Origin of the sequence: Kushneria aurantia DSM 21353, from assembly GCF_000382245.1 — a bacterium.
GTDB classification, from domain to species: Bacteria; Pseudomonadota; Gammaproteobacteria; order Pseudomonadales; family Halomonadaceae; genus Kushneria; species Kushneria aurantia.
The window spans coordinates 55,615-97,424 of sequence record NZ_KB907863.1; the positions used below are offsets into that span (position 1 = coordinate 55,615).

The 41,810-nt window shown below is 61.7% G+C and carries 52 protein-coding genes (1 of these 52 running past the window's edge); 41 read left to right on the forward strand and 11 right to left on the reverse strand.

The features are described 5' to 3' along the window. Window positions 1–369, reverse strand: partial view of a LexA family protein gene (locus H146_RS20130; RefSeq protein ID WP_169433450.1) — the 5' portion only. The gene continues 312 nt to the left of window position 1, outside the view; only the first 369 of its 681 coding nucleotides appear in the window; its start codon is at window positions 367–369; the stop codon falls past the left edge of the window. Between the two features lie 123 nt (window positions 370–492). On the opposite strand from H146_RS20130, the gene H146_RS0101915 reads away from it, so the two are divergent. The 10 genes from H146_RS0101915 (at window position 493) to H146_RS22395 (ending at window position 5,349) form a co-directional block, all read left to right on the forward strand. Beyond that, the gene (locus tag H146_RS0101915; protein WP_019950157.1) at window positions 493–705 is read left to right on the forward strand and encodes a helix-turn-helix domain-containing protein; all 213 of its coding nucleotides are present in this window, start codon (window positions 493–495) and stop codon (window positions 703–705) included. Window positions 706–764: 59 nt separating this feature from the next. Next, a complete protein-coding gene (locus H146_RS0101920) occupies window positions 765–1,103 on the forward strand; it encodes a hypothetical protein (RefSeq protein ID WP_019950158.1) in 339 nt (112 codons plus the stop codon). A gap of 19 nt (window positions 1,104–1,122) precedes the next feature. Continuing rightward, complete coding sequence (locus H146_RS0101925; RefSeq protein WP_019950159.1) at window positions 1,123–1,326, forward strand: hypothetical protein; 204 nt, start codon at window positions 1,123–1,125, stop codon at window positions 1,324–1,326. Window positions 1,327–1,552: 226 nt separating this feature from the next. Continuing rightward, window positions 1,553–2,452 carry a replication protein gene (locus H146_RS0101930; protein ID WP_019950160.1) on the forward strand — a complete coding sequence of 300 codons (900 nt, stop codon included), beginning with the start codon at window positions 1,553–1,555 and terminating at the stop codon, window positions 2,450–2,452. After that, window positions 2,452–3,132: a DUF6475 domain-containing protein gene (locus H146_RS18165; protein ID WP_019950161.1), complete on the forward strand. Its 681-nt coding sequence runs from the start codon at window positions 2,452–2,454 to the stop codon at window positions 3,130–3,132. The genes H146_RS0101930 and H146_RS18165 overlap by 1 nt, the downstream gene beginning before the upstream one ends. Then, a complete protein-coding gene (locus tag H146_RS0101940; RefSeq protein ID WP_019950162.1) occupies window positions 3,129–3,368 on the forward strand; it encodes a hypothetical protein in 240 nt (79 codons plus the stop codon). Before H146_RS18165 ends, H146_RS0101940 begins: the two co-directional genes overlap by 4 nt. After that, the gene (locus H146_RS0101945) at window positions 3,365–3,880 is read left to right on the forward strand and encodes a hypothetical protein (RefSeq protein WP_019950163.1); all 516 of its coding nucleotides are present in this window, start codon (window positions 3,365–3,367) and stop codon (window positions 3,878–3,880) included. The genes H146_RS0101940 and H146_RS0101945 overlap by 4 nt, the downstream gene beginning before the upstream one ends. Beyond that, on the forward strand, window positions 3,877–4,503 hold the full coding sequence (locus tag H146_RS0101950) for a hypothetical protein (RefSeq protein ID WP_019950164.1): 627 nt from the start codon (window positions 3,877–3,879) through the stop codon (window positions 4,501–4,503). The genes H146_RS0101945 and H146_RS0101950 overlap by 4 nt, the downstream gene beginning before the upstream one ends. Continuing rightward, window positions 4,503–4,799 carry a hypothetical protein gene (locus H146_RS0101955; protein ID WP_019950165.1) on the forward strand — a complete coding sequence of 99 codons (297 nt, stop codon included), beginning with the start codon at window positions 4,503–4,505 and terminating at the stop codon, window positions 4,797–4,799. Before H146_RS0101950 ends, H146_RS0101955 begins: the two co-directional genes overlap by 1 nt. A gap of 289 nt (window positions 4,800–5,088) precedes the next feature. Beyond that, window positions 5,089–5,349, forward strand: coding sequence for a DUF3892 domain-containing protein (locus tag H146_RS22395; protein ID WP_019950167.1), 261 nt, complete (start codon window positions 5,089–5,091; stop codon window positions 5,347–5,349). A gap of 47 nt (window positions 5,350–5,396) precedes the next feature. On the opposite strand, the gene H146_RS22400 is transcribed toward H146_RS22395, so the two are convergent. Continuing rightward, window positions 5,397–5,579 (reverse strand): YjzC family protein, encoded by a 183-nt coding sequence (locus H146_RS22400; RefSeq protein ID WP_083920758.1) that lies wholly within the window; start codon window positions 5,577–5,579, stop codon window positions 5,397–5,399. Window positions 5,580–5,911: 332 nt separating this feature from the next. Between H146_RS22400 and H146_RS0101975 the strand changes: the two genes are divergently transcribed. Beyond that, a complete protein-coding gene (locus H146_RS0101975; RefSeq protein ID WP_019950169.1) occupies window positions 5,912–6,643 on the forward strand; it encodes a hypothetical protein in 732 nt (243 codons plus the stop codon). 327 nt (window positions 6,644–6,970) lie between these two features. Further along, window positions 6,971–7,522 (forward strand): hypothetical protein, encoded by a 552-nt coding sequence (locus H146_RS0101980; protein ID WP_245558680.1) that lies wholly within the window; start codon window positions 6,971–6,973, stop codon window positions 7,520–7,522. A gap of 42 nt (window positions 7,523–7,564) precedes the next feature. On the opposite strand, the gene H146_RS0101985 is transcribed toward H146_RS0101980, so the two are convergent. Together H146_RS0101985 and H146_RS0101990 are read right to left on the reverse strand one after the other, a co-directional pair. Next, window positions 7,565–7,843, reverse strand: a complete 279-nt coding sequence (locus H146_RS0101985; protein ID WP_019950171.1) for a helix-turn-helix domain-containing protein — start codon at window positions 7,841–7,843, stop codon at window positions 7,565–7,567. Then, window positions 7,833–8,150 (reverse strand): hypothetical protein, encoded by a 318-nt coding sequence (locus H146_RS0101990; protein ID WP_019950172.1) that lies wholly within the window; start codon window positions 8,148–8,150, stop codon window positions 7,833–7,835. The genes H146_RS0101985 and H146_RS0101990 overlap by 11 nt, the downstream gene beginning before the upstream one ends. Before the next feature lie 227 nt (window positions 8,151–8,377). On the opposite strand from H146_RS0101990, the gene H146_RS0101995 reads away from it, so the two are divergent. From H146_RS0101995 to H146_RS0102115, 25 genes are all read left to right on the forward strand, one after another. Beyond that, window positions 8,378–8,683: a hypothetical protein gene (locus H146_RS0101995; protein WP_019950173.1), complete on the forward strand. Its 306-nt coding sequence runs from the start codon at window positions 8,378–8,380 to the stop codon at window positions 8,681–8,683. Next, window positions 8,670–9,203, forward strand: coding sequence for a lysozyme (locus H146_RS0102000; protein WP_019950174.1), 534 nt, complete (start codon window positions 8,670–8,672; stop codon window positions 9,201–9,203). The genes H146_RS0101995 and H146_RS0102000 overlap by 14 nt, the downstream gene beginning before the upstream one ends. After that, window positions 9,200–9,682, forward strand: a complete 483-nt coding sequence (locus H146_RS0102005) for a hypothetical protein (RefSeq protein ID WP_019950175.1) — start codon at window positions 9,200–9,202, stop codon at window positions 9,680–9,682. Before H146_RS0102000 ends, H146_RS0102005 begins: the two co-directional genes overlap by 4 nt. Then, window positions 9,621–9,785, forward strand: a complete 165-nt coding sequence (locus tag H146_RS22405; protein WP_425411311.1) for a hypothetical protein — start codon at window positions 9,621–9,623, stop codon at window positions 9,783–9,785. The genes H146_RS0102005 and H146_RS22405 overlap by 62 nt, the downstream gene beginning before the upstream one ends. Before the next feature lie 135 nt (window positions 9,786–9,920). After that, window positions 9,921–10,520: a hypothetical protein gene (locus H146_RS21175; protein WP_156826657.1), complete on the forward strand. Its 600-nt coding sequence runs from the start codon at window positions 9,921–9,923 to the stop codon at window positions 10,518–10,520. Then, complete coding sequence (locus H146_RS0102020) at window positions 10,510–11,226, forward strand: terminase large subunit domain-containing protein (RefSeq protein ID WP_169433451.1); 717 nt, start codon at window positions 10,510–10,512, stop codon at window positions 11,224–11,226. The genes H146_RS21175 and H146_RS0102020 overlap by 11 nt, the downstream gene beginning before the upstream one ends. Further along, window positions 11,223–11,945 (forward strand): phage terminase large subunit family protein, encoded by a 723-nt coding sequence (locus H146_RS0102025; protein ID WP_026351688.1) that lies wholly within the window; start codon window positions 11,223–11,225, stop codon window positions 11,943–11,945. Before H146_RS0102020 ends, H146_RS0102025 begins: the two co-directional genes overlap by 4 nt. A gap of 1 nt (window position 11,946) precedes the next feature. Then, on the forward strand, window positions 11,947–14,085 hold the full coding sequence (locus tag H146_RS0102030; protein WP_019950177.1) for a portal protein: 2,139 nt from the start codon (window positions 11,947–11,949) through the stop codon (window positions 14,083–14,085). Beyond that, complete coding sequence (locus tag H146_RS0102035; RefSeq protein WP_156826658.1) at window positions 14,069–14,281, forward strand: hypothetical protein; 213 nt, start codon at window positions 14,069–14,071, stop codon at window positions 14,279–14,281. Before H146_RS0102030 ends, H146_RS0102035 begins: the two co-directional genes overlap by 17 nt. Before the next feature lie 50 nt (window positions 14,282–14,331). After that, window positions 14,332–15,315 (forward strand): hypothetical protein, encoded by a 984-nt coding sequence (locus tag H146_RS0102040; RefSeq protein ID WP_019950179.1) that lies wholly within the window; start codon window positions 14,332–14,334, stop codon window positions 15,313–15,315. A 14-nt stretch (window positions 15,316–15,329) separates the two neighbouring features. Then, window positions 15,330–15,749, forward strand: a complete 420-nt coding sequence (locus tag H146_RS18170) for a N4-gp56 family major capsid protein (RefSeq protein ID WP_051090949.1) — start codon at window positions 15,330–15,332, stop codon at window positions 15,747–15,749. A gap of 93 nt (window positions 15,750–15,842) precedes the next feature. Then, window positions 15,843–16,340: an LAGLIDADG family homing endonuclease gene (locus tag H146_RS0102050; RefSeq protein ID WP_019950180.1), complete on the forward strand. Its 498-nt coding sequence runs from the start codon at window positions 15,843–15,845 to the stop codon at window positions 16,338–16,340. A 121-nt stretch (window positions 16,341–16,461) separates the two neighbouring features. Next, window positions 16,462–17,076 (forward strand): N4-gp56 family major capsid protein, encoded by a 615-nt coding sequence (locus H146_RS18175; protein ID WP_083920759.1) that lies wholly within the window; start codon window positions 16,462–16,464, stop codon window positions 17,074–17,076. 85 nt (window positions 17,077–17,161) lie between these two features. After that, window positions 17,162–17,563 carry a hypothetical protein gene (locus H146_RS0102060; RefSeq protein ID WP_019950181.1) on the forward strand — a complete coding sequence of 134 codons (402 nt, stop codon included), beginning with the start codon at window positions 17,162–17,164 and terminating at the stop codon, window positions 17,561–17,563. A gap of 3 nt (window positions 17,564–17,566) precedes the next feature. Next, complete coding sequence (locus tag H146_RS0102065) at window positions 17,567–18,196, forward strand: phage adaptor protein (RefSeq protein WP_019950182.1); 630 nt, start codon at window positions 17,567–17,569, stop codon at window positions 18,194–18,196. Beyond that, window positions 18,193–19,671, forward strand: a complete 1,479-nt coding sequence (locus tag H146_RS0102070; protein WP_019950183.1) for a hypothetical protein — start codon at window positions 18,193–18,195, stop codon at window positions 19,669–19,671. Before H146_RS0102065 ends, H146_RS0102070 begins: the two co-directional genes overlap by 4 nt. Further along, window positions 19,664–20,980, forward strand: coding sequence for a hypothetical protein (locus tag H146_RS0102075; protein WP_019950184.1), 1,317 nt, complete (start codon window positions 19,664–19,666; stop codon window positions 20,978–20,980). Before H146_RS0102070 ends, H146_RS0102075 begins: the two co-directional genes overlap by 8 nt. Then, complete coding sequence (locus H146_RS21180; RefSeq protein ID WP_156826659.1) at window positions 20,977–21,951, forward strand: hypothetical protein; 975 nt, start codon at window positions 20,977–20,979, stop codon at window positions 21,949–21,951. Before H146_RS0102075 ends, H146_RS21180 begins: the two co-directional genes overlap by 4 nt. Window positions 21,952–22,079: 128 nt before the next feature. Next, on the forward strand, window positions 22,080–22,589 hold the full coding sequence (locus tag H146_RS0102085) for a hypothetical protein (protein ID WP_019950186.1): 510 nt from the start codon (window positions 22,080–22,082) through the stop codon (window positions 22,587–22,589). Between the two features lie 37 nt (window positions 22,590–22,626). After that, complete coding sequence (locus H146_RS0102090) at window positions 22,627–23,925, forward strand: hypothetical protein (protein ID WP_019950187.1); 1,299 nt, start codon at window positions 22,627–22,629, stop codon at window positions 23,923–23,925. A 12-nt stretch (window positions 23,926–23,937) separates the two neighbouring features. Then, window positions 23,938–24,258: a hypothetical protein gene (locus H146_RS0102095; RefSeq protein ID WP_019950188.1), complete on the forward strand. Its 321-nt coding sequence runs from the start codon at window positions 23,938–23,940 to the stop codon at window positions 24,256–24,258. Beyond that, a complete protein-coding gene (locus H146_RS0102100) occupies window positions 24,255–25,352 on the forward strand; it encodes a hypothetical protein (RefSeq protein ID WP_156826660.1) in 1,098 nt (365 codons plus the stop codon). Before H146_RS0102095 ends, H146_RS0102100 begins: the two co-directional genes overlap by 4 nt. A 22-nt stretch (window positions 25,353–25,374) precedes the next feature. Further along, the gene (locus H146_RS0102105; protein ID WP_019950190.1) at window positions 25,375–26,034 is read left to right on the forward strand and encodes a hypothetical protein; all 660 of its coding nucleotides are present in this window, start codon (window positions 25,375–25,377) and stop codon (window positions 26,032–26,034) included. 1 nt (window position 26,035) lies between these two features. Continuing rightward, window positions 26,036–27,085: a hypothetical protein gene (locus H146_RS0102110; RefSeq protein WP_019950191.1), complete on the forward strand. Its 1,050-nt coding sequence runs from the start codon at window positions 26,036–26,038 to the stop codon at window positions 27,083–27,085. A 46-nt stretch (window positions 27,086–27,131) separates the two neighbouring features. After that, window positions 27,132–34,610, forward strand: a complete 7,479-nt coding sequence (locus H146_RS0102115; RefSeq protein WP_026351689.1) for an LPD38 domain-containing protein — start codon at window positions 27,132–27,134, stop codon at window positions 34,608–34,610. A gap of 84 nt (window positions 34,611–34,694) precedes the next feature. Here H146_RS0102115 and H146_RS21185 read toward each other — a convergent pair whose 3' ends face one another. The 7 genes from H146_RS21185 to H146_RS0102150 all read right to left on the reverse strand — a co-directional run bounded on the left by H146_RS21185 (window position 34,695) and on the right by H146_RS0102150 (window position 39,134). Continuing rightward, on the reverse strand, window positions 34,695–34,835 hold the full coding sequence (locus H146_RS21185) for a hypothetical protein (RefSeq protein WP_019950192.1): 141 nt from the start codon (window positions 34,833–34,835) through the stop codon (window positions 34,695–34,697). Between the two features lie 38 nt (window positions 34,836–34,873). After that, on the reverse strand, window positions 34,874–35,365 hold the full coding sequence (locus H146_RS0102125; RefSeq protein WP_019950193.1) for a hypothetical protein: 492 nt from the start codon (window positions 35,363–35,365) through the stop codon (window positions 34,874–34,876). Between the two features lie 93 nt (window positions 35,366–35,458). Next, window positions 35,459–35,797 carry a hypothetical protein gene (locus H146_RS0102130; protein ID WP_019950194.1) on the reverse strand — a complete coding sequence of 113 codons (339 nt, stop codon included), beginning with the start codon at window positions 35,795–35,797 and terminating at the stop codon, window positions 35,459–35,461. Window positions 35,798–35,799: 2 nt separating this feature from the next. Beyond that, window positions 35,800–36,537 carry a hypothetical protein gene (locus H146_RS0102135; RefSeq protein ID WP_019950195.1) on the reverse strand — a complete coding sequence of 246 codons (738 nt, stop codon included), beginning with the start codon at window positions 36,535–36,537 and terminating at the stop codon, window positions 35,800–35,802. Window positions 36,538–36,722: 185 nt separating this feature from the next. Beyond that, window positions 36,723–36,935 (reverse strand): hypothetical protein, encoded by a 213-nt coding sequence (locus tag H146_RS0102140; protein ID WP_019950196.1) that lies wholly within the window; start codon window positions 36,933–36,935, stop codon window positions 36,723–36,725. A gap of 397 nt (window positions 36,936–37,332) precedes the next feature. Continuing rightward, the gene (locus H146_RS0102145; protein WP_019950197.1) at window positions 37,333–38,685 is read right to left on the reverse strand and encodes a Y-family DNA polymerase; all 1,353 of its coding nucleotides are present in this window, start codon (window positions 38,683–38,685) and stop codon (window positions 37,333–37,335) included. Next, complete coding sequence (locus H146_RS0102150; RefSeq protein WP_019950198.1) at window positions 38,682–39,134, reverse strand: LexA family protein; 453 nt, start codon at window positions 39,132–39,134, stop codon at window positions 38,682–38,684. Before H146_RS0102150 ends, H146_RS0102145 begins: the two co-directional genes overlap by 4 nt. 197 nt (window positions 39,135–39,331) lie before the next feature. On the opposite strand from H146_RS0102150, the gene H146_RS21190 reads away from it, so the two are divergent. From H146_RS21190 to H146_RS18180, 4 genes are all read left to right on the forward strand, one after another. After that, a complete protein-coding gene (locus H146_RS21190; RefSeq protein WP_019950199.1) occupies window positions 39,332–39,469 on the forward strand; it encodes a hypothetical protein in 138 nt (45 codons plus the stop codon). A 132-nt stretch (window positions 39,470–39,601) separates the two neighbouring features. Next, window positions 39,602–39,970: a hypothetical protein gene (locus tag H146_RS0102160; protein WP_156826661.1), complete on the forward strand. Its 369-nt coding sequence runs from the start codon at window positions 39,602–39,604 to the stop codon at window positions 39,968–39,970. A gap of 505 nt (window positions 39,971–40,475) precedes the next feature. Continuing rightward, entirely contained in the window at window positions 40,476–41,315 is an 840-nt protein-coding gene (locus H146_RS0102165; RefSeq protein WP_019950201.1) for an alpha/beta fold hydrolase, read from the forward strand. Window positions 41,316–41,401: 86 nt separating this feature from the next. Next, window positions 41,402–41,810 (forward strand): nitrilase-related carbon-nitrogen hydrolase (locus tag H146_RS18180; protein ID WP_019950202.1); only part of this gene is annotated, 409 nt, incomplete at its 3' end.

A 41,810-nucleotide genomic window follows, 5' to 3' on the forward strand; every position in this document is an offset into this window, starting at 1 on the left:
CCAGTTGGTGCTTTCAGGATCGAGATCCACGAAGCAGACTTCGGTGAAGCCGCCCGCCTGCACCCACGAAATTTCTGGAATCTGGGTGACCATGGCGGGGCCAGGCTGCAACTCCTCGCCATAAGACGCCAGCGCGTGGGGCGCATGTCCAGTACCCATCTGGCCCTGCCCAGTCCAAACCCAAGCCACATTGAGATCTAGAGCCCTAGCGATCTTTTCCAGGTCAGTGCGCTTGGCTTCGCGCAGTCCGCGCTCGTAATTGGAAATCCGACCCTGAGATTCCCATCCGCACATCCTGGCAAGCTCGGGCTGAGTAACCCCTCTGAGAAGTCTCGCTTTCTTGATCCGCTGGCCAACTGTCTCGCTCATCTTCCTGACTCTTAAGTGATTGACCATAGAGTAACCACGCATCGTGGTAAGTCATTCGACGAATCGTGTTTCTATAAACCACATAACGTGATATGCTTGCCTCGTAAACCACGGGGATTACCCATGAACCTCAAAGTGCTACGTAAGCGGGCCGCGATGACTCAGCGAGAGCTGGGCGAAGCAACCAACCTCGGCCAGACCGCTATCGCCAACTACGAAACGGGTTATCGCACCCCGGATCTCGACAAGGTAAGAGCGATCGTTTCTGCCCTGCGTCGGCGCGGAGTGGAGGTGACCCTTGATGACGTAGTCGGCGAGCCCACAGCGGCCGCCTAACCCCCGTACGCCGTCCGTGAGGCCCGCGTGCCACCGCAACCGACAGAAGGACCCCGTCAATGCATTCACGCTTCATCGAAGACCGGCGCTGCAAGGCCGACGGCGAGCACCTCGACAACCCGGTGAAGACCCGTCTCACCGATGAGGAGTTCGACCGCCTCGAACGCCATGCCGAGAAACGCCACGGCGGCGTGCTGTCGCACACGCTCCGCGAATACCTGCTGATGTCCATGGATATGGTGGAGCGGCGCGAGCAGGCGCTTATCGAGGCGCTGGATTCGGGCCAGAACCGGGATGAGCTACAGCGCGAGATCACGCAGGCGCTGATGGCTCAGATCGTTGACCAGCGCATGACCGAGCGGCTCGCCGCCAGGGTAGCGCAACAGCAAACGGCCTGAGAGGGCCGGGGAGTCGCCCATGACGCTCGCAGACATTCGCGGGGCACTGGACATGATGAGCCCGGAAGGGCGCAGAGCGCTCGAGCGCGAGGCCCTGGATCTTGGCGTCAGCGCGGAGCACCACTTCATCGATAGCTTTCTGAGCCAGACCGGGAGGCTCCAGCAGCAGCTGTATTCGTTGCGATCGGTGCCGACCAGGGCCCGGCTGAGGGCGGTGAAGTAGAGGAAGGACGGGGCGCTGATACAGCGCCTTGTGCCGACGACACAAGGCCCTGTCAGGCCAAATTCAGATGGGCAAACATGAAAAAGCCCCGGCGGGCTGTGGGGGCCATGTGCCGGGGCTTCGAGAGGACTTCAGTATGACAAACATTGCCGAGCTTGACCAGTACCGTGAGCGCCGAGACGGCGCCCAATCGTCGGGCCCTGACGGTCCGTCAAGGAGCCCGCAAGTGGAAGACGGCTACACGCGGATCGCCAACGAGCTATTCGAACTGGTCATGGCAGCCCCGTTCACGCTGCGCGAGATGCGTGTCGTGCTGGCCGTGATCCGTTTCACCTACGGCTGGAACCGCAAACAGGCGCGCGTCACCGGCGGCATTCTGGCCGAGCTGACGGGTATGCCGGCAACTAATGCCAGTCGCACTCTTTCAACTCTGGTGAGCAAAAAGGTCATCGTTCGTCATGGCGGAAGTCGCTCTCCAGTATCCCTGAACAAACACTCTGACGAGTGGAAAATTGGACGTTTAGAACGGTCATTTCCAGAGCCCAAAAATGCCGAGTGTGACCAATTTGTAGGGGGTGATTCAAAACGGTCACAGTCAGACCGTTTTGGTCACACTGAATGTGACCAAAATAGTCACGCTTCTAAAGACATGAAAGACAAACCCCCTCTCCCTTCGGTCGAGGGGGAAGGGCGTAAGCCTGAGAAACCTGCCAGGAAATCTAGCCCCAAGTCCAAATCAACCGAGCTCGATCTGAGCCAGCTGCCCGCCGAGGTATCGGCGGAGGCGGTCCAGGGATTCATTGACCATCGGCAAGCGCTCAAGAAACCGCTGACCCAGCGCGCTCTCGATCTGAACGTCAAGCAGGCCCTCCAGGCTGCTGCACAGATCCCGGGGCTGACGCCTGACATGGCGCTGGACGAGACCGTACTCGCTGGCTGGCAGGGCGTAAAAGCCGATTGGCTGGCACGGCGCCTGAGCCACCAGCAGCGACAGGGCGGCGGCATGAACTATGCCGAAAGGCTCCATGCGAAAAACCAGCAGGCGATCCGGGAAGCCGTCGAACGACGCAACACCGCCCCATCCCCGTCTGACGATCTGCTCAATACCGAAGGGGGACATTGGTGATGATCGACAGCGACTTTGAAGCCTTTGCCACGGCCTGGGGGCAGGTGCAGGAGATCTACAACCGCAGCGTGACGCCGGGAACCATCGAGTTGGTGTTTCGTGCACTCAAACACCTGGAACTGGATGAAATCCACCGGGCGCTGACCCTGCACATCCAGAGCCCCGACACCGGCCAGTTCCCGCCCAGGCCGGGCGACGTGATCAAGTTCGCCCGCGGCGACAGCCAGAGCCGCACGCTTCAGGCCTGGGCAAAGGTCGAGCGGGCTATCCGCAGCGTCGGCCACTACCGGGATGTGGCCTTCGACGACCCGCTGATCCATGCCGCCATTGAGCGCATGGGCGGTTGGACCGCCGTCGCCACCGCCGAAACCGAAAAGGATCTGGTCTGGCTGCGCCAGCGCTTCGAGGCCCAGTACCGGACCTATGCCATTCATCCGCCGGAGACCTGGCCGCGATTCCTGCCCGGGGCGGCGACCCAGCAGAACGCCCTGATCGGCAACCACACCCGCGGCCAGCTGCCCGGGCGCGACATGACGCTGATCGGGGATAGCGCCCGGGCCGCTCGCGTGATCGAGGGCGGCCGCGACATCAAATCCAACGGCACCGACGTGAAGCGCCTGAGCAATGACGCGCTGTCGGGCCTGATCGCCAACATGTCCAGCAATCGAGGTGCGGCATGACTCGGAAACCCGATCTTCAGTTGCTCACGCTTCGTTGCCTCGAACGCCACGATGATCCGGTGAACACTCACCAGATCGCGGCGGAGGTAATCATGCGCGGCGGTTGGCATCCGGAGACGCGCGACATCATCGCCGCCATCGAGTCTCTGCGCGAGAGGGGCTACCTGATCGCGGATGAAGAAGGCGTCGAGCGCCGTTACTGGCTCGAGCCCACCACCGGTGGGACTGCCGCATGAGCAGGGCGAAGCGGTCGAGCAAGCGCCAGCCCGTCTACCTGCGGGCCATGCAGATGATCGACCCACGCACCGGGGCGGTGGTCTCCGCGCTGGTGCCGGCAAGCGGGACCGACCAGCAGGTCATCCGAGAGCGCGGCGTCACGATCGGCAATGTGCTGCGTGCCGATCTCACCCAGCCACGCAACCAGCAGTTCCACCGGCTCGCGCACGCGATCGGTGGGCTCTGCGCCGAGCACATCGACGCCTTCGAAGGCCTGGGCCAGCACGACGCGCTCAAGAAGCTGCAGCGGGAGTCCGGTGTCGAGTGCGATATCAGCACCATCGATATCCCGGGCGGCGGGGCACTTGAGTACCGGCAGCCGCGGTCGATGGCGTTCGACTCAATGGACCAGGGCCAATTCTTCCAACTCGTCTCGGCGCTGTGCGGCTACATCGCTCGGGCCTATTGGCCAAGCTGTACCGCGGAGGAAGTCGAAGCAATGGCGGACGCGATGGTGCGGGAGGCGACATGACCTTCATTCCAAAGAAACCAGAACTGTCGACATTGACCGAGGCCGTGGTACAGGACCTGGTGGCTAAGCGCTGCCGCGATCTCAAGCACGACGTCACCGTGCCGAATTGCGGTGTGTTGGGCTGGGAGTCCGACGTAGTCAGCCTGACGCGGACGCGGCTCGCCCACGATTTCGAGATCAAGGTCTCTCGCGCCGACTGGCTGGCCGAGTGCCGGAAGATCCGCGCCGGACATGAGGTCGATGGGCCATACGCGAATCCCAAGGCCGCTCGCGCGTGGTACTGCCGCAACGCGGGAGGCATCGCCAAGCAGATACGCCAGCACCTGCGAACGACTACGAAGACCGGCAACTGTGCGCATTACACCGAGTTCGACGGTCGCATCGTGGCGCATGCGGGGCCCGCGTATTTCTGGATGGTGACGCCGCCGGGAGTGATCGCCGATGGAGAACTGCCCGAGTATGCCGGCCATATCGTGGTCTGGGAGCGAGGCGCCAGCCGATGTCTGCAAGAGGTCCGTCCGGCGCCCCGGCTGCACACGGTCAAGATGGGCGATGCCAACGTGCTCACAATGGCCCGGGGTGTAACGCTCCGCTACTGGCAGCAGCGCCAGGGGGTGGCCTGATGCTCGCCCAGCGCCAGGCCGTCCACCGCGACCGCAAGTGGCTCAAGGCCGTCCACGAGCTCGACCAGTGCGTTCTATGCGGCAGCTGGGGCATCCAGGCCGCGCACCGCAACCAGGGCAAAGGCATGGGCAGGAAGGCCGATGACTGCCTCACAGCGGCTATCTGTCCAGACTGTCACCACGAGATCGACAACGGCCCGGGCATGACGCGGGAGCAGCGGCGCGCCCGGCTCGACCAGGCCATCGTGCTCACCGTCCAGCAGTTGGCCAGGCGCGGCCTGATTGGGGTGAAGTGATGGAGCCGATCGTGCTCTTTGTGCCGTATATCGCCAGCAGCACCAACACTCGGCAGCACTGGACGGCCAGGAAGCGCGATGTCGACGCCGGCGTGCTGCCGGATGATCGCGGTGAGTATGTGCGGCGCGTCATCCTGGAGCCGCCGGAGGTAGATCGGCGTGCGGAGTCCGGGACGTGGATTGAGATTCGGGGGGCTCAGACGAAAGCAGCCTAGAGGCAGGACCCTGTCATGTGTGATGGTGAAGTTGCGCAATCAAGCGCTACAAAACCATATGCAGGGAGATAGCAATGGCTCGACGACGAGTAACCGCTACCGGCAAGGATTCCGACGGAGATATCACCAAGCTGTGCAACTCCGGTGAATCATGGTCCCCGCGAAGTAAGGCTCACGCCATCAACGATATCAACGGTGGTCAGGCCTACTACACGCGAGACAGTCAAGGGCGTGAGGCAGAGGTGCGAGTGGTAAACCAGGGTGGCAAGCAGTACTTGCGCACTACCCAAGACAAGAGCGACGATAACAACCTCGACAACCTACCGGACTGCTGAACGGTACGACGGCACGGTACACGGTACGCCGTGCCGTTTTCGTGCCGTCAACAACGCCTCCTCGGTAGCTTTTTCCAGTTGTTGCCTTTCCTACTGGTCGGTGGGAGGTGGCCATCATTGGATGAGATGATCACTTGCATGGCGCCAACGACCTCACCGCCACGTGGGCCTACTTCGAGGTATTCACCTGGGCCTGCCGGTTTCTCGCCGGGTTCCTGCAGCTTAGCCATGGTCGACTCCTGGTTTTCGAACAACCCTTTAAATGGCGCAAAAGGCTCGAGCGCCGAGGCTGGAAAACGGCCACCGATTCGGTGCGCCAGATTATGAATGGATCAAGTACCACGCAGCGTGGCGAGGGCGCATCTACTCAGGCCGGTACCGGTTGATCGATTGCCCTGAGAGCGATAGGTGGAATGAGGGCTCCCATCGATATTTGGTGCAGCGGCGGCCTGGTGTCGAGGAAGTGGTGTGGCGTCGGTGTAGCTGAGTTTCGATGGGTCATCGATCGGGGCTCCCATGTCACCGTAAGATGCGAATCTGATCACAGTGGAGGGACGCTGATATGAGTACTGAGCGAGATAACGATGGGCTCGACGAAAACCTAGACGATCAACTCATAGCTTGGGGAAAGGCCGCGGCAGGGCTGATCCCGGTAGTTGGCGGCTTCGTTGGGGAGATGATTGGTATTGTCATCCCGGCTCAGCGCTCTGACCGGATAGTTGCATATTTGCGAGGCTTGAAGGAAAGGCTCGACCACATGGATGAAGAGTTTCAAAGATCCATTCGCAACAACGCCGAGAAAATCGATCTCATCGAGGAGGGTGGATACCAGGCTGCTAGAGCTACTACGGCAGAGCGTATAAACCTTATCGTTGAAGCGGTAGCAAGGGGGCTGACGGCTGAGGAATCTGAAGTGGTCCGCCGGAAGCGTCTATTGGTTCTGTTCGGGCAATTAGATGAGGACGAGGCAGCCATCCTAAACGCCTACGGTCAGTCGTATGGGCGTGGCAGAGACCCTGAGGACCCGTTCGCTGGTATAAATCGGCCGCGACCTCCCAGGATTGGCGGTTCTCAAGAAGATGTTGACGCAAACTCGCTCTACGAGATCGGCATTGCTCACTTAACGAGGCTGGGCCTCTTGAAGAAAAACTTCGGTTCGCTCAAGAAGGGGCAAACACCGACGTTTGATCCGCAGAAGGGGGACTTCGAGCATCGGGTGGAAGTCTCGACATTGGGGCGCCTCCTTCTAAAGGAGATTGGCCGCCCCACACCTTTCGATCAACAGACCGATTAGCTCTCGTTAATCACTCAAAGGTCAACCCCGTAACATAGTCACCCACCACGCCGTGAGGCGTTGATAGCTTGCTTTGTGGGCAGCTTGTCAGTGGACTGCCGAACGGCTCGGCCGTTCATCACTCTCCCGCCATCCTGGTACAATGGGCGCATTGATAGCCCACCGTGAGATGCGCTCCTTCACAGCATCGAGTCCTCCTGACGCAACACCGGGAAGCAACATCGCAACAAGCGACGCAACAGACGCAACCGAGGGCCGGTAGAGATGCGATATTCAAGCGCCAGACAGATGATCTTTGATGCCTATCGCTGCGCCGGGAACAGCGTCATGGCCGGCGCCGTTGAGCGTGCACGCTGGGGAGTCGATGTTCAGACAACAAGGCGCAACAGCAACGACTGGCACATCGTCCACGGCCTTGAGGCAGGCGCGGTGATCAGCGCCGTCGAGTCCTTGCCGGCTCACCTGCAGGCGATGGCGCGTTACTGCTGGGGCCCGTTCACGCGCGACGAACTGGCAGTCGATCATGAGGTGTTGCACGCCGCGCTGGTCGATCGCTTGCAGCGGACCAGGCTGCCGGGGCAGGGCGGCGCAGATTTTCCGTCGGTAGCAGCAGCGGGGGCGATGCAGGCGCTGTGCCGGGCGGCGATCCATCACCACTCGCAGGTGACGTGGCCCTACCGGCGCCCCGGTCTCAAAGGACCGAGGGCGATCGCGCGTTGGCTTGATGATGAGCGAGGCGAGGAGATTGACGTGCGCCGATGGAGTGCGGCCGGCCGCCTGAGCTGGTCTGATGTGTGGGATCGAATCCTGCTACTGCTGGATGATTGGGAACTGCAGGCGCTGGCGCCGGTGGCAGGACTGATGCCGCAGGCGGCTTGAGAGCCTGAAAGGGCGCGGCTCACAGGGAGGCAGGTGCGTGAGTTACAGATCCCTCAGCGCTTCCGGATGCTTCTCGGCCACCCGCAGCAGCCGCAGCGCCGGACCGGTTGGCGTGCGCCGCCCTTGCTCCCACTCTTGCAGGGTGCGCAGGCTGACGCCCATCAACTCGGCAAACTCGGCTTGTGACAGCGCCATGCGGCGGCGTGCAGTCCGAGCCTCGGAAACCTCGACCCGTGTCACCCGAGCCGCCTCGCCGCGCTTCATCTGGCGCACGGATTCGAGCAGATCACGCCCGAACTGCTCCATTTCCTTATCCACCATGACTCACCTCTTCTTTCAATTGATTGAGAAGCGCGACCGGCAGGTTGTCGAACTTCGCCTTGGTGTAGACGATCAACAACCAGATCGTTCCGTCATCCAGGGTGTTGTCGTAAATCACCCGCGCGCCACCCCGCTTCCCCATGCCCTGACGGCTCCAGCGCACCTTGCGCAATCCGTGGGTACCGGGAATCACATCTCCGGCCAATGGGTTATCGGCCAGCCAACTGATGAAAGCCAGGCGCTCGTCGTCTTGCCAGACCTGGGCCGCGTAGCGCTGGAACATGTCGGTTTCGATGATCGTGTACATGCATCCGATAATACGTCATTGACGTATTATCCACAACCCATCCAGCAGGCTTGCCAACGTCTGCCGAGGTGAAGCGCTTGCAAGGTGTGCCCGGGCAGGCCATCATATCCCCACTATCGATCACTGCGCCCTGACTTAAGAGCCGGGGCGTTGTCGTTTCCGGCCCTGCCATTCCCTGGCGGGGCCTTTCTATTTCCACTCCCACGCCGCGAGGCGCCGGAGAATTCATGCCGCATCTCAAGTTTTTTGACGCCGGGCGGGTTATTGCCTATGGCGGTGGGACGGGCGTATCGGCGACCAGCGTTACCGCCAGAGCTGCACCACATCCTGCGATAACCCCATCACCGGGCGAAATTGTATCCCTTCTCAATGCGCCGCTGATGCAATTTGGCGGCGTGCAGATCGTCATTGCTGATGTCATCAGCGTTGGCGGCATCGTGCTGGTCGCAGCGCGCCTGACGTTTGATGTCTGGTCCTATCTGGATAAGCGCAGGCGCGACAAGCGCAGGGAGGGGCGCCATGAGGGTCGGTAGAAAAACGATTGCCAGCGTTGTCGGCGGTGGCACCCTGGCGATCGCCGCTGCCATCGTATCCCCCTGGGAGGGCACCAGGCTCGAGTCCTACCAGGATTCTGTCGGCGTCTGGACGGTCTGCACCGGGCACACCGCAACCGCAGCACCCGGGCAGACGCGCACGCCGGAAGCGTGCCGCGACCTGCTGGAATCCGATCTCGGCGCCGCCCTGGCAGCGGTCAATCGCCACGTCGAGTATCCGATCAGCAACATGACCCGCGCTGCCCTGGTGTCGTTTGCATACAACGTCGGCGAGGGCGCGTTCGAACGCTCCACGCTGCTCGAAAAGCTCAACGCCGGTGACGTGCGAGGTGCCTGTAACGAGCTGCCCAAATGGGTCTATGCCGGTGGCCAGCGTCTGCGCGGGCTGGCAAAGCGCCGCGCGAATGAGCGACAGGTGTGTCTCGATGGCATCGAGCGGCCATCTGTGGTGTACAGCGACGGATGGACGGCAAGGCTGCAGCTCGAGGTGTCCCCATGATCGGTGCTATCGGGTCGTTGTTCGGTCGTGCTGCCGGGCGCATCGGCGTCAAAGGCGTGATTATCGTTTTGATCGTGATTGGCGTGGCGGGGATGTCGGCCGCGCTGCGCGTGCAGACGCTCAAGGTCGATAACGTCGAGCAGGCGCGCGACGCCGCTGTCAATGCGCTGGCTCAGGCCGAGGGCACCATCCAGTGGCAACGCAGTCAGTTTGCCGCAACCATTCAGGCGCTGGAGCAGCGCGACGCCGCCCTGCAACAGGTAGCAGAGCGCATCAGGATGCAGCGAGAGCAGTTGGATCAACTGGAGACAAGCGATGCGCAGACCAGCGATTGGCTCGATCAGCCTGTGCCTGCTGGTGTGGCTGGCTGGGTGCGCGACCTCTCCCAGCCCGATTCCAACACCGGCGTGGCCGACAGTGCCAGCGTACCTGACAACACCACTGCCGGCGCCGACACGAACGGCGAGCAGCAACCGTGACCTTCTCGACCTGCTTGCCGACTACGAGTCGCTGCGCCGACGTGCCAATGCCGATCGGCTGGCCGTCGAGCGGATCATCAGGCATGAGCCTTCCTCGCCGTGAGGCGACACGCCGCGCTGTGAAGCGCTGCGACACCACCGGCTCGCCGTGAGGCGCCCGGTTTTTGAGTTTCCGCCGCGCCGGTTTTCCGGCGCCGCAGCAATGGAGACGCCGCTCGTGAGAGCCGCGTGAATGACCATGGCGAGATCCCGATACGACTGGGAGGCCATCGAGCGGGATTACCGCACCGGCCAGTACACCCTGCAACAACTCTCCGACATCCATGGCCCGAGCCGCTCTCGCATCAGCCGTCACGCCTCAGAGGGCGGTTGGCAGAAAGACCTGACCCAGGCAGTTGCGCAGCGCACCCGCGAGAAGTTGTCGCGCCAGCAGCACGAAGAGGTGCGCGAGGGGGTGCGGGCGCCAACCGACGAAGAACTGATCGAGTCGGCCTCTGATAACAACGTGCTGGTGCAGGCGTGCCATCGGCAGCGCCTCAAACAGTATCGCGAGATGGCCAACCGCTACGCGAAGCTACTGCAGAGCCAGATGGCGCGCGACACGATCACGGTGCAGACCAAAAGCGGCGACCCGGCAGAAGTCGACACGCCGCTGAAGTACCTGGGCGAATGCATGACCTATGGCACCCGCGCCCTGGAGAGCGTGATCAAACTGGAGCGCCAGGCCTACGGCATGGACGAGGAGAATGCCGACCATCCCCCGGAGCGCGAGCTGACCGACGACGAGCTGGACGCTCAGATCGCCCGCTACGCCGCTCAGGTGGATGGTGAGCAGTGATCATCGCAACGCCAAACTGGCGCTGCTGCGCGCGCTTCAGGAGAGAGACAGGAGGCGCCGCTACAACCTGATCGATCAGCTGTTCCCGGATAACGGACTGCTGCGCCGCGAGCTGTACCCGCGCCACATGGAGTTCTTCCGCGCCGGCGCCTTCCATCGTGAACGGCTTTTTCTGGCCGCCAACCGCGTTGGCAAAACCATTGCCGGCGGCGGAGAGTGTACGTGGCACCTGACCGGTGACTATCCGCACTGGTGGCCGGGGCGGCGCTTTACGCGGGCGACCTGGGGCATGGCAGCCGGCGACACCAGCCAGACCACCCGCGACATTATCCAGCACAAGCTGTGCGGCGGGCTGTGGGGCACCGATGAATGGGGCACGGGACTGATACCGCGGCACCGGCTGGGCAAGCCGACGCCATCGCGCGGCATCGCCAATCTCTATGAGGAAATTCCGGTACGGCACATCAGCGGCGACTGGTCGCGGCTCAAGCTGCGCAGCTACGACCAGGGCCGGCGCATCTTTCAGGGCACCGAGCTGGATTTTTTCTGGCCCGACGAGGAAGTGCCGCAGGATGTCTACGAAGAGGGGCTGATCCGCACCATGACCACCGGCGGTATGATCATGATGACCTTCACCCCGCTTCAGGGTCTGACGCCGCTGGTGGTGTCATTTTTGGAGTCACGGCACGAACAGGAGCCGGTATGAGCCGCTATACCGTGCAGGCAGGATGGGACGATGTCCCGCACCTGAGCGAGCAGGACAAGTCGGAGCTGCGCGCCTCGCTGTCGCCGCATCAGGCCGACGCCCGCTCTAAAGGCATCCCCAGCCTGGGCGCCGGCGCGATCTTTCCCGTACCGGAAGAGGATATTGTCTGTGACCCCTTTCAGATTCCCGCCTGGTGGCCACGGCTCTATGGACTGGACGTGGGCTGGAACAAGACCGCTGCCATCTGGAGCGCGCTGGATCGCGACACCGACACGCTCTACCTCAACAGCGAGCACTATCGCGGCCAGGCGGAAGCGGCGGTGCATGCCAAGGCGATCCGCATGCGCGGCGAGTGGATACCCGGCGTCATCGACCATGCCGCCCGCGGCCGCAGCCAGACCGACGGCAAGACGCTGTTTTCGCTCTACAAGGGCGAGGGGCTGCACCTGCACAACGCCGAGAAGGCCGTCGAAGCAGGTTTGATGGCAATGCTGGAGCGGCTTTCTACCGGGCGCCTGCAGGTGTTTTCGACGCTCCAGCACTGGCTGGCCGAATATCGGCTCTACCGCCGCGACGAGAAGGGGCGAGTGGTGAAGGAAAACGATCACCTGATGGATGCCAGCCGCTATCTGGTCATGGGGCTGCACCACGCCACGACGCGACCGATCGAGCGCGCCCCCGGCGCCGCAATGCCGGGTGACCTGACGACAGGATACTGACATGGCAGAACCCGCGACTGTCGAGATGACAGACGACACCGAGGCGCAGGAGGGCGAGCGCCAGAAGAGGGAAGCGCTGCTCGACGCGCTGGGCGGCAAGCTGCAGCGTCTCGCCCAGGAGCAGGTGAGCGCGCGCCAGTCGATCGAGCAGCGCTGGCTGGAGGACCTGCGCCAGTATCACGGTGAGTACACCCCGGATGAAAAGGAGCGCATGCGACGCAACGGCAGCTCGCAGGTCTACGTCAATATCACTCGCAACAAGACCCGCGCCGGGCAGTCGCGTCTGGCCGACATGCTGCTGCCCAACGATGACCGCAACTGGGCCATCAAGCCCACACCCGAGCCGCAGATGTCGGTCATGGGCGGCGAGGCCGATCAGCAGCAGCTGCACGAACAGGCAGAAGAGGCGGCGCGCGGCATGCAGCGTCGTATCGAGGATGACCTGACCGAGGCGCGCTATAACGCCATCATGCGCGACGTGATCGGCGACATTGCGCGACTGGGCGTAGGTATCGCCAAGGGACCGATTGTCGTCAATCGCCAGCGCCGCGCATGGCGACAGAATGAGCAGACCGGTTACCGCGTACTGGAGATGATGGATGAGCTGCGCGCCGGGCTGTCACGCCTTGACCCCTGGGATTTTTTCCCGGACATGAGCGCGGCGTCGATGGGAGAGGCCGAGTTCGTATTCGAGCGCAAGATGCTCAACCGCAAGCAACTGCGCGAACTGGCCGGCCTGCCCGGCGTGATCGAAAGCCAGCTGCGCGCCGTGCTGGAGCAGGATGCGGAGGGCCACCGCATCAGCCAGGACTACCGGCAGGACCTGCGTGCGATTACCGGCGTCGATACCCTTGCCGCCAGGGGCCGCTGGGAACTGTGGGAGTACTGGGGGCCGCTCGACAAGGATGAGCTGCGTAGCGCCGGCGTTGATGATATCGATGATGACCCGCTGATCGAATACAACGGCTGCGTGCTGTTCGTGGGTGAGCACGTCATCAAGGCCAGCCTCAACCCGCTGGACAGCGGCGAGTTGCCCTATAGCGTCAGTAACTGGGAGGAGGACGACGCCAGCATCTTCGGCTTCGGCATCCCTTACCTGATGCGCGACCCGCAGCGGATCGCGGCCAGCACCTGGCGCATGATCATGGACAACGCCGGCCTGACCAGCGGCCCGCAGATCGTCGTCAATCGCAACATGGTCAAGCCGGTTGACGGCGACTGGCGCATCACCCCGCGCAAGTTGTGGGAGTATAGCGGCGACGGGCGTATCGATCAGGCTTTCCACGCCTTCAACGTGCAGGCCAATCAGTCCGGGCTCTACAGCATATTCGAAGCGGCCCAGCAACTCGCCGATACCCAGACCAATCTGCCCATACTGCTGCAGGGCGAGGGCGCCAGTGGCGGCCCCGGCGCGAAGACCGCAACCGGCATGCAGATGTTGATGAACAACTCCAACATCGTGCTGCGCAGCGCGGTCAAGAATTTCGATGATGGCATCACCGAGCCGCTGATTCGCCGCTTCTACGACTGGCACATGGCCTACGGCGATGACGAGGCGATCAAGGGCGACTTTGCCATCGTGGCACGCGGTTCCAGCGTGCTGATTGAGCGTCAGGAGCAGCAGGAAAAGCTGCTCATGCTGGCGCAGATCGCCGCCAACAACCCCGAGTTTGCCCGCTCAACAGAGTGGCAGGGACTCTATCGCGAGATCGTCCGCTCGATGTCGGTGCCGGCCGAGAACGTGCTCAAGGATGAACAGACCGTCGAGCAGGAGGCGCAGCAGCAGGGGCAGGAGATGCCGCCCGAGCTACAGATGCAGATGGCCGAACAGCAGCTCAAGGAGCAGAAATTCCAGTTCGAGCAGCAGAAAGCCCAATGGGATGCCCAGCTCAAACAGCAGGAGATGCAGTTTGAGCATCGCCATCAGGCGGCAAAGCTGGCGCAGGAGCGTGAGATCAAACTATCCGAGCTGGCGCTCAAGCAGGAGATGACGCTGGCACAGTTGAAAGCAAAACTGGACATCGACAGCGCCCGCATCCAGAACGACCGCGAGACCGCCGCCGCCAACCTGATGGATAGCCAGAACCGTCGCCAGGCAAAAGAACAGAACATGGATATGGGGTATGACAGCTATGGCTGATATCGACCGCCACAGCGCTACCTGGCGAGCATTGGAGCAGCACCTGCGACAGCGCCGCCAGTCCACAGTCGAGGCGCTGATCAGCGGCAGCCCGCATGACGAGCGCCGCCGCGGCGAGATCAGGATGATCGATGAACTGCTGGCGCTGGCCGCGCCGGCAGAACAGGACGCGCCGCCACCCGTCACCTACGACTGACCACCCGGCCCGCAGGGGCCATCATCACAGCCGATCGGGAGATCCGCTTTATGGCAGAGCAGAGCGCCAATTCACCGACCCCTGAGGCGCAGGCGTCGGAAAACAACCAGCACCAGCCCGGACAGGAAGAGGACTTTGATGCCGCCTTTGCCGAATACGCCAGCGGCACAAGCGCTGATCATGACACACCGGAACCGCAGGCCGGCGGCAATGGAAACGACAGCGAGGAAGAGCCCCCGGAGCCGTCATCGGATGACGAGCATCCGGCGCCTTCCGAGCGCGAACGCCAACTGATGTCGCAACTGGAGCGCCTGCAGCAATCGGAGGCCAGCCAGCGCGGCCGAGTGGGGGCGTTGCAGCGCCAGATCAACGCGTTTCGTCGTCAGCAGGCCGGCCAGCCGCCCCGGGAGGCGCCGCAAAACGGCCAGCCATCTGCCGGATCATCGACCAAAAGCGAGCCCCGCAAGGAGAACCAGCAGGAACGCGATACCAAACAGGCGGCCGCCGAGGCCGTCGGCAGCGAGGACTGGGAGTCGCTCAAACAGGACTTTCCCGACATCGCCCGCGCGCTCGAGTCCCGGCTCGATCAGGACCGGCAACAGCGAGCGCACCTTGAGCAGCAGATTGCAGAGATGCAGTCGACTGTGCAGCCCATGCAGGAGCAGGCCCATCAGCAGTATCTCGACGGTCAGATGCGCGCCCTCGAGGCCCGCCACACTGACTGGCAGGAGGTCGTGAATGCGCCAGCGTTTCAGCAATGGCTGAACCAGCAGCCTGACCGCGTGCAGGCCATGATGGAGAGCGAGGACGCCGCCGAAGCGGCCGCGTTACTCGATTTCTACAAGGGCTCGCAGCAGCAGGCCGGCAGCAACGATCGTGCCGCCGCACAGCAGGCGGAACGCGATCGTCGCCAGCAGCGACTGGCGCAGTCTCAGGCACCGCAGCGACGCGGCACCGGACAGCGCCATGCCGCCCCGGAGGATTTCGAGGCGGCATTCAAACACTACGCCAGCCAGCCATCACGCCAATCCTGATGAGGTACTGACTCATGCCACGCACCACCTACGGCGATATTTCCCAGCGCACCGCTGCCTGGGCCGCCGCTAAAATGCTGTCCCACGCGGAGCCCATTCTGGTGCTCTCGAAGTTCGGACAGTCAAAACCTCTGCCGAAGAACAAGGCCGATACGGTGAAATTTCGCCGGCCGGTCCCGTTCCCGGCGCAGACCACACCGCTCGCCGAGGGCGTGACACCCACCGCGCGCCAGATGGCGTATGAAGACGTGACCGTCACCATCAAACAGTGGGGCGATGTGGTCGAGATCACCGACGTGGTCGATGACCTGGCCGAAGACCCGGTGCTCTCCGATGCCTCGCAGCTGTGCGGTGAACAGGCCTCCGAAACCATCGAGCTGCAGACCTGGGGCGCCCTGCGTGCCGGCACTAACGTAAACGAATGCGCTGCCTAAGAGGTAACTCTCAGGCCGACACCGAAACTGATTAACGGGGAACCCTAAAGCTGGCATAATGGCCTGTGTGACCTGCCTTCAAGGAGAAAGCAAGTGGCGCAGAAGCTGGCAATGGCAACCCGAGGCAAGCAAGACCAGACAGCTATCCAGATCAGCTACCTAGCCGGCATTCTTGATGCGGATGGAAGCATCTCCATATCGAAGATGAAGGCCGGAGCGCAGCGCACAACGGCGCCGCGCTATGTGCTGACCATCAACGTGGTCAACACCAGCAGGGAGTTGATGGAATGGCTGGTTGAGGCCTTCAGCGGACGCTACAAAGTCCGACGCAAGGCGCAGGGCAATCATCGAGCCACTTACGACTGGTGGTTCAATAACGGCAAAGCCCTGCCCCTACTCAAGACGGTTGAGCCCTACTTGCTCATCAAGAAAGAGCGCGTTCTGCTGGCAATCGAATTTCTCGAGGGATGGGTTACGATCCATGGTGGTAGGGGATCGAAAACCCCTGTCGAGGAAGTCGAGCGCCGGGAAGCGTTCTATCAGAAGATGAAGCAGTTGAACCGGACTGGCCTGTGCAGCCGCAACGACTAAGTGTTTCGGCTCCTGCTGGCTTAGCAGGATGATGCGATAGTCTGAACTCACGGGAAACCGTGAGAGGGGTGGTTGAAGTGCCGCCCCCGCCACCAAGGATTGGTGGTCATCCAAGTAACAGATTTGGTTCTACGCCACCGGCGCGAGCCGCTCGGCAGTGGCAGACAGGATCACTCTGGGCAGGCAGCGGGCGATTACGCGCTCTCTCAAGTCCAACCGGGCGAAAAAGGTCACGTCGATGGTGTCGGCATCGCCCAACTACGCCACCGAGCCTGTCGATGCCGCTTTTATCGCTTTCGCACACACCGATTGCGAGGCGGATATTCGCGACATGCCCGGCTTCACACCCACCGAGAAGTACGGCTCGATGAAGGCGCTGCCGCACGAGATCGGCAAGGTGGAGGATGTGCGTTATATCCTCTCACCGGTGCTGACCAAGTGGGAAGATGCTGGCGCCGCCGGTGCAGACGGTGCCCCCATCACCAATGTGGTCTCCACCGGCGGCACCAATGCTGACGTCTACCCGGTGGTGTACGTGGGCAAGGAGTTCTACGGCCTGATCCCGCTCAAGGGCGCGAACGCCATCACGCCGATGGTGCTCAACCCCAACAACCCGCGCGGCGGCGATCCGCTGGGACAGCGCGGCAGTGTCGGCTGGAAGTCCTACTTCGTGGCCAAAATCCTCAACGAGGGGTGGGGGGCGCGACTGGAGTGCGCAGTCAGCAATCTCGGCTGATCGCAGTCCGCCACCTTTTACCCACCATCTGAAGCCTGCCAACCGGCGGGCTTTTTGCGACTACGACATGCCGTGAGGTATCGCAATGAGTGACATCAATACCGCTGCAATGGATCGCGAGGCGCTGGAAAAAACCGCCGACGATCTGGGCGTCTCGTTTCAGAAAAACACCGGTGACGATACGCTGCGCAAGCGCATCGACGACACCCTGGGCAATGCAACCCCGAGTAATCGCGATGGCCCGTCACCGCCCGAGGCCCCGCGCGAGAAGCGCTACAAGGTGATCGTGCAGGCCAGCGACAGCGACCAGCAGCCGGTGCAGGTGTTCGTCAACGGCCGTGCCTACGTCATGAAGCGCGGCGAAGAGTGCGAGGTACCGGCATCGGTGGTCGAGGTGCTCAACCATGCCGTCCAGCATGTTTACGACCCGACCACCATGCAGGAGCGTCGTGTGCTGGCCTATCCGTTCAGCGCCCGCGAGGCCTGAGCCATGACCTATCTGGAGCTGTGCCAGCGGCTGCGCCAGGAAGTCGGCGCCGCCGGCACCGGGCCGGCCAACGTCAACGGCCAGAGCGGCGAGTATGCCCGCCTGATCGGCTGGGTGGATCAGGCGTGGCGTGAAATACAGGCCGCGCGCACCGAGTGGCGCTTCGCCTGGGCGGAAGGTGCAGTCGAGCTTACCCCCGAGTTTCGTGACTATTCGGTGCCCGACGACATGGCGCGCTGGCTGCCGGAGACGCTGCGCATCGGTACGGATTCTGTCCATGCGCTCGAGTACGCCGAAAGCCGCGAGCGTTTTCGAACCCCGGGCGGTTCGGCGCCGTGGCTGGCCACGCTGCTGCCGGACGGCCGCATCCGCCTCGACAGCTTCCCGCGCGAGGTATCGTTGCTGACGTTCGAATATTACCGCACGCCGCAGGTGCTGACCGCCAACAGCGACGCGCCGCGCCTGCCGGAGCGCTTCCACCTGCTGATCGTCTACCGCGCCATGATCCAGTACGGGCTCTACGAGAACGCGCCGGAGGTGGTACAGCAGGGCGCTCGTAATAGCCAGCAGATGATGATGGATATGGAGAGCAGCGAGCTGCCGCCGCTCGCTCTGGCTGGAGCGCTGGCATGAGTCGCTCCGCCTACATCCGCCTGGGCGGCGGCATTGATCTGGTCACGCCGCCGGAGCGGCTGCCGCCCGGCGCTGCCCTCTATGCCGTCAACTACGAGTGCCCGGTAACCGGCGGCTACCGCCGCATTGACGGTTACACCCGCCAGGGGCCGGCGGTGCCCGGCGAGGGGCCGCTGCTGGGGGTGGTGACCTTCAATGACCGCATCATGGCGGTGCGCAAGGATACCGGCGCTGACGCCGCCACCCTCTACCGCCTGAACGACACCGGCAACGGCTGGGATACCGTCAACAGCAAGGGCGCGATGCACAACGGTCGCCACGAGTTCGTCGAGGGCAACGTCTACGCTACCGAGTCCGGCCGTGCGCTCTACGGCGTTGGCGGCGGCGATCCGTTCGAGTTGAAAACCGATGGCAGCTTCAAGGCGCTGACAACGGCGCAGTCCGGTGCTCGCTTCATTGCGCTCCATCACAACGCTCTGGTGCTCGGCTTTGACGCCGGCAGCCTGCAACTGTCAACGCCGGGCAAGCCCGAAGAGTGGGACGCCGCCACCGGCAGCGCGGTAGAGATCGGCGTGGGGCAGACCCTGACCGGGCTGCTCTCCGGCACCGGCGGCACCCTGCACGTCATGTGCCGCGACAGCATACAGACGCTGTACGGCACCAGCCGCGAAGACTTTCAGCTGCGCACCACGGTACCCAACGCCGGGGCGCGCGCCTACAGTATCCAGTCGCTGATGCAGCCCTATTTCGTCGGTGAGCGCGGTATCGCCAGCCTGGAGGCGACCAACGATTACGGCGACTTCCGCCCCATGCAGCCGGGCGCCAAAATCGAGCCAATCTTCACCCGCGACAACTACGCCACCCGCGTGGTGGCCAGTGCGGTCAGCAAGCGCCGCGCCCAATATCGGGTGTGGTTCGATGACGGCACCGGCATTTACATGAGCCCGGCCGGTATCACCACAGTGCGCTACCCCGACCAGATAGCGGTCGCGCATGCCGGCGAGCTGGCCAGCGGTGAAGAGCAGGTTTTGATGGGCGACGATCAGGGCCGTGTCCATCGCCTGGATAACGACGCCACCAGTTTCAATGGCGAGCCGATACCCGCTTTTCTGACCCTGGCCTACGCCGACCTCAAGCAGCCCAGCGTGCGCAAGCGCTTCCGCCGCGCTTTCTGGGACATTCGCGCCGGCAGTGACGCCCGCATCGCCATTCAGCCCGATTACGACTACGGCCGCACAGAGACGGCCAAACCGCAGCGCGATTTTATCGAATTTCTGCTCGGCGGCGGGCTGTGGGATGTCGCGCGCTGGGATCAATTCCGCTGGTCGGTGCCTACCCTGGCCCAGGAGCCAATGGATATATCCGGCACCGGCACCAGCATCAACTTCGCACTCTACTCGGGCAGCATCAGCGCCGCCCATGAGCTGCTCGGCTATGACCTGATGTTCGACTTACGGAGGCAGCGCCGTGGCTAACCCCTACTTCGATAACCGCGACGAGAGCCAGCGTTTTCAGCCCGGCACGATCGCCGAGGCGGAAGCTGTCGATGAGAAATTCGACCGCGTGGCCACCGGTTTCGAGGCGGTGCGTATCGACACCGATCGCGCCCTGAAACTCCCTGCCGAGCCGGGCGTCAGCCGCGAGATTACCGCGACCGCCCTGCAGCGGCGCAGCCGGGTGGTGGGCTTCGATTCGGAAGGCGGACTTGCCCTGATCAGCGGCTTCGCCTGGCGCGGCGACTGGGCGGCCAATACCGAGTACTTCGTCAATGACGTGGTGGTTAGGCCCACTTCGAAAAACTGGTATGTGTGCCGTGAGCGGCATGTCTCGGGCGCCATCTTTGGCATCACGTACTGGTCACTGGCGCTGGATTACGACAGCGTGCGGTCCAAACTGGAGAGCGGCCTTCAACCGTTGGTGACCACCGCCACCAACGCCGCTCAGACAGCAACCACCAGGGCGGCACAGACCGCGCAGGACAGAAGCGCGACGGGTGCCGACCGAACGGCGGTGGAACAGGATCGACAAACGGCCGCCAAAGCGGCTCAGACAGCAACCACCAGGGCCGCGCAGACCGCGCAGGACAGAAACGCCACCAGCGCTGACCGAAACGCCACTGCACAGGATCGACAGGCGGCGGCCAGTTCGGAATCGGCCGCATCCGCTAGTGCGTCGACGGCCTCACAGTCTGCCGCCGCCGCGGAGAACGCAAGGCAGAAGTCGCGCCAGTGGGCGGATGCCTCGACCGGCACCGAAATCGAACCAGGCAGGTATTCGGCCCGACACTGGGCAGACGCCGCACGAGACACGACGATCAACGGCGTCAGCATTACCGAACTGAAACCCGGGGCGCTTACCACTCTCGGAGATTACCCCTCAGTCGATAATGACGGCTCTCCGGCGGTACGCAACGCTCCCGATGATATACGCGGTGAATTGCTGGCCAGTAATCCCGCTGCGCTGCTGCGATATGATCTCCAGGTAAATACAACGTATCAGGGAAATGGCACGTCGACTGTCGATATTGACGTATCAGAAGGACCGCAGGTCGTCGTGGTGGGAAATAGCGTACTGCGTACTGTGCGTCTCAATAAACCGCCATTAGGGCGTTCGATTCTTGTCATTGTTTATGCGGAAGGTGCAGGTGGGCTGTCGTTTTCGCAGCTGCCCAGTCCCACATACTGGAGTGGCGGTGAATTGCCAGAGACCGGTCAGCAGTGGACACAGTATTTGCTGTGGTGGAGTGGGGCGACATGGCGCGGCAATGTGGGAATGAAGCAATGATTGAATTGATGATGAAAAGCAAAATCGCTAGCTCATATATATTTATTACAGATTATAACAAAGGATTAGCGGCCATAAACTTGAATGATGGATCTATGGCATGGGAGGGGAAGGCAGAAAAAGGAACTTACCCACTTAAAATAGACCCTGATAAAAAAACGTTGCATACATTCCCCACTAAAAGCAATTCATATCAGGAATACGATTTCCGAGGAAATCTTATCAGAAGCATTGATATAAGCTCTTTTTCAAGGAATAGGGTTGGATATAAGTCAAAAATAATTATAACACAAAATTATGTCATGGTTTCTACTGGGAATCCTGAAAACGTGGTAAGAATTGACCGTTACCGTGGTGGTGTATCAAGAGCCCCTTCGCGACGACACTTTGGAAGTAATAATTATTATGGCCTGGCAGAAAGTGAAGGCGATGGTTATTTTTCAGCATATTACTCAGGAGGAAGAAGAGTAGTAATTTATGAGACTTATACGTCTGGTGCTAGTTCTGCAATTGGTTATGTAGATCGAATCAACAGAGTAGATGATATTTGTACTCTGGGGGAAATTATCTATGTTGTAGGGCCGTCGGGAGATGGCACTTACTCCAGAATAACGTGCCTAAGCCTTTCAGGTAGTTTTAAAAAGAGTTACAACTTGCCGTACCTGATTTACAAAATAATACCCAGCTCAAAACTCGGTGGGGTTATCTGTATAGGTAGGGGCAGCGTATATGTTGCAACAGGAAGTCAGTCAGGTGTAGCGGTAAAAAACTTACTCCCCAACTCTAACGCAGCTGTATTTACGTGGGGAGCGTATAATACAAAAAACGATCAGTTATTAATTAATAACAGGAAAGTTGGAGAAAGAGATAAGTTTAAAGTTTACAATATATATAATCGCAATATAGAGCATAGCTCAGACATATCAGTAGGGTTTGATACAAATATTAAGTTTTTTGAGGTGATCGAATGATTATTAACACAGAAACACAGCAAATAGAGTCCGTATACAAAATACGACAGATTACTGGCGTCACACTACCCGCTGAGCCCAGCGCGGACACATTGTATCGGCTGGAGCCACCGCGCGCCTATGTCAAAATGACCAATCCGCCAGAGGGCGATGTCGTCGAGCCAGCGGGGCTCGAACTGGTCGATGGCGAATGGCGTCAAGCCTGGAGCGTGCGCGACTATACCAACGCCGAGCGCGCCGAGCAGCTGGAGCGCGCCAAGACCGAGGCGCTGTCACGGCTCAATGCCGACTACGAAGACGCGGCCCGGCCGCTGCTGCGCGAATACCCGGAAATCGAACGGCTCAGTTGGGGGCAGCAAAAGCGCGAGGCCGAGGCGTATCAAGCGTGGCTCGACGCTGGTGGCGCGGGCGATGCGCCGCCCATCCCTTCGCTTTCCGCGATCCTCGATGGTCGCAATGGCATCGCCGGCACCGAAACCCTGGAGCAGCTCGTCGCCGCCGTGCTGGCCCGCGCCGAGTCGTTCACCGCCTGGCAAATATTCACGGGCATCCGGCAACGCGGCGAGTGGGCAATCAACGACGCCCAGACACCCAACGCTGCCCATGCGGTGACCTGGGAGAGCCTGGCAGCTGCGTAATCTCCTACCCGATCCCGGCAAACTCTGAGGTTTCCCCATGGCGTTCAACACGCAGCAGTACCTGAAAAACAAAGCCGCTCAGATGAACAGGTCGGCGGAGAAGGGGCGCACTGACTGGGGCGTTTCTGACGTCGAAAGCGCTTTCGACAAGGCCAATCTGACCGCCGAGCAGCACTATAACCAGTTTGGCCGCAAGGAGGGGGTAACCGATACCATGCCGTCAACTTCCCCTGCTGCCAAATCTTCCGGTAGCAACTCCAACGGCTTCGGCTTCGATACGCGCACCTATCTGCAAAACAAACGGGATCAGCTCAATCGTAGCGCCAAAGACGGCCGCACCGACTGGACAACGGATGATGTACGCCATGCCTTTGACGACGCCAACCTGACGGCTCAGGAACACTACCAGCGTTATGGCGTAAACGAGGGCGTATCACCGCTGGACCGCAACGCCTCGACGTCCAGCGCTCAGCCCACTAACACTGGGTTCAATGACGGCATCTATATACAGCGCAAGGTGCAGCAGCTGAATCGCACCGCTGAAGGTGGCCGCACCGATTGGACGGTCGAGGATGTCGAAAGGGCGCTGGCCGACTCCAATTTGACACCACAACAGCACTATCAGCGCTATGGCGTGCTGGAGGGAATTTCTCCTTCCGTCACGCCGGAAAATCGCGTTACTCACGAACAGACGTCGGCCGGTCAGCTCGAGGATATACTGAAAAGCGACTCGGCCCTGATGAAACAGGCGCGCACGCAGGGGGAGCAGCGCGCCAATTCTCGCGGACTGCTCAATTCAAGCCTCGCCGGGCAAGCCTCTCAAGCCGCCATGATCAGCGCTGCCGCGCCCTTTGCCCGGCAGGACGCGCAGACGCATTTTCAGAACAGCCAGGCCAACGCTGATCGTCAGCAGCAGGAGTTCATGTCGCGCCTTGGCTATCAACAGCAGCGCGGCCTCAACGATCAGCAGTACCAGAATCAGCGTGGCCTCAACGAGCAGAATTTCCAGCAGACGCTGGGCAGGATGCGCGAGCAGTTCCAGTTCGACTCCGACCTGGCGCAGCAGGAAGCCGAAAGCGCGCTGCGCAACCTGTTTGCCACCAGCACGGCCAACGCCTGGGGGGTGTTTTCCAATAACGCCACCGACCTGATCGGTCAGGCCTCCAACGCCATCAATCAGATCCAGATGAACCCTGACATCACCGCCGAGAACAAGAAGGAGATGATCGATCAGGTGTTGAAGATGCGTGACACCGACCTGGCGTTTCAGCGCAGCCTTTACGAGCAGCTCGGCAGTTACCTGCAGGGCACCGGCGTCTTCCCCTCCATCGCATAAGGAGCAGCCATCATGTGGGATTTCGGAGCAGCAGCAAGCAGTGCCGCCGATGCGGCGGGCAGCCTGTTCAACAACCTGGGCGACTACAGTGTCAAGGCGTTTGACTGGCTGGAGTCCAATCCGCAGGCGGCCAATGTGCTGGGCGGCGTGATGGCCGGCGTAGGCAACTACTACGCGCAGAAGGATCAGCAGAATTACGAACGGAGGCTCTACCGAGAAAAGCGCCGCGACCAGATGATCAACCCCGGTGCGATTGAAGGGTACGGCTCGCACATCGGTGAGCAGAAGAAAGGACTGCTCTCCAACGGCATCATCAGCGGGGGTGGCGCATGAGTTGGGCAGACTCGGCGGCGGATGGCGCCACTGGCGGCTCGGGTGGATACGGTGGCGGTCGTGACCGTGGTGGTGGCGGTCGCAGCAGTCGTGACCGCAGTGGATACGATAGTGGGTTTGGCGCCGAGATCGATACCGGCGGCCTTGAGGCACCTGAAAGCAGCGCAAGGGGGGCGGCATCAGGCGGCAGCAAGACATCCGCACGGGACGACAGGCCCTCTGCATACTCCGGAATGTTCGGTCGTGAACTCGATCCGCATGGCAGCGTCAGCGTTACGTCCGGAACGATTTCCGGCGATATGGCCTCCCTCGCCGAAGAAGCGGAACGCAGCTTCATGGACAGGGTCAGGACACGTCGTGAGGGGCTGACAGTAGATCCGGGCCTGGAGGACGCGCGCGCGCGCGAGGTTGCCGAGCGCCTTGATACCATCAGTGAACATACCGGCATGGGCCTCAACGATGTCGAAGATGGCGCGCTGAATGACATGATGAACGGCAGTCGCAGCCAGATGGACAGCGCGACGCACGATCTGACCCAGCGGGCATCCCGCCCCCACGGCCTGCTCAGCACCGTGCAGGACATCGGCTTTGGGCTGCTGGGACCGGTGGGCATTATTGGCGATATGGCGCTTGATTCATTCACCAGCGGGCAACGCGCTGCCGAGACACTGAGCGCGCTCAACGACCGCTTTGGCACCAGTTTCGACGATGGCTTTTCCAGTAATCTCGGGCGCCACGCGACTGCCAGCATCACTGGCGGTATCATGAGCGCCGGGCTGGGCCGTATCGGAGCGCAGGCCGGGCTTGGGCTGGCCGGTATGCCGGGCGCTTACAGTGGCGCCATGGCAGGCAGCCAAATGGGCAGTAAAGTGGGGGATTTGGCGCTGGATACGCTGGCACCCGGCCCACAGGCGAACGCCGAGCAGACGGTTGCCAGCGTAACGCCCGGCCCTCCCACGAATGGCGGCAGCCGCAATGGCCGTGCGCCCCGAGGTCTGCTGGAGCGCGGCGTCAACCGCCAGGCGGCTACCGCCAACCATGGCCCGGCCGATTTCGATGGCTATGCCAGCTATGCCGAATCCTTCTTCACCTGAGCGCTCGCCGGGAGGCGACACCATGGCAGGACTTCTTCAGGGCGGCCGGCAGGCGCCGCCGGCACAGACAGCACCCGCTTCTCCCAATACCCCGACACCGCAACAGCCGCCGCAGCGACAGCTACGGGGCCAGTCGCCACGCTCCGCCGCACCGCAGGGCGGCGACCCGCGCACCGATACCCGTCCACAGGACGGTCAGCAGCAGTACGACGTGCTGGCCAGCTCGATGCTCTCCTGGCTCTATGAAGACGGCCTGCCGCAGGTCGAGCAGTCATTGAGCAGCGGCGGCGACATCATGGCGCGCATGGCGCGTGTCATCAGCACCATCATGATTACCCACTATCATGCCCTGCAAACCGAAGGGCGCACCGTACCGCCCGGCGTCATGTTCCAGGCCGGTATGGAGCTTTCCAAAGCGGTTGGCGAACTGGCGATCGAAATGGGCAGACTGCCGCGGGAGCAGGCCGGCGAAGCGGTGGAGGCGGCCTTCATGGCGGCGATAGGCCGTTTCGGGCAGATGGCCAGCGACAGCGCCATGACCGACGAGCAGCGCCAGCGCTACGCCGAGATGATCCGCACCGTGCGCCAACTCAAGCAGCGCGCCGGCGCCATGGTTCAGGGCGCGCCGACTTCAGAGCAGCCGCCTGAACAGAGCATGGCGCCGCAGCAGGGAGGGATGTGATATGGCGGGACTACTGGCATCGGCGCTGGGCGGCGCCGGCAAGGCGATACAGGCCAACGCCCAGGCGGAGATCAAACGCCGCAAGGAGGCGGCACTGATGGAGCTGCGCCACCGCAATGACATGACGCGCCAGGATGATCAGCAGTCATTTCAAACCGACGAGCGCGTTGCCGGCCAGCAGTACCAGAAGAATCGCGACGAGCGCCTGCAGGACTACGAGCAGGACAATATCGGACTGCGCCACAACAACGCCATGACGCAGGAGCGATACGCCCAGGGGCAGCAAAACGATCGCACCCTGGCCACGATTGATGCGCAGAATCGACATGATGCCGACGACTGGCAGCTGATGTCTACCGAGAATGGCCGCTACGTGCAATACAGCCCTTCGCGCAATGAAACACGCGACGCCAATCTTCCCGCTGGCGTGGGTGCGGCCGGCGGCGACCTCACCGACCGGCAGAAGTACAGGCTGGACAATATTACCGGTCAAATGGAATCCATCCGCTCTCGCGCCAGCGATCAGATGCGCGAGCCTACCGCTGAAGAGAAGATGCAGCTGGGCAGTCTGGAGGCGCAGTACAACGCCATTCTGGGGGGCGGGCAAGGGGGCATGACGGTATTCGAGCAGTTGATGGCCGGCGAGTTAAGTACCGATCAGCAAACCGCCGGCGTGGAAGGCGCGCAGCAGGACGCGGAACAGCAGGACAGCGTGCGCGGTATTCTGCGTCGCCAGCAGGCGGCACGTCAGCGCCAGAGCGAAATCGATGCATCGCAGCAGAAGGCAGAGCAGGCCCGCGATCGCGCCGACGACGTGCTGGGTCAGCTTGAGCGCCTGGAGCGCGACCAGCGCGGCCGGACCCCCGGCGTACTGGGCGCGTTGGTCAACCCGCCTCGGCGTAGCGACCTGATGGACGAGGCGCAGCAGGCGGCACGGGAGCTACTGACGCTGGATCGTGACCCCAACCTTTCCGCCGATCAGAAGCGCTGGATCGCCGAAAGTCTTGTCCGCCTGCAGCAGGCCGGCGTCGCGATAGACCTCCAGCAGTAAACCCGCCGCGTGCGGGCATTCATGCCTTGTCGGGAGACAATGCCAGATGGCCCTGATTGACGATATTCGCCAGCGCAACCCGTCGCTGGCCAGCCGCAGTGACGACGAAATCAAATCGATGATTCGCCAGTCGCCGGAGTTCAGCCAGTTCAGCGATGCCGAGTTCGACGCCTTCGTGACCGACGGACCACAGCCCGAGCAGTCCGGAACGCCCGGATTTACCGGCGGCCTGGCGGCAGGTGTTGACCAGTTGCAGGCCATGGGCGGCGGCCTCGTGATGGCGGCCGGCGATGCGCTGGAATCCGAAGGGATGCTGGATGCCGGCCGCGAGATTTACCAGCGCAATATGGACGAGGCTGCCGAGAACAGCCTTGGTTATGGATTTACCGACATTCGCAGCCCGACAGATGCCTGGAACTGGGCGCGCTTCACCGCCGGCAATCAACTGCCAATGCTGGCCGCATCACTGGCCAGCGGTGGTGCCGGCGGCCTGATCGCCGGCACCGGGGGCCGCCTGCTGGCCGGACAGGCCGCCAGGCAGGCGGCTGCCCGCATCGGTCAAGCGGTAGGGGCTGGTGTCGGTTCGGTTGGCATGGAAACCGGCGCCTTGATGGGCGAAACCGAAGATCTCGATGTATCCCTGGCCCATGGTGCCCTCGCCGGCTCACTGGACGCCATAACACCAGTACGCCTGCTGCGCGCTGCCGGGCGCGGCGAGCTGGCTGACCGGGCGGCGAGCGAGATCAGCGACGGTGTGCTTGGCGATCTTCGCCGCCAGGCGCAGCGTAGCACCAGACAAGCGGCGCGGCGCGGCGCGATGATCAACATGCTCACCGAGGCCAGTACCGAAGGGCTGCAAGGGCTGATCGGACAGCACGCCAACCACTGGGTTGACAGCAACGGTGAGTCGCTACTGGCAAACCTCGATGAAGTGGACGTCAAGGCCATCGTCGACGAAGCCGCTGCCGGTGGTCTGATGGGGGGGCTTGCCGGTGCGCCGGCAGGGCTGGGTGAGCGTGCCCGGGCCCAGCGTGCGGTCAACAGTCTACCCACCGATCAGCAGGCCGGGGGCGGGGCGGCGGGCCCCCAGCCGACCCCGCAGGGCCCGGACGCCAACCCCGACCCGCTGGTGTACGAGAACGCCAACGTCTCGCGTAACGACTGGGAGCGCGCCTGGCAGCAGCAGGCTCAGCGCTTCGACAACCAGCAGCGCGCCGCACAGCAATTCAAGGAACAGGCGATTTCTTCGGCCCAGCAGCAGGCAGCGGCGGCCGGTGGCGACCCACTGCACCAGGCGACGGCCGGGCTCTATGCCGAACAGGAAGCCGAAGCAGCCGCGGGGCAGGCGCGAACCGCCGACAACAACCGCGCCGCGGCGGATCTCGGCAACCGCATCCAACTGGCGATGAACACCGCCGACGACCTGGCGCCGCTCGCCCGCGACAGCGATCAGGCCAGGACCCGGCTGCGCAACATGAATGCTGTCCTTCAGCGCGCCGAGGCTGCCTATGCCGACGGCAATACCGAGCTGGCCAACCGCCTGACCGGCCGCGCCGAGATGATCGGCAACAACCTGACCCGCTCGCTCAGTCGACAGGGCAGCCGGGAGCGCCCGGCGACGGGCTTCTACGAAGAAGCCGCGCCGTTCGGTGGGTTGCTGGGGCAGGAGCGCACCAACCGACTCAAGGCCCCCGACCCCAGCATCATCAACATGGGCGGGGCTACCGCCGACACCACCCAATACGCGCCGCAGGCGCGCCGCGTTCGCCGCGATCAGCGCATGGCCGATCAGCAGCAGGGCGCCCAGCGGATGCGCGAGCAGGCCGCCGGTTCCGCACAGATTACCGATCAAGGCGTGGTCTACGGCCAGGGCCCGACCACCGGCAACGCCAACACCGGCATGGATCAGTCGGCAAGCGATCCGCGTTTCGCTCCGCAGCGGCTTCAGGTTGGGGCGAAGGTGCGTCACGCCGGCCGCACGCGCACCGTGGCCAATGTCGAACAACACCCCACGGCCCAGCGCGATTTGGTGTCGTTCGAGGACGCGCCGAACGATTACGTGTTCGCCGACGAGGTGAGCACAGTCGATGCCTCGCCTGTCGCCCAGGCGGAACCGGCATTGCAGTACCGCAGCAATGGCCAGCCGTTCCCGACCGAGCGCAGCGCCATGGCGAGCGGCGTATTCCAGGCCGCCCGGCGCCGCGGTGAGCAGGTCGAAGCCGTGCCGGTGGATGGTGGCTTCGCGGTGCGAGCACGTCCTGCACAGTCAGTCGTTGACGATCAGGTTTACGCACTGCGACAGGACCCCGACCCCGAGTCGCGGGCCATGAAGGCCATGCGCCTTGTCATCGATACTCACCAGGATGTGCCAGGCGCTGTCACGCGCGAGGACCTGGGTGACATCGATTTCGTGTGGGGCGAGGAAGGCGGCCCTGTGAAGCGCTCAGGAAGGCGCAAGGGGGCATATGGAGTGGCCCATATCCTCGAAGCGCGTCAACGCAAGGATGGTCTTAACCCGAGCGAGGCGGAGGCGTTGGCCGCCAATATTGCAGCCACCGTTCAAAATGGTGAGCTGGTCACTCGCACTCGCGTTGGCGATTCGGAAAAGGCGCGAGTCACGGATGGCCGGCATACGGCGATGCTGATCAAGGAGAAGGGGAATGCATGGCTGCTGACAGGCTGGGAAGAGGCTTCCGGTGAATCCGGGAAGGGACATGACAACCACGGACCTACGCACGACGAACCTACACCTACCCGTTTCGCCGTGGGTGCGGAAGCTGCAAAAAGTATAGATCAAGAGGTCGAGTCTCGGCAATCAGGGGCTTCTGATGGGCAAAGCGAGATATACGACTCGGCAGAGCCTACGCATTCCGGGGCGACACGTGCACGCCCCGACATGGGCGCAGAAGCCACACCTCGAAGTATGGCCAGGCCCACGAATGACGGGCAAGCTCCAGAGGGAGCTGAGTCCACGGCCTGGCAGCGTGCCGAGGCCAGGGGTCTCGACATGAGCCAGGATGGCCGGATGCGTCGCGCCCGCGAGATGGGCTACATTGCCTCTATCGATGAAGCCATCACAGCGGAGATGAACGATGACGGAAAAATCGCTCGCCGACCGAATACGCGAGGCGCCGACGCTGGAAGAGGCGATTCGAGAAGTGATGGAAGACCCCCAGCTGTCTTCTACCACGGCACAGCCGACGACATCGCAGCCTTTCAGGCCGGACACCCCAACCGAAACGACTCGGGATGGCTCGGACACGGGATCTACGTCACCAACGACCCAGGGCTAGCGGGAAGTTACGCCAATACCAAGGCGGGCATGGCGGACCCCAATGTCATGCCCTTGGTGATCAAGCCGAAATCACTGCTCAGGGTCAATCTGGAATTCAAGCGCAGGCTGCAGAACGCTCCCCCTGAAGCGACCCTGGCGATGACCGAGCGGCTACGTGCTGAAGGTTTCGACGGCGCCATTCTCGGTTTCCCAAACCGCGATCAGACCTCCGAGATTGTGCTGTTTAATCCTGAGGACATTCGCTCCACCCAGGCGGCTTTCGATCCAGAAGGCGAAGGCAGCGACGATCTTCTTTTTTCTTCAGGCCAAAGCCGGCCAGAGAATGAGGCGCCCAGCGCCGACACGATCCGCCAGGCACTGACTGGCCTCGAGGGCCAGCTGGGTGATGTCACGGTGGTGGACAGCGCCGACCAGTTGCCGCTGGGTGCCCAGATGCAGATGCTGCGCGACGGCGTGGATGCCGGCAGCGTCCGCGGTCTGTATAGCGGCGATCGCCTTTATCTCGTGGCCAGCAACAATGAATCGATCGAGCGCGCCGTCAAGACCGCCGTGCATGAAGCCGTCGGCCACAAGGGCCTGCGTGGCGTGCTGGGTGACGAGCTGGTCCCGGTGATGCGTCAGCTCTACAAGTCGTTGCCGCTGTCGAAGCAGGGGCGTGAGGCGCTCAAGGAGGTGCTGGCGAGCTACACCCACCTCGACCGAGACAACCCGGACGACCAGGTGACCATCGCCGAGGAGATGGTGGCCCACCTGCTGGAGAAAGGCTACCGGCCCAAGGCCTGGCAGCGCGCCGTGGCGAAGATTCGCGAGCTGGCCCGCCGGCTGTTCCCGGGTATGAGCTGGTCCTATACCGACGTGCTGGCGCTGGGCGAGAAGTCGCGGGACTATCTACGCAAGCAGCAGGCTGAACGCAACGCCGAGCAGGCCGAGCCAACCCTTACCCGCTACAGCCAGCGTCAGGGGAAGAACAAGCTGTTCACCCCCATCCAACAGGAGGCCGAGGCCTACCGGAAGGCGCTGGACAAAGCCGTGACCAGCCTCAAGTCACGGGTGGGGCCGGTCACCATGGGGCGCACGCCGCCTGTGCTGGCACAACTTGGGGCTCCTGATCTCCCTATCACGATCATGCGAGATGTGGTGCGCAAGGCGACCAATGGCGTGAAGCACGACGTCGAGATGGAGACGGTTGCGCAGCTGCCCGAGCTTCTGCACGACCCCGTGGCGGTATTTCGCTCTCGTACTGAGCACAATGCGCTGGTGTCCTTGGTAGATGCAACGGATCGGAATGGCGAGCCGGTGGTGGTGGCACTCCATCTGCGCCGGCGCGAGGGGCGCCTTGAGGTAAATCGCATCGCCAGCGCATACGGTATGCGCGAGGGCAAAGTGGGGAGTTTCGTTCGCGATGGGCTTCTGGCGTATCTGAACGAAAACAAAAACCCCGATCTGGTACGACTCATACGGGTCCAATTCCCGGGGAGTGGTTCACCAAATCAGGGCCACATCCCCAGCGTACTCACCCCCGAAGATATTGGCAACCCCGACATCCGCTACAGCCTTGGCGCCCAGCCCCGCAGTACCGCCGACGCCTTCGATGACCTGACCGACGCGCAGACCAGCGCGCTCAACAAGATCGCGCCGCGCACGCCTGTCAGGAGCGCAGTGACTGAAGCTGCCAGTGCCTTCCTGAACGGAAGTGCCATTGCATACTTCAAAGAAAAGCTTGATGGCGTGGGCTTGCAAATTCGCCAGGGGCTGGTCGATCGCTACGCCGCGCTTAAGGATATGGACATGGCGCTCAACGGCGAGGACAGCGTGGACGGCTCCACCGCGTCCTCGAGCTGGGTGCTGGCCCGCATGTCATCGGCGGCGAGCGGGGCGCTGACGGCGATGCTCAACTATGGCCGCATCTATCTCGACCCCGACCAAAAGGTGATCGACGTCCGCGACGACGATAGCCTGGGGCTGGGCAGTGTGCTGGCCCGACTGGGCGATGCCGCCGAGATCGAGCGCTTTATGGGCTGGATCGCCGGCAACCGTTCGGCACGACTGGCCGCCGAAGGCCGCGAGAACCTGTTCGATGCCGGCGAGATCGAGGGCCTGCGCACGCTCAATCGCGGCACCATGAAGGACGGCCGCGACCGCGGCCAGCTCTACGACGAGGTGTTCGCCGAGTTCCAGCAGTACCGCGACGACGTGCTGGCCATCGCCGAGCAGAGCGGCATCATCAGCGCCGAGAACCGGGCGATGTGGCGCGACGAGTTCTACGTGCCGTTCTACCGCATCGCCGAGGAAGACAAAAGGCCGAGCGGCCCGCGCGCAACGGCCGGACTCAGCCGCGCCGAGGCCTACAAGAAACTCAAGGGCGGCAGCGGCAACCTGAACGACCTGCTCGGCAACACCATGATGAACTTCCACCATCTGTTGCAAACCTCGATGAAGAATCAGGCCGCGGCGCAGGCGATGGATAACGCCGAGGCCCTGGGCGTCGCTACCGAGAAGCCCGAGGCCGAGGTGCGTGGCAATCCGGACGCGACGTTCGTGCTGCGCAACGGCCAGAAGGTCTGGTACCAGATTGACGATCCGCTGGTCTACAAGGCCGTGTCGTCGCTGGCACAGCCGGGGATAAACACCACTACCATGAAGGCGATGCGCAGCTTCAAGCGCGTCTTCACCAACCTGACCACCACCACCCCGCAGTTTGTGGTGGCCAACCTGCTGCGCGACTCGATGCAGGCGGCCGCCACATCGCCACTTTCGAAGAACATCCCGGCCAATCTGTTTCGCGGCGCCAGGACCTACGCCGACAAGCGCACCCGGGCGCGGATGATGGCCAGCGGCGGCTCGTTCTCGTTCGGGCACATCTACGGCGAAAATGCCGACGAGCTGAAAGTGCAGTTGACCCATACCATGCGCCGCGCCCAACTGGTGCGCGATCCCAGCCAGGTGCCGGCGGCCGCCAGGATGCTGTGGCGACGCTGGAATGACGCCACGGACTTCACCGAGAACATGAGCCGGGCGGAGATCTACCGCCAGAACGAGGCCCGCGGCAAGCTCTACGCCGCCTTCCAGGCCCGCGATCTGATGGATTTTTCCAGCCACGGCGCCTGGCCGGTGGTGCGCTTCCTGATCGACGTCGTGCCGTTCATGAACGCCCGTCTGCAGGGCCTCGACAAGATCGGTCGGTCCGGTGTTGCACCAGCCCTACGCGTGGCGATGGGCAGGGGCAGCGCCACCGACAAGCAAGCCGCGGCGCGATTCTGGTCGGTGACGGGCTCGATTGCCATGGCCAGCATCGCGCTCTATCTGCACAACCGGGATGATGAGGAGTACCGCAAGCTCGAGCAGTGGCAACGCGACAGCTACTGGTTCTTCCGCATCGGCGATACTGGCATCTTCATTCCCAAACCGTTCGAAGTCGGTGCCATTGCCACCCTGGCCGAGCGCATGACCGAGCAGATGGTGGACGACAAGGCCACCGGCGAGCTGTTCGCCCAACGCCTGAAGCACATGCTGACCGACACCTTCTCGTTCAGCCCGGTGCCGCAGATTGGCCAGCCGCTGCTGGATGTCTACTCGAACTATGATGCCTTCACTGGCCGCCCGATCGAATCACTCGGCATGGAGCGCCTGTCGCCCAGCCTGCGCACGCGCAGCAACACCACAGAGCCGGCGCGCTGGATTTCGCAGGCCAGCGAATGGCTGTTCGGCGCCGAGGGAAAACTGACCGTCTCGCCAGTGCAGGTCGATCACATGATCCAGGGCTACCTGGGGCAGGTGGGCGCCTGGGGGGCTGGCGTCACCGACAGCGTGTGGCGTGCCGCTAATGGCGAGTCGAAGCCAGCGCGCCACTGGTACGAGTACCAGCCGGTGCGGCGCTTCTACCAGAACCTGGGTGACGAGGATCGCTACACCCGCTACGGCACCCTGCTCTATGACGGCGTGAACGAGGCCAGCCGGGTCTACGCCGACCTGAAGGAGTACCGTGAACTGGGCGACCAGCAGGCCGCAATGGAAGTCATGCAGGACAATCGGGAACTACTTCGCGCGCGCCAGTGGCTCAACGGCGTGAAACGACGCCTGACCGAGATCGGCAACCGCATGGAGCTGGTGCGTCGGTCCGACAACTCGGCAGAGCAGAAGCGCAAGGAGATGGACAGGCTGCAGGCGATCAAAAACCGACTGACCGAGATGGCGGGTAAGCGGATTGAGGAGATGCGGGTAAAAATATAGGGCTGGTTCGAGCCGCGTCGGGAATGACGGAGCACCCCGCACTAAAAGGGCCGCAATCGCGGCCCTCGGGGATTCAGCCTTTGGTCATGCAATGATCCTGGCGATCCAGTCGATCGCGCGATCGGTCAACGACGGCTTGCCGCGGTTCTCGCGACGCTGGTTCCAGACCATCACGAGGCAGATGGCCGCCATGGCGCCGAGCGGTGCAGTCAGCAGCAAGTCCATGTCGATACCTCACGGGTCCGGGGTGGGGCGAGAGCCCGCTATTGCTCAACTGCATAGCCCCACGCTCGATCGATATACCAGTTTGCGCTTTCATATTCCTCGAACACGCGAACGCTGAATACCCGAGCGGCAAGAGGAGGTATATCGACGTCAATGTTGTAATGGTAGGTCGTCGGCTTGTCCTGGTTTACCGTCTCAGGATCAGTTACCAGGATGCGAAGACGGGTGATGTGATACAAGCTGTTGCCATTGTAGAGGGTTCCATCGAGGTCGCCTTGAAAAAAACTGGCTCGGCCATTGAGGTCGGAAATAACAAGGTCCATCAGCTGCTTGCTGTTTGGCGCTTCCCCGAATCTCCGTCGGCAATAGCTGAATACGCCAGGAGCGGCTTCCCCGGCCTCTTTGACGCCCTCCATGATGCATCCCTGTTCGGAAAAATTGGGTGAAACTTCCTGGTAGGCGAAGACCAGGCTTGCGATCAAGATTCCTGCGCCCGCCATTGCTGCTGCAACCCCTTGCGCCTTCCCCATGCTGCCTCCCCGTATTGTAAGTATTGATCAACCATCACTGGTTCAGCGTTTCGGCCGCCACTGCCAGCCATCCCTTCATGCGTCCCCCTTGTCTTATAGCTCTCCGATTTTCTGGTGCAGGGTCTTGGCTTTCGATAATGCCGCCTTGGCTCTCGATGCGGAGACTTGTTCACCAAGATGGTAGTCGGCGGCAACCCGGTCAGAAAAAAGACTGCCCAACGCGTTATGAATCGTCGGGTGCTGCCCTTGAAAAGCGCTGATGACTCGCTCATGAGTATTGCCGGCCCCTTGAAGCCCGAGGCGATTAACAGCATTGCGAGCTGGGTAGAACGTGGAATAATAGCTGCGACCTATTGATGCTCGGTAGGCGGCTTCTGAATCGTGATTTTTGTAGATCCGATACGCCAGGTCCAGAACGTCCTCAGGCTGCATGCTCACTCCGCTGGTACCGGGCTAATGATGACGGCTTGAGAAACCTCCTGCGGGATGCCTGTTCGATCGATATCGCTCATTGCCCAGAGGATATCTCCGAACTCATCAGGATCGGCTGGCACTGACACTTGAATAATCACTTTGTCCAGCATTTCGGGGTACGCGGCATGACCGATCACCATGGCTCGGCGCTTGTCTCGAAGCCATGGATCAGCAGCACACAAGGCTCGCATCACGTACTCTTGCACATCCTCATCTTTCAGACCCATATCGGAGATGCGCAGCATTGCCCCGATAGTTCCGTCCATATGACTGATGCGGTCAGTGTTGGTGAGCATGTCCTTTATCTCCGTGCATATCTCTAGCGCACATGAGAAGGCCGCCAAGACGAAGGCGAAGTGCCGGTCCTCTTCGGTTGTGACTAGACCTTGATCCAAGGCCCAGCGCAGCGCTTTGCGCGTCTCATGGAAGTTTAGCGATGCCTGCGCTGCGCCCGCGTAGCGAAGAGCGGTTGAAAGGCCGAAGCCACCTGCCGCCTTAAGCCAATCGCGCGCTTCGGGGTATCGACCCCAGATGGCATAGAGATACGCCATATCCAGGCTCTTTTCATACTCATTCGGCAGCTTGCGAACCTCTAACTCTAGTCGTCGAAGCTCAAACTCAGGGATCTGCTCCCCGCGCTCAATGAGATCGAGGAATCTATCGCCAATGAAATCTGACTTGGTTCTGGGCTGGGCCATCAGTGCTCTGCCGCTGAAATATGGTTGTCGAGTATAGCGTTGCCGGGAAGACGAGGCTAATCGCCGTCCGGTTTGAGTCGCTGCATTGCCTCAAGCGCGATCTGGATGCTTTTGGACTGCTGACGCCGTTGAGCGTGGCTGCATAACCAGAGAAGCCGCCCCTGAACCGGGCGGCTTTTTTGTCGCTATCGCCGCCCGCCACCGCCGGCGAAGAACGCCAGCATGATCAGGCCGCCGATTGCCAGCTCCGGTATCATGATAATCACCAAAAACAGCGGTATGCCGGCAAGGCTGAGCAATAACCAGACTTCGAACGTCTGGTAGCGGGGCGGCACGCCTGTCATGGCAAGGCCGCCGAGCATCAGCAGTGTCACTGCGCCGAGGAAGATGTCGATCATGTCCATGATAGAAGAATAAGATGGCAGGAATTGATTTGTGAGGGCCTGGCGGAGGGGCCAGACAAGGCTTGGTGGCAGGATAAAACTGCGCCGTAACGCATTGATTTATATGTGCTGCGAAGGCCCTGCATGCCGATACCACGACATAACAAAAACCTTTTAAAAACATAAGGATAGACGGACAAACGACGCGATAATGGGGTTGTGGAGGTCGCTGGTTCGAATCCAGTCGTCCCGACCACAGGATATGAAAAAGCCGCTTCGGGTAATGCCGAAGCGGCTTTTTTAATGCCTTATAAAGTCGAAAATGATATTTTTCGACAGAAAAAATCTCTTGAAGTCAATGCCTTGATGTTGAGTAAGGCGCTGCACGTCCTGCTCGTTCAGCCTACCCTGATCACTCAAGCGTCACTTTGGGAATTTCCTCCAGCCGAGTGGTCCAGCGATTGGAACAGTAGCGGCTGCGCAGCCACCAGTCGGGCTCTTCGCCGCGAGTGTTGCTGCGACGCTCCTTATCTGTCGAGGTATTGCGTCGTAACCCGATACGCTGGCAATATCCCACGGTGACCGCATCCTTTCCAAAACGCCGGTTGAGACTGTCCAGGGTGGTCATCAGCTTTTCGCTGCGCTGACGCTGGTTGTCATCGCGCTTCGCCTGGAAGGCGTCAAGCTGCCGGCCGTGGCGGTCGACCAGGTCCATCAGCAGCACCCCGCTTTTGTGGTAGCGCACGCCTTCCTGCCGGATAGCGTCCAACTCCCGGCGCACTGCCCGCACAATCTCGAAAGTGTCATCGGTGGGCCAGGGCAGGGCGATAACCTTTGAATCGCGGTGCTGGGCAACCCCTTCGGCAAATTTGTTGGTGCGCAGCGTTATCATCACCGCACTGGCAAGACTGCCCTGGCGGCGCAGCTTCTCGGCACCGCGGGAGGCATGTGCCATTAACGAGGCCATGATCTGGTCGCGATCGGCGGTCATTTTGCCAAACGAGCGGCTGGTCATGATCATCTTTTTGCCCTCACTGTCATCGATCATGTCGATGCAGTGAAGACCGCCCAGCTCGCGCAGAGTGCGCTCCAGCACTACCGAGAAACGCCGGCGGATCAGCGTCGGGTCGGCAGTGGCCAGATCGAGCGCTGAGCGGATATCCATCTCCTGCAGTCGCGCACTGACGCGTCCGCCGATACCCCAGACGTCACTGACCAGCGTACGCGCCAGCAGCGCTCGGCTGTCGGCGCGCACGGGCCCGTTGATCACGCTGACGCCATTGGTCGCCGGATGACGTTTGGCATGGCGATTGGCGAGCTTGGCCAAGGTGCGGCTGGGGCCACAGCCGACCGATACCTGAAGGCCGGTCCAGCGCTTGACCTTGTCGCGCAGGCGATGGCACTCGGCCTCGAGTCGTTCGCCGCCAAGGCCGGCCAGCTCTACCCAACTTTCGTCAATACTGTAGGGCTCTACCAGCGGCGTTGATTCGCGCAGTACGGCCAACACCCGTCGGCTCATATCGCCGTAGAGTTCGTAGTTGGAGGATTTAAGCACCAGTCCCTGTCGATAGGCGCTGCGCGGAATATGATGGAGCGGAGTGCCCATGGCGATACCCAGCGCCTTGGCCTCCTCGGAGCGGGCGATCACGCAGCCGTCGTTGTTGGAGAGTACCACCAGTGGCACGCCCTGAAGCTGCGGGTCGAATACCCGCTCGCAGCTGGTATAGAAGTTATTGCAGTCGACCAGCGCAATCGGGGCTTTCATCGCCTGAAGCGCCGGATCAGACTGGTGACCACGCCCCAGAGGCGAATATCCTGCGTCGCCAGAGGAATGGGCGCGTAGGCCGGGTTGGCGCTGTGCAGGCGAGGGCAGCCGTGCTGCGTGCGCAACTCCTTGACCACCATCTCACCATCGATCACCGCGATGACGATGTCGCCGTGGCGCGGTTCCGGCGAACGGTCGACCACCAGCAGGTCGCCGCTCTGTATGCCTGCGCCGTCGGCGGTCTGCATGGAGTCACCGGTTGCGGTAACAAGGTAGGTCGCAGCGGGATGTGGAATCAGCGTGTGGTTCAGATCAATGGTGTCGCTCACGTAGTCCTGCGCCGGCGATGGAAAACCGGCAATACCGGCGCGCGCCGAAATCTCGGCAAGCGGCAGCAGACACTCGAGCGGATCGATGCTAGCCGGTACCGGGCGAGAGACGTGAAGCATGGTATCTCCTGAATGATGTCGTACGGCGCTTCTACCTTGAGTATGTATATATATACAGTAAAGAAAATGGTTCGCCAATATCACCTGACAGTCAATTCGACCAAACAACCAGCCGCCTCATACCCCATGCGACCGGAAGTGCTTCACGAGGGCGCCTCTGCTTGAATCACACCATGAATGAATAACGGAGATAAGCGATGAAAAAACTGCCCGGTATGCTGATAGGTACCCTGACAGGGCTTTTGATCTGGATGCCGACGCAAATGGTTGCCCCGGCAGTTCTATTCGGCATCGTAGCCGGCGTGGTCTGGGATCTATGGCGCCAGCGTGGGTAGCGGCAGAACGTGCATTGTTGACACTTCGAATTCCTCATCTTCGCGGTTATGCTGTGGCCACGTCGAGGCGCCTGCCTCGACGCCGATTTAACGATCTTCATGGGCTGTATTGCCAAAACGAGAGAGCACAAGGTGGCATTTCAATTTAAAAACGTCGTGATGAGTGTGGGAGCGGCGCTTGCCGCGGTTTCGCTGAGCGGCTGCTCGCTACTGCAGTTTCTGCACAGCGAAGCGCAGCCGGCGCAGAATGAAGCCGTGGCGCAGGAAGCACCGAAGCTGGTGGGGTACAAGGGCATGCGGATGTGTCAGCCCTATCAGGATGGCATGTGGGGAAGCTTCATGATGGTCGGCACGGTTGTCTCGATCGACTCTCCGTGGAACATGCATATCAACGTACTGCGCGCCGAGTCGATGGACAATTCTTCGATCGAAATGACCGGCTATCCGCGTCTGATCGTTGATCAGCGTCAAAAGTGGTATCCCTGTGAAGGTCGAACATGATCGCACTTCAAAACTATTCATTGGGCCGATAAGCAAATTCAAGCCAAAACCCTTCGAAAGGCCGGGTATAGTGTTTGCCACATAGAGGACTGCTTGATGAGGAGCAGTAGAGGACAGCCGGCCTGACACCGACAGCTGTCCTCGGTATCGCGGCCGCCCATAAATGGGCGGCTTTTTTTCGTCTGTATACCGCCTTGTCGTGCAGGTGGCATCAATATGAGCAGAAGCGGACAGGGATCGCCGAAAGCATGCAAATAAAAATATTTCTCTTTTGCATTGATTTCTCTTTCGCCATCCCGCACAGTGGTTTCCAGGCGTTCACAGCGTCTGGTTCATTGCGGTATGTCAGGTACCGTTATGGATTCTCTCCTCATCAGGTCCTTCACCGCCTCCCTTGTGGAGGCGGCTTTTTTCATGGCCAGCGATCTTCGTATGCCGTGCAACCCGTCGAGCGCTGGACTACCCTGGAAAGCGCTACTGCCTGCATCTCGCCAAGGAGGAGACCATGGCCTACGCCAACGTGGTGGACAGCCGTAACAACGCTATCGATCTTTACTATCAGGACTGTGGTGAAGGACCCGTGGTGGTACTGATTCACGGCTGGCCTCTGAGCCATCGCATGTGGGAATATCAGATCAACGCCCTGACCGAGGCCGGCTATCGCTGCATCGCCTATGATCGTCGCGGCTTCGGCGACTCCGCCATGCTCTGGAACGGCTACGACTACGATACCTTCGCTTCCGATCTGGAAGGGCTGCTGGACTATCTCGACATCAACGAGGCCACCCTGGTGGGCTTTTCGATGGGAGGTGGCGAAGTGGCGCGCTATCTTGGCCGCTACGGCAGCAAGCGCATTCGATCAGCAGTACTGATTGCATCGGTCACGCCCTGGATGCTCAAAAGCGATGACAACCCCGAGGGGGTCGATCGGTCGGTCTTCGATGATATGCTGACCAACGTGAAAACGGATCGTCCCGGCTTTCTGGACGGCTTCGGCAAGCTGTTTGTCAACCACGACGGGGAGGCACCGACGCTCTCCGACGGGCTTCTGGCCTACAATCACAGCATCGCCTGCTTCGCTTCACCGCGCGCCACCCAGGAGTGCATTAAAGCGTTCGGTTTCACTGACTTTCGCGAAGACCTGCAGAAGATCGACGTGCCCACGCTGGTCATTCACGGCGACGCCGACCAGATCGTGCCACTGGAAACGAGCGGTCAGCGCGCCGCCGGGATGATCAAAAAGTCGCGGCTGGAGGTGATCAGTGGAGCGCCGCACGGGCTCAACTTCACCCACGCCGACGAGCTCAACAGGCTGCTTATCGACTTCCTGGGTGACGATCGCTGAAAAACGGGATCGCCGGGGTGTTATGATGCCGTCACTCCGGCGCGCTGAACAGCGTGTCTCTCGTCCAACGATGATGGATCAAGGTCATGAGTGAGCTGAGAACCACCCTGGTACAGGCCGATCTGCGCTGGGAGGAGATCGACACCAACTGCCAGCTGCTCGACGAGTGGCTGCAGGACATCACCGCAAGCGATCTGATCGTGCTGCCCGAGATGTTCGCCACCGGATTCACCATGGCGCCGGAACGCATGGCCGAGACCATGGAAGAGAGCCGCGCGGTGGCCTGGATGCAGCGCACCGCCGAGTCGCACGACGCCGTTGTAACCGGCAGCGTGGCGATCAGAGAGAATGGCCATCATTTCAACCGGCTGATCTGGGCACGCCCGGACGGCAGCATGGTCACCTACGACAAGCGCCATCTATTCCGCATGGGCGAGGAGAACGACCACTACGCCGCCGGCAATCAGCGCTGTATCGTCGAACTCAACGGCTTCC

Excerpts from the sequence above, each read along its gene's own strand:
- H146_RS18165 (WP_019950161.1), top strand. The coding sequence starts at position 2,452 with ATGATCGACAGCGACTTTGAAGCCTTTGCCACGGCCTGGGGGCAGGTG.
- H146_RS0102135 (WP_019950195.1), bottom strand. The coding sequence starts at position 36,537 with ATGGCCCAGCCCAGAACCAAGTCAGATTTCATTGGCGATAGATTCCTC.
- H146_RS0101940 (WP_019950162.1), top strand. The coding sequence starts at position 3,129 with ATGACTCGGAAACCCGATCTTCAGTTGCTCACGCTTCGTTGCCTCGAA.
- H146_RS0101950 (WP_019950164.1), top strand. The coding sequence starts at position 3,877 with ATGACCTTCATTCCAAAGAAACCAGAACTGTCGACATTGACCGAGGCC.
- H146_RS0102005 (WP_019950175.1), top strand. The coding sequence starts at position 9,200 with ATGATCGGTGCTATCGGGTCGTTGTTCGGTCGTGCTGCCGGGCGCATC.
- H146_RS18170 (WP_051090949.1), top strand. The coding sequence starts at position 15,330 with ATGCCACGCACCACCTACGGCGATATTTCCCAGCGCACCGCTGCCTGG.
- H146_RS0102165 (WP_019950201.1), top strand. The coding sequence starts at position 40,476 with ATGGCCTACGCCAACGTGGTGGACAGCCGTAACAACGCTATCGATCTT.
- H146_RS0102030 (WP_019950177.1), top strand. The coding sequence starts at position 11,947 with ATGGCAGAACCCGCGACTGTCGAGATGACAGACGACACCGAGGCGCAG.
- H146_RS0102110 (WP_019950191.1), top strand. The coding sequence starts at position 26,036 with ATGGCGGGACTACTGGCATCGGCGCTGGGCGGCGCCGGCAAGGCGATA.
- H146_RS21185 (WP_019950192.1), bottom strand. The coding sequence starts at position 34,835 with ATGGACTTGCTGCTGACTGCACCGCTCGGCGCCATGGCGGCCATCTGC.
- H146_RS0102150 (WP_019950198.1), bottom strand. The coding sequence starts at position 39,134 with ATGCTTCACGTCTCTCGCCCGGTACCGGCTAGCATCGATCCGCTCGAG.
- H146_RS0101995 (WP_019950173.1), top strand. The coding sequence starts at position 8,378 with ATGCCGCATCTCAAGTTTTTTGACGCCGGGCGGGTTATTGCCTATGGC.
- H146_RS22400 (WP_083920758.1), bottom strand. The coding sequence starts at position 5,579 with ATGGCTAAGCTGCAGGAACCCGGCGAGAAACCGGCAGGCCCAGGTGAA.
- H146_RS0102140 (WP_019950196.1), bottom strand. The coding sequence starts at position 36,935 with ATGATCGACATCTTCCTCGGCGCAGTGACACTGCTGATGCTCGGCGGC.
- H146_RS0101990 (WP_019950172.1), bottom strand. The coding sequence starts at position 8,150 with ATGTACACGATCATCGAAACCGACATGTTCCAGCGCTACGCGGCCCAG.
- H146_RS0102125 (WP_019950193.1), bottom strand. The coding sequence starts at position 35,365 with ATGGGGAAGGCGCAAGGGGTTGCAGCAGCAATGGCGGGCGCAGGAATC.
- H146_RS0101985 (WP_019950171.1), bottom strand. The coding sequence starts at position 7,843 with ATGGTGGATAAGGAAATGGAGCAGTTCGGGCGTGATCTGCTCGAATCC.
- H146_RS0102105 (WP_019950190.1), top strand. The coding sequence starts at position 25,375 with ATGGCAGGACTTCTTCAGGGCGGCCGGCAGGCGCCGCCGGCACAGACA.
- H146_RS22395 (WP_019950167.1), top strand. The coding sequence starts at position 5,089 with ATGGCTCGACGACGAGTAACCGCTACCGGCAAGGATTCCGACGGAGAT.
- H146_RS0102070 (WP_019950183.1), top strand. The coding sequence starts at position 18,193 with ATGAGTCGCTCCGCCTACATCCGCCTGGGCGGCGGCATTGATCTGGTC.
- H146_RS0102130 (WP_019950194.1), bottom strand. The coding sequence starts at position 35,797 with ATGCAGCCTGAGGACGTTCTGGACCTGGCGTATCGGATCTACAAAAAT.
- H146_RS0101915 (WP_019950157.1), top strand. The coding sequence starts at position 493 with ATGAACCTCAAAGTGCTACGTAAGCGGGCCGCGATGACTCAGCGAGAG.
- H146_RS0101945 (WP_019950163.1), top strand. The coding sequence starts at position 3,365 with ATGAGCAGGGCGAAGCGGTCGAGCAAGCGCCAGCCCGTCTACCTGCGG.
- H146_RS0102060 (WP_019950181.1), top strand. The coding sequence starts at position 17,162 with ATGAGTGACATCAATACCGCTGCAATGGATCGCGAGGCGCTGGAAAAA.
- H146_RS21190 (WP_019950199.1), top strand. The coding sequence starts at position 39,332 with ATGAAAAAACTGCCCGGTATGCTGATAGGTACCCTGACAGGGCTTTTG.
- H146_RS0101975 (WP_019950169.1), top strand. The coding sequence starts at position 5,912 with ATGAGTACTGAGCGAGATAACGATGGGCTCGACGAAAACCTAGACGAT.
- H146_RS21180 (WP_156826659.1), top strand. The coding sequence starts at position 20,977 with ATGATTGAATTGATGATGAAAAGCAAAATCGCTAGCTCATATATATTT.
- H146_RS0102040 (WP_019950179.1), top strand. The coding sequence starts at position 14,332 with ATGGCAGAGCAGAGCGCCAATTCACCGACCCCTGAGGCGCAGGCGTCG.
- H146_RS0102035 (WP_156826658.1), top strand. The coding sequence starts at position 14,069 with ATGACAGCTATGGCTGATATCGACCGCCACAGCGCTACCTGGCGAGCA.
- H146_RS0102065 (WP_019950182.1), top strand. The coding sequence starts at position 17,567 with ATGACCTATCTGGAGCTGTGCCAGCGGCTGCGCCAGGAAGTCGGCGCC.
- H146_RS21175 (WP_156826657.1), top strand. The coding sequence starts at position 9,921 with ATGGCGAGATCCCGATACGACTGGGAGGCCATCGAGCGGGATTACCGC.
- H146_RS0102090 (WP_019950187.1), top strand. The coding sequence starts at position 22,627 with ATGGCGTTCAACACGCAGCAGTACCTGAAAAACAAAGCCGCTCAGATG.
- H146_RS0102145 (WP_019950197.1), bottom strand. The coding sequence starts at position 38,685 with ATGAAAGCCCCGATTGCGCTGGTCGACTGCAATAACTTCTATACCAGC.
- H146_RS0102095 (WP_019950188.1), top strand. The coding sequence starts at position 23,938 with ATGTGGGATTTCGGAGCAGCAGCAAGCAGTGCCGCCGATGCGGCGGGC.
- H146_RS0102115 (WP_026351689.1), top strand. The coding sequence starts at position 27,132 with ATGGCCCTGATTGACGATATTCGCCAGCGCAACCCGTCGCTGGCCAGC.
- H146_RS0102025 (WP_026351688.1), top strand. The coding sequence starts at position 11,223 with ATGAGCCGCTATACCGTGCAGGCAGGATGGGACGATGTCCCGCACCTG.
- H146_RS0102000 (WP_019950174.1), top strand. The coding sequence starts at position 8,670 with ATGAGGGTCGGTAGAAAAACGATTGCCAGCGTTGTCGGCGGTGGCACC.
- H146_RS0101955 (WP_019950165.1), top strand. The coding sequence starts at position 4,503 with ATGCTCGCCCAGCGCCAGGCCGTCCACCGCGACCGCAAGTGGCTCAAG.
- H146_RS0102100 (WP_156826660.1), top strand. The coding sequence starts at position 24,255 with ATGAGTTGGGCAGACTCGGCGGCGGATGGCGCCACTGGCGGCTCGGGT.
- H146_RS0102085 (WP_019950186.1), top strand. The coding sequence starts at position 22,080 with ATGACCAATCCGCCAGAGGGCGATGTCGTCGAGCCAGCGGGGCTCGAA.
- H146_RS0101980 (WP_245558680.1), top strand. The coding sequence starts at position 6,971 with ATGGCCGGCGCCGTTGAGCGTGCACGCTGGGGAGTCGATGTTCAGACA.
- H146_RS0101920 (WP_019950158.1), top strand. The coding sequence starts at position 765 with ATGCATTCACGCTTCATCGAAGACCGGCGCTGCAAGGCCGACGGCGAG.
- H146_RS0101925 (WP_019950159.1), top strand. The coding sequence starts at position 1,123 with ATGACGCTCGCAGACATTCGCGGGGCACTGGACATGATGAGCCCGGAA.